This is a genomic window from Comamonas odontotermitis, assembly GCF_040396735.1.
GTDB lineage: Bacteria > Pseudomonadota > Gammaproteobacteria > Burkholderiales > Burkholderiaceae_C > Comamonas > Comamonas odontotermitis_C.
The window spans coordinates 112662-163696 of record NZ_JBEBNZ010000007.1 but is presented as its reverse complement, the minus strand read 5'-3'; the positions used below and the strand labels follow the sequence as shown (position 1 = coordinate 163696).

The window sequence follows — 51035 nt, the reverse complement described above, 5'->3', positions numbered from 1 at the left end:
GTTCCTGGGCCTGCAGCGCCATGTAGCGCGCCAGGTGGTGGTCCATGTCGCCCAGTTGGTGGTCGATCATGATGAGGCGCTTGGCATAGTGCGCCAGCGGCAGCTCCCAGGTCACGCCGATGCCGCCGTGCATTTGGATGGCTTCTTCCGCCATCAGGGTGCCGATCTGGCCCACGCTGTACTTGGCAGCCGAGAGCGCTTTCTCGCGCTCGATGGCGTCGGGGCTGTCAATGACCGCAGCCGCGTTGATGACGGCCGAGCGCGCCTGTTCGGCTTCCAGCAGCAGGTCGGCCATGCGGTGCTGCAGTGCCTGAAAGCTGCCGATGGGCACGCCAAACTGCTTGCGGGTGCGCAGGTATTCGAGCGTATGGTTCTTGGCTACGTCCATCGCGCCCAGCGATTCGGCAGCGAGCGCCAGCAGGCCGAAGCCGCTGATGCGCTCCAACAGGGCATGGCCTTCGCCCGCCTTGCCCAGCAGCGCATCGGCGCCCACCTTCACGTTGGCCAGCGCCACCTCGGCGGCATGACCTCCGTCAATACGGCCATAGCCACGGCGGGTGAGGCCTGCGGCATCGCCCGGCACCAGAAAGAGCGAGATACCGGCCTGGTCGTCCACAGCGCCCGCCGTGCGTGCCGACACCAGCAGCAATTGCGCCTCGTCGCCAAACAGCACCACGGCCTTGCTGCCGTTCAGCACCCAGCCGTCGCCGTCCTGCCTGGCCGTGGTGGCCACGCGGTTCAGCTCGTAATGGTTGGCAGGCTCGTCATGCGCCAGCGCGGCAATCGTCTCGCCGCCGATGATGGCTTCGAGCTGCGCCTTCTGCGCGCCGGTGCCCGCTTCGGTCAGCGCGCGGCCCACCAGCAGCGCGCCCAGCAAGGGCTCGGCCACCAGGTGGTTGCCCAGCGCCTCGAACACCACACTGATATCCACGCCTTCGCCGCCAAAGCCGCCGTCGGATTCCTTGAACAGCGCACCGATGGCGCCCAGTTCGGCCAGCTTGGCATAGGTTTCGGCGCTGAAGCCCTTGGCCCCGTACGCAGCCTTGTTGCGGTATTCGGTGCCGTACTGCTCGCTCAGGTAGCGGCCCAGCGCATCCGCCAGCATGCGGCGGTCTTCGTCCAATTGAAAGTTCATCAAAATCTCCTTACAGGCCGAGGATCATCTTGGAGATGATGTTGCGCTGGATTTCGTTCGAGCCGCCAAAGATCGACAGCTTGCGGTAGTTGAAGTAGGCCGCCGCCGCAGTGGCCGCCTCCTTGGGGCCCACCGGTTCATCGGCATATTCGGCAAACTGCGCCTCTTCGATGTAGGGCAGCGCGTATGGACCCATGGCGCGGCGAACCAGCGACAGCAGTTCCTGGCGGATGACGGTGCCCTTGATCTTGAGCATGGAGCTTTCCGCGCCCGGCACACCGCCGCCTGCCACCGAGGCAATCACGCGCAGGTTGGTGGTAGCCATGTTCAGCAATTCGATCTCGACCTTGGCCATGCGGGTGGCAAACTGCGGGTCTTCGATCAGCGGCTTGCCATTGCGCTGCACGCGCTGGGCGATCACCTTGAGCTTTTCCAGCCCAGCCATCGAAAAACCCACGCCAGCGATGCCGGTGCGCTCATAGGTCAGCAAGTACTTGGCATAGGTCCAGCCCTTGTTCTCCTCGCCCACCAGGTTTTCCAGCGGTACCTTGACGTCGGTCAGGAAGACTTCGTTCACTTCCTTGTCGCCGTCCAGCGTGCGGATGGGGCGCACTTCCACGCCGGGCTGTTTCATGTCGATCAGCACGAAGCTGATGCCCTGCTGCGACTTGACCTCTTTGTTGGTGCGCACCAGGCAGAACATCATGTTCGCGTGCTGGCCCTGCGTCGTCCAGGTCTTCTGGCCGTTGACGATGTAGTGGTCTCCATTGCGCACGGCCGTGGTCTTGAGCGACGCGAGGTCGGAGCCCGCGCCGGGCTCGGAGTACCCCTGGCACCACCAGTCGTCGCCGTTCAGGATGCGCGGCAGCCAATGGTTTTTCTGCGCGTCGTTGCCGTACTTGATCAGCACGGGGCCGAGCATGGACAGGCCAAACGGCACCAGGCGCGGGCCGCCTGCAATGGCGCATTCGTCGTCAAAGATGAACTTCTGCACGGGCGACCAGCCGGTGCCGCCATGTTCCTTGGGCCAGTGGTAGGCGAGCCAGCCTTTCTTGTTCAGGATGGCGTGCCAGTTCTCCTGGTCAAAGCGCGTCAGGCGCTGACCCGCCTTCACCTTGGCGGCCAGTTCCTTTGGCAGGCTGTCTTTCAGAAACGCACGCACTTCGGCGCGGAACGCTTCTTCTTCGGGGGTAAATTGCAAATCCATTGCTATCTCCTCAGTAACCGTGGGCAAGCAAGGCCCGCACATCTCAAACTCTCCGCTGCACGATCTACGTGACGCCCAGCAAGGGCCGCCCCGCAGCGGTGGCATCGTCCCCTGGGGGAAGGCGCACAGCGCCTCAGGGGGGTCAGTAAATCTCGAACAAGCCAGCGGCGCCCATGCCGCCGCCCACGCACATGGTCACCACGCCCCACTTCACTTTCTCGCCACGGGCCTTGCGGCGCTGGCCTTCCAGCAGGATGTGGCCCGTCAGGCGCGCGCCGGTCATGCCAAAGGGGTGGCCAATGGAGATGGCACCGCCGTTGACGTTGAGGCGATCCATCGGGATGCCCAGCTTGCGCTGGCAGTACAGAGCCTGCGAGGCAAATGCCTCGTTCAGCTCCCACAGGTCGATGTCCTGCACCGTCAGGCCGTGGCGCGCCAGCAGCTTGGGCACGGCAAAAACCGGGCCAATGCCCATTTCGTCAGGCTCGCAGCCAGCAATGGCCATGCCGCGGAAGGCGCCCAGTGGCGACAGCCCAAGCCGGGCAGCTTCCTTGGCTTCCATCAGCACGCAGGCGGCCGAGCCGTCCGACAGCTGCGAGGCATTGCCGGCTGTCACGAACTTGCCCGGCCCCTTGACCGGCTCCAGCTTGGCCAGGCCTTCCAAGGTGGTTGAGGGGCGGTTGCAGTTGTCCATGGTGGCAACCACATCCTTGTAGGTGACTTCGCCGGTTTCCTTGTTCTTCTCGGCCATGCGCGCGGCGCAGGGCACGATTTCGTTGTCGAAAGTGCCATTGGCCTGGGCGGCTGCCGTGCGCTGCTGGCTCTGCAGCGAGAACGCGTCCTGGTCTTCGCGGCTGATGCCATAGCGCTGGGCCACCACATCGGCGGTGTCGATCATCGCCATGAAGAGTTCGGGCTTGTGCTCCACCAGCCAGGGGTCAGCGTCTGCCGGGTTGGTGTTGCTGGAGCGGATGAGCGAAATGCTCTCCACGCCGCCTGCCACCATGGCGGGCGCGCCATCCACAATGATGCGGCCAGCCGCAAATGCAATCGCCTGCAGGCCTGAGGCGCAGAAACGGTTGACCACGGTGCCGCCCACGCTGATGGGCAAGCCCGCGCGCACAGCCGCCTGGCGGCCGATGTTGCGGCCAGTGGTGCCCTCGGGGTAGCCGCAGCCCAGCACCACGTCTTCGATCAGGGCCGGGTCGATGCCCGAGCGCTCGACCGCAGCGCTGATGGAATACGCAGCCAGCTGCGCGCCCGGGGTGGCATTGAATTCGCCACGGTGCGATTTGGCCAGCGGCGTGCGGGCGGTTGAAACAATAACGGCTTCACGCATTGCGTTGTCTCCTTGGGTCTGTGCGACCGTTGATTTTGATGTTTGATGCCGCCAGTGCTTGTTACATGCGCGCCAGCAGCTATTCTTTATATAGCAACCCAGGGTTTGGCGATTTGGAACGCCTCCGGGTTGCACCTCGGCGTCTGTCCTGGCCCAGTCATTCCTTCCATGGACCCATCCAGCGAGCACGCGACGGCAAGGCCGACAAGGTGATCGCTCGATTTAGAAATGGAATCAGACCGCCTTGTTCAGGCTCTCGAAGTTCTCGCCCTTTTCCACCAGCTCCACCAGCAGGGGCGAAGGCTTCCAGAACAGCGCGTCTTCCTTGGCAAACTCGCGGATGTCGGCCAGGATCTTGTCGAGGCCCACCATGTCGGCCCATTTCATCGGGCCGCCACGGAAGCGCGGAAAGCCGTAGCCATACAGGAAGGTGACGTCCACATCGAGCGGGCGCAGCGCAATGCCCTCACGCACCACGTTGGCGCCCTCGTTCACCATGGCGGCCATGTAGCGGCGCATGATTTCCTCGTTGCTGAAGCTGCGGGGCGTGACACCGGCGCGCTGGCGTTCGGCATCGACGATGGCGAGCACTTCCGGGTCTTGCTGGCCGATGCGCGCGCCTTGCGGATACAGGTAGTAGCCGCGCTGGGTCTTCTGGCCGAACCAGCCTTTTTCGGCAATCCGGTCGGCAATCTGCACGTAGCGGGCCTTGGGGTCGCGGGTGGCGGCCTTGCGCTTGCGCGTGGCCCAGCCAATGTCGCCGCCCGCCAGATCGGCCACCTGGAACGGCCCCATGGGGTAGCCGAACTCGCGCACGGCTTCGTCAATCTGGTAGGGCGATGCGCCGTCTTCCATCAGGTAATTGGCCGCCTCGCGGTACACGGCCAGAATGCGGTTGCCGATGAAGCCATCGCACACACCGGCGCGCACGGGAATCTTCTTCATGCGCTTGGCCAGCTCGAAAGCGGTGGCCACCACATCAGCGCTCACCTTGGCGGGCACCACAATCTCCAGCAGCTTCATGATGTTGGCAGGGCTGAAGAAATGCAGGCCGATCACATCCTGCGGACGCGAGATGCTGGCGGCAATGGCGTCGATATCGAGGTACGAGGTGTTGGTGGCGATCACCGCGCCGCTCTTGCAGACCTTGTCCAGCTCGGCAAACACAGCCTTCTTGACGCCCATCTCTTCAAACACGGCCTCGATCACCAGATCGACCTGGGCGAGCGCCGCGTAATCGGTGCTGCCGCTGTAGCGCGCCATGATGGCGGCCTTCTTCTCGGCCGTCATGCGGCCCTTGGCGATCAGGCCGTCGTAGACTTTTTCCACATTGGCCCGGCCACGGGCGATGGATTCGTCATCGCGCTCAACCATCACCACAGGAAAGCCTGCATCCAACGCGGCCACGGTGATGCCCGCACCCATGGTGCCGCCGCCCACCACGCCAATGGTGTTCAGCGCGCGGGGCGCTGCGGCCTTGGCCTCGGGAATCTTGGCGGTTTCGCGCTCGGCAAAGAAAGCGTGGATCAGCCCTGCACGCTGGGGGCTCTCCAGGCACTGAACGAACAGCTTGCGCTCGTTCTTCATGCCTTCGTCAAATGGCAGATCGAGCGCGCCCTGCACGCAGTCGATGATCTTGCCGGGCGAGAACAGGCCACGGTTCTTCTTGGCCGATTCGGCCTTGGCAGCATCCAGCTCGGCCTGCGCAACTGCCTTGTCTGCCAGCGCTGCGGCTTCGCGGGTGCGGCGCACGGGGGCTTTGTCATCCAGCAGCTGGTTGGCGTAGGCAAGGCCCGCGCTGCGCGCGTCGGTACCCGCAGGCGCCACCTGGTCCACCAGACCCATGGCCAGCGCCTCTTCGGCCCCGGCATGGCGGCCCGACAGCATCAGGTCCAAGGCAGCCTTGACGCCAATCAAGCGTGGCGTGCGCTGTGTGCCGCCAGCGCCGGGCAGCAGACCCAGCTGCACTTCGGGCAGGCCCAGCTTGGCGCCCGACACGGCCAGGCGGTAGTGGCAGGAGAGCGCCACTTCCAGCCCCCCGCCCAGCGCCGGGCCATGGATGGCGGCGATCACCAACTTGTCGCTGCTCTCCAGTTGCATCAGCACATCCGGCAGGCTGGGCGGCATGGCAGGCTTGCCAAACTCACGGATGTCGGCGCCCGCGATGAAGGCCTTGCCGCTGCCCACCAGCAGCACCGCCTTGACCTCGTCGTCGCCCTGTGCCTGGGCCACGGCATCGGCCAGCCCCTGGCGAACGGCCTGGCTCAGTGCATTGACGGGTGGGTTGTTGATGGTGACGACCAGCACGCGCCCTTCGCGGGCAGTGGTCACAACGGCGTTCTCTGCGCTCATGCATGTCTCCTGGGTATGAATGGAACCGAAGCTTCAACCCATTGTCAGCCACGGCAGGCTTATTTGACAATCACATAGATCATTGACAGACTGTCAAAGAAATTTGAACAATCACTTGTTTTTGTTGTATGGATCATTCCGCCCTGACACTGCTCGTGGAAATCATCGACGCGGGCAACCTGAGCCGCGCCGCCTCCAAGCTGAAGATGAGCCGCGCCAATGTCAGCTACCACCTGACGCAGCTGGAAAAGACCGTGGGCGTGCAGCTGGTGCGCCGCACCACGCGCCGTGTGGAGCCCACCGAAGTCGGCCTGCGCCTGTACGAACACGGCCGCGCGATCCGCAACGAGCTGGCTGCGGCGGGGGAAACCATTCGCAGCCTGGGCAAGGGGCTGCAGGGCCGCGTGGGGCTGGCCGTGCCCAGCGGCTACGGCCAGTTGGTGATGACGGACTGGCTGATCGCCTTCAAGCGCCAGTACCCCGACATCGTGCTGGACCTGATTTTCGAGAACCGCGTGGACAACCTCGTGCGCGATGAAGTGGACATTGCCGTGCGCGTGCTGCCCACGCCGCCCGACAGTCTGGTGGCGCGCCACATGGGCGAGATGAACTATGTCGCCTGCGCCAGCATCGACTACGCCCGCCAGAACATGCTGCCCCAGCAGCCCGAGGACTTGCGCCATGTGCCGCTGATCACCAGCGGCGTCGTCGGCAAGCAGCTGCTGGTGCGCGCCTACCAGGGCGAGCTGCGCAAGGAGATCCGGCTGGAGCCCACCTTGATCTCCGAGCACTTTCCGTTTCTGCGCCAGGGCATCATGGCGGGGCTGGGCGTGGGCATCGTGCCCGATTACGTGATCCGCGCCGAGGTGGAGCGCGGCGAAGTCGTCACCACCCTGCGCGACTGGCGGCTGAGCATCTTTGGCAACAACATGTACCTGCTGTGGATGCCCAACCGCCACCAGACCAAGGCCGTGCGAACGATGATCGACTTTCTGCTGGAGCGGGCCGAGGCAGAGCGCCCTGCCTGAGCCCGCGAAAAAACCATCAAAACAATAGCATCAAGCACCCACTGGGTAAGCGCCAAGATTGCTTTTTGCATCAATACCAGCTGCAATCACAGCAGAATACAGTCCCTGACCTCGGGCTTGGCCGTGCGCGGCGGCTCGCCCACCATCTCCAGCACCGAAGACTCGATGGTGTAGCACAGGCTGCCCAGCGCTAGGTCATTGGCAGCCAGGCCAAAAGGGTGCTCCAGCTCGGCGCCCAGGGCCTCCAGCGCAAAGAAGGTGTAGCCCAGAAAACAGACGATGACCGGTGTCATCGGCCCAATCGTATCCAGAAGGCCGAAGGGCAGCAAAAAGCAGTAGATGTACACGCAGCGGTGCAGGATGACCGAATAGGTGAACGGAATCGGCGTACCCGAAATGCGCTCGCACCCGCCCACCGCATTGCCCAGGCGCGCGAGCGATTGCTCCAGCGCAGGCACCACAGCCGCCGCCACCTTGCCGCTGCGCAACTGCTCGCCCACCCACTCCTGCACCAGCAGCAGCGCCATCGCGGCGGGAAAACGCGCACCGGCAATGCGCTCCACATCGCCCGGCGGCAAGAAGGCCGACAGCTCGGCGCGTGCATCGCTCTCGCGCAACTGGTGCTTGAGCGCATAGGCGAATGCACACAGGCGCTGCGCCAGCAGCTTTGCATGCGCCCTGTCAACTGCCTCGTCACCCACCACGGCCAGCGCCTGCGCCGTCAGGTGGCGGCTTTCCACCAGCAGCACGCCCCACAGGGTGCGGGCTTCCCAGAACCGGGCATACGAGGTGCTGTTGCGAAAGCCGAGAAAAATCGCCAGCGTCAGGCCGATCAGCGAGAAAGGCACAAAGTTCAGCGACACCTTCCAGTCCAGGATCGAGCCGTGGATCACGGTAACGACGATGGCCAGCACCGTGATGGTGATCAATTGCGGCAGGATCACCGGCAGGATGGAGCCGCGCCACACAAAGAGCATGCGCAGCCAGTGCACGGAAGGACGAACAATCATGGCCGGTATTGTCCGCCTTGCCGCCCGCCTGCTGCGCAGAAATTGCTAAAAATCTGATGCTTTTAGCGGGCGCAGCCAGCGCCCTGGCCCCACGTCAGTCCTGCGCATCATCTTCAGCGGGCTTGGCCGCCGCGTTGCGCGCGCGCAGTTCGTCCAGCTTGGCGCCGATCTTGATCTCCAGACCGCGCGGCACCGGCTGGTAGAAACTGGGCGGCTGCATGTCCTCTGGAAAATAGCTTTCACCTGCCGCAAAGCCGCCCTCCTCGTCGTGCGCGTAGCGGTAGGCCTTGCCGTAATCGAGGTCCTTCATCAGCTGGGTGGGCGCATTGCGCAGGTGCAGCGGCACGGGCCGGGTGCCGTCCTGCTTGACGAAGGCCTTGGCCTGGTTGTAGGCCATGTAGCCCGCATTGCTCTTGGGGGCCACTGCCAGGTAGAGCACCGCCTGGGCCAGCGCCAACTCTCCTTCGGGGCTGCCCAGGCGCTCGTAGGTGGCAGCGGCGTCGTTGCACATCTGCATGGCGCGGGGGTCGGCCAGGCCAATGTCTTCCCAGGCCATGCGCACGATGCGGCGTGCCAGGTAGCGCGGGTCGGCGCCGCCATCGAGCATGCGGCAGAACCAGTACAGCGCGGCGTCCGGGTCCGAGCCGCGCACCGACTTGTGCAGCGCGCTGATGGTGTCGTAGAACTGCTCGCCGCCCTTGTCGTAGCGGCGCATGCGCTCGCCCAGTACCTTGAGCAGCCACGCATCGGTGATGGTTGCAACTTTCGCCTGCTCGGCGGTGATGGCCAGCGTCTCCAGCGTGTTCAAGAGGCGCCGGGCATCGCCATCCGCGTAAGCAATCAAGCGCTCCATGGCTTCGCTTTCGATGGCTGGAATCGCTTGCAGTGCCTGCGCCTTTTCGACAATCTGCCGCAGATCGTCAGCGGTCAGGCTTTGCAGCACATAGACGGCAGCGCGCGAGAGCAAGGCCGAGTTCACCTCGAACGAGGGGTTTTCGGTGGTGGCGCCGATGAAGGTGAAGAGCCCGCTTTCCACATGCGGCAAGAAGGCATCCTGCTGGCTTTTGTTGAAGCGGTGCACCTCGTCCACAAACACAATGGTGCGCTGCTGCATCAGGCCGTCGCGCGCGGATTGCGCCTGCTCCACGGCTTCGCGGATGTCCTTGACGCCGCCGAGCACGGCGCTGATCGAGATGAACTGCGCATCGAAGGCATCGGCCATCAGGCGCGCAATCGTGGTCTTGCCCACGCCCGGCGGCCCCCACAGAATGCAGCTGTGCGGGCGGCCCGATTCAAATGCCAGTCGCAGCGGCATGCCTTCGCCCAGCACCTGCTGCTGGCCCACCACGTCCGCCAGCGTGCGCGGGCGCAGGCGCTCGGCCAAGGGTTGGTGCGTTGGATGGAAAGAAGGGCTACTCATAAAAATTGTCCGGCAGCTGCAGTGCGCAGCGCCCGTCTTGGTTCAGAACAGGCGTCTGAGTTGATCGTACGGTGTATCGTAGCGTGCCTGCGCCCGTGCGCGGCAAAGCAAGGTTCCCTTTCCATCGCCGGGGCCCGTGCAACAGGCAGCAGCTTTCGCCATCTGTTACGCAAACTCCGGTTCAGCGCCCATCGATTGACCAGTCTCACAGGCTTCTTTAGCATTGAACACACCCTTTTTTGCGGCATTCCAAGGAGACAGCCATGAGCGCAGATACCCCGGTGAAAGGCCCGGCTTCGTACTTTCCATCCATCGAGAAGACGTACGGCCACCCGGTCGCACACTGGTTCGGGATTCTGGACACGGTCAAGGAGAAAAAGCACATGGAGCAGGTCGCCTTTCTGAAAGAGCACCACCAGCTCGGCCATGGGCATGCCAATGCGCTGGTGGCTTTCCATCTGGCCCGGCAAAAGAGCTAAGAACGCGTTTACGGCCTCCTCCAGAACTGATTGCCTCGTGTCTGCAGAGAACCCCTAGCCGCCGTCCGGCATCCCTTGCCTGCGCGGGCCGGTTTCCCTATCATGCGGTCTGCCCTCACGCACCCATGCGCAAACAGGGCCGTAAGCGTTCAACGTCAAACAACGCGCCACCAACTCCGGCAGGGCCGGGGTGCTTGCCCTTTCTGGGCGAAGGCGCCTTTGCTTGACCCGGTCTTTTGACTTTCTTATGAACGCTTTCAACAAACCCACCATTTTCTTCGGCATTCCCAAGCTACCCGCGCGCTATGCCTCGCTGGTCATGCCGCTCCTGCTGTCCATTCTGATGACGTGCATCGTCTCGCTGATCAGCACCTTCAATGGCATCGGCCTCGCCCCCGAATTTGCGTCCAAGTGGCTCAGGGCGTGGGGTGTTTCGTGGCTGGTTGCATTTCCGGTACTGCTGCTTGCGCTGCCGGTGGTTCGCAAGGCAACAGCGGCACTCGTGCATACCCATTGAGCATTGCGCGTTTCTGGGCACCAGTGCATTCTCAGCAAGCGCTGGTAGCTATATTTAGAATAGCACCACCTTTGCCGATCCAGATATGACGCTGCACATCCAGGAAATTCCCGCCCCCGAAGCGCCCATGGCGCTCCTGCTGCTTGCCGACCCGTCGGAAGACAAGATCCGCGCCTACCTGCCCGGGTCACGGTGCTTTGTGGCATCCAACGGTGCAGAAATGGTTGCTGCGTGCGTGGTCCAGCCCCTGGGCGGCGGCATTCATGAACTCATGAGCATTGCCGTGTCGCCTGCCCACCAGAAACAGGGCCACGGGGCGGCACTGTTGCAGTGGGTGATTGATTTTTTCCGCAATGCAGGCGCACACCAGTTGGAAGTGGGCACGGGCTCGTTCGGCTATCAGCTCGCCTTCTACCAGCGACATGGGTTTCGGGTTTCCGGCATCGAGCGGGATTTTTTCGTCAACAACTACCCTGCACCCATCTTTGAAGACGGCATCCAGCTTCTGGACATGCTGCGCCTCACCTTGTCATATACCGGCCAGGCCCGCTGAAAGGCTCCCGCCTTGGAGCAGTTGGTGATTTCCTGCTGAAAATCAGACTTTTCGGCAAGGATGAATGCACTTTGCGCCGAAAGGACACATTTTTCGCGGAAAATAAGGGTTTATACGGACCCATGAGCGCTCTGCAAAAAAGGGCTGCCATCCACCGACAGGAACCTGTTTGCCGGTGATGCAGCCGTTGCACAGCCACCCACTTCGGCGGGATTGCCGCCGGCACCCGCAAAACGATGTGCCCTGCCATGCCGGCAGCGCGCACGGCCTCCGTGAATGAATCTTTCAGGCGCTGCCGCTCCCCGCGCGCTGCCTGGTCTGCATTGGGATCACCATGAAAACACTGAAAACCAGGGACATCATCGCCCTCGGGTTCATGACCTTTGCCCTGTTTCTGGGCGCTGGCAATATCATCTTTCCGCCGATTGTCGGCATGGCGGCAGGCGGCAATCTGCTGGGCGCGACCATCGGCTTCCTGCTCACCGGCGTCGGTCTGCCGCTTCTAGGCGTCGTGGCACTGGCGCGCGTGGGCGGTGGCCTCGATACCCTCACCCACCCCATTGGCCGCATTGCAGGCACGGTACTCGCCTGCGCCATCTATCTGACGATTGGCCCGCTGTTTGCCACGCCGCGCACGGCCACGGTTTCGTTCGAGATGGGTCTGGCGCCCTTTGTCGGCAACACGCCCGTCATGCTGCTGGTGTTCACCATTGTCTATTTCTCGCTGGTGATGCTGCTGTCGCTGTTCCCAGGCAAGCTGATGGACAACATCGGCAAGATCATCACGCCGGTGCTGATCCTGGCGCTTGCCATTCTGGGCGGTGCCGCCATTTTTGCGCCTGTGGGTGGCTACAGCACGGAAACTGCTGACTACAGCACCCAAATGGCAGCATTCGCCCAGGGTTTTCTGCAGGGTTACCAGACCATGGATGCGCTTGCCTCACTGGTCTTTGGCATCGTGATCGTCAATGCCATCAAGGCTGCAGGCGTGGCAGACCGGCGCCTGCACACCCGCTATGCCATCTATGCGGGGCTGATTGCCGCCACGGGCCTGGGCCTGGTGTATGTGTCGCTGCTCTACCTGGGCGCGACGAGCGGAACACTGGCCGGCAATGCGGCCACCGGCGTGCAGATTCTGACGGCCTATGTGCAGCACACCTTTGGCAGCGCGGGCCTGTATCTGCTGGCCGCCGTCATTCTGCTGGCTTGTTTGACGACGGGCGTGGGCCTGGTGAGCGCCTGCAGCGCCTTCTTCAGCGACCTGACCGGCTTTTCGTACCGGGGCGTTGTGGTGGCCCTGAGCATTTTCAGCGCCACCGTCGCCAACCAGGGCCTGGCGCAGTTGATCGCGGTCGCTGTGCCCGTGCTGGTGGGCATCTACCCCGTGGCCATCGCGCTGATTGCGCTGAGCCTGATGCACCGCTGGGGCCAGCCCAGCCGCGTCTACATTCCCGTGATGCTGGTGGCCCTGCTCTTTGGCCTGTTCGATGCCGCCAAGGCGCTGCAATGGACAGCCCTGGTGCCCGACTGGCTGGACCGCCTGCCCGGCGCAGCCCTGGGCATGGGCTGGGTGACACCGGTGGTTGCTACTCTTATTGCAGCAGCTTGCGCAGACTGGGTGAGCGCCAGGCAACAAAAACCTGCCAAGGCTTAAGGCCTGCCGTCTCTGGCGGGGCAAACGCCTCAGCCCCTCTAACAACAAAGCCCTGGCAGCGCATGCGGCCAGGGCTTTTCTACGATTGGAGTTCCGGTTTGCTGCCGGTTTACTGCCGGTTTACTGCCGGATCACTTCCGCCCCCGAAGGAATACTGAATTCAAAGGCAGACGAGGGGAGCGATGGCAGGGTCTTGAGCCCCACAAAACGCACCACAGAGCGCTGGCCAAAGCCGTCTTCAATCTCCAGTGCCGTCAGCTCGTCGCCCTTGAAGCCGACCTTCACATTCTTGAGCTGGCCATCCTGGCCCTTGGGCGTGGCCAGCACCCATTGCTGGCCATCGGCATCGGGGGCATTGGACAGATTGAATTCGCTCTTCAAGGCCTGCAGGCTGGCTGCGGACGCGAGCAGTGCAGCGGGCGTCTGGCCCAGGGCCTTGCTCTGCTGGCGTTGGGTGACCTGGTTCAGATCGGCGTCAAACAGGGTCAAGGTGGTGCCGTCGGCCACGATGGTCTGCTCAAACGGCTTCTTGTACAGAAACTTGAACTTGCCGGGGCGCTGGAATGCAAAGCTGCCGCTGGAAGTCTTGACGCGCGGCGCCTGGCCTTCCTTGGCGGGCGAGGTGACCGTCTGGGTGAAGCTGGCTTCGCCAGCCTGCGAATTTTTCAGAAACTGTTCAAGGCTTTGCAGGCCATCGGCCTGGGCCCAGTTGCTGAAGCCAGCCAGTGCGGCGGCGGCAATCCAATATTTCATCCGAATTCCTTTCTGGACACAGGCCAGCGCCTGCGCAATGGGGCAGATTATGGGGTTGGAATGCAAAAGGCACCGAAAGTGCCGGCAACTGCCAGGCTTTCGGTGCCTTTTGCGCTAATTTACGCGGCAGAGATGCTGGTAACCGCTTGCATCACTCGTCGCCGCCGGGCCTGTGGGCCACCAGCACCTCGCGCTGGCCACTGCCGGTGAGCGCACTCACCAGCCCTGCACGCTCCATCTCTTCGAGCAGGTTGGCCGAGCGGTTGTAGCCGATGCGCAGCTTGCGCTGCACGTACGAGATGCTGGCCTTGCGGTCCTTGAGCACGATCTCGACCGCCTGGTCGTACATCGGGTCTTTTTCGCCGCTGCCGCCGCCGTCTTCATCGCCAAAGCCAGAATCGCCGTCTCCCGTGCCGCCTTCGAGCACGCCTTCGATGTAGTCGGGCTCGCCCTGCTCCTTGAGGTAGCTGACCACGCGGTGCACTTCGTCATCCGAGACAAAAGCACCATGCACACGCACCGGCAGACCCGTGCCGCTGGCCATGTACAGCATGTCGCCCATGCCCAGCAGCGCTTCGGCGCCCATCTGGTCGAGGATGGTGCGGCTGTCGATCTTGGAGCCGACCGAGAAGGCAATGCGCGAGGGGATGTTGGCCTTGATGAGGCCGGTGATCACATCGACGCTGGGGCGCTGGGTGGCCAGCACCAGATGGATACCGGCTGCACGCGCCTTCTGCGCCAGGCGGGCGATGAGTTCTTCGATCTTCTTGCCCACCACCATCATCAGGTCGGCCAGCTCGTCGATCACCACCACGATGTGCGGCAGGCGCTGCAGCGGCTCGGGGGTCTCGGGCGTCAGGCTGAAGGGGTTGGGAATGAACTCCTCGCGCGCCTTGGCCTCGTCGATCTTGGTGTTGTAGCCAGCCAGATTGCGCACGCCCAGCTTGCTCATCAGCTTGTAGCGGCGCTCCATCTCGGCCACGCACCAGTTCAGGCCATTGGCGGCCTGCTTCATATCGGTCACCACCGGGCACAGCAGGTGCGGAATACCTTCATAGACCGACATTTCCAGCATCTTGGGGTCGATCATCATCAGGCGCACGTCCTTGGCCTCGGCCTTGTAGAGCACCGAGAGGATCATGGCGTTGATACCCACCGACTTGCCCGAACCGGTGGTGCCGGCCACCAGCACGTGCGGCATCTTGGCCAGATCGGCGACCACAGGCTTGCCGATGATGTCCTTGCCCAGGCCCATGGTGAGCAGGCTCTTGGCCTCGTGGTACTCGTGGGAGCCCAGGATTTCCGTCAGGCGGATGGTCTGGCGCTTGGCGTTGGGCAACTCCAGCGCCATGTAGTTCTTGCCGGGAATGGTCTCCACCACGCGGATCGACACGAGCGAGAGCGAGCGCGCCAGGTCCTTGGCCAGGTTGACGATCTGCGAGCCCTTGACGCCGGTGGCAGGCTCAATTTCGTAGCGGGTGATCACCGGGCCCGGCGCGGCCTCGACCACACGGACTTCCACGCCAAAATCCTTGAGCTTTTTCTCGATCAGGCGGCTGGTCATCTCCAGCGTCTCGTACGACACCGTCTCCTGCACCTTGGGCGCAGCATCCAGCAGATCGACCTGCGGAAGGCGCGTATCGCTCAGTTCATTGAACAGCGGCTTCTGGCGTTCCTTCACCACCCGGGCGCTGGGCTGGGCCTGCGGCTTGACAGGCTCGGCAATATGCAGCCCCGGCTCCGCCTGTGCCGGGCGCACAGCCTTGCCCTGCGGTGGCAGATCGAACATGCTGTCAAAGCCATCACCGGACGGATCGACACGGGATGCAGCAGGCGCGGCACTGCTCACCTCGGCCTCGCGGGCCTGGGCGGCCTTCTTGCCGACTGCCTTGTCGGCGGCCGCTTCGCGGCGCAGCATCAGCTTCTGGAAGAAGCCTTCAATGCCCGCGCCCACCTTTTCGGTGATCTGGCCCCAGGAAAAACCCAGAATCCACGACATGCCCAACAGCAACAGCATGACGCCCACGATGCCGGAGGCGGTAAAACCCATCCATTTTTCCGCCAGCGGTCCCAGCAGATAGCCAAGCACGCCGCCAGCCGCGCCGGGCAACTTGGGCTCGAAGCGGTACAGGCGCGACCATTCCAGTGCCGAGCTGGCCAAGAGCAGCAGCACCAACCCGCCCCAGAAGACAATACGGCGCCACCACAGCGGGCGCGGGTCGCCCGGAGGGTTTTCACCGGCGCGCAGCCAGCGCGCCAGCGACGAGAACCAGGCCAGCACGGCGGCCACCACCAGCCACCAGACGGAAAAACCGACCATGAAGTAGCCGCCATCGGAGATCATGGCGCCCAGGCGCCCCATCCAATTGCTGACGTGCCCCGCCGCCTGCGTGCCCGAGGTGGACCAGGCCGGATCCTTGGGCGAGTAGCTCACCATGGCCGCCACGCAGAACGCCATCATCAAAAAAGTGATGATGAGCACCAGCTCATGCCCAAAGCGGCGCACCCCCATGACCAGCGACGTGCCGGCGCTGTGGTGCGCGTTCGATTTTTTCGTTGAATTAGTAGCCATAACCTAAGGGCAAGAGCTTACCTGAAGAGCAATACAAATTCGATAGCAAAACAGACATGTCGGCCACAGTGATGCGGCACTGCGACGCGGGCCGCTACGCGCGCCAACAGAGCAAGCGCTCGCCTGCGGACGCCTTTTTCCTGCATCCCCAAGGCCATTTTTAATAAAAACACCGCATTGTGCCCAGCATATAAGCGCCACAAGCTATGAAAACAGAAGCACGCATTCCCTTCAAGAAACACTTTGTAATTGCGCCAGCAACTTGACACGCTGCGCAACAGCCATGGCGGCCTTGCCTGCACTGGACGATTGTTGTCATTTGCTGCAGTGCACCAACCTGTGAATGCTGGCCCAAGATGGCTTGTGGCGATCAAGGACATTGATACAAACCATCCACGGACAGGCCGTTGTGTTCGATACTCTTGGGTGTTACCGCCGACTGTGCTTGCCCGGTCGGCGCTGCCTTTTTGACTGGCGGGTGCGCAGCGCCCGCCCCACGAATGCGATAGGAGTTCCATGTCTTCCGTCAACCAACACGCCAAGGTGCTGATTCTGGGCTCGGGCCCTGCCGGCTACACTGCTGCCATCTACGCCGCCCGCGCCAACCTCGACCCGGTGCTGATCACCGGCATGGCCCAGGGCGGCCAGCTGACCACCACGACCGAAGTGGACAACTGGCCAGCCGATGTGATGGGCGTGCAGGGCCCGGAGCTGATGCAGCGCTTTCTGGAGCACGCAGAGCGCTTCAAGACACAGATCATTTTCGACCACATCAACAAGGTCGATTTCAGCAAACGCCCCTTCACGCTGAGCGGTGACAGCGGCACCTATACCTGCGACAGCCTGATCATCGCCACCGGTGCTTCGGCCAAATACCTGGGCCTGCCCTCGGAAGAGGCCTTCATGGGCCGCGGCGTTTCGGCCTGCGCCACCTGCGACGGTTTCTTCTACCGTGAGCAGCCCGTCTGCGTGATCGGCGGCGGCAACACTGCCGTGGAAGAGGCGCTGTACCTGTCCAACATTGCCAGCAAGGTGACCCTGGTGCACCGCCGCGACAAATTCAAGGCCGAGCCCATTCTGGTGGACAAGCTGATGGAAAAGGTCAAGGAAGGCAAGATCGAGCTCAAGACCCATTTCATACTGGATGAAGTGCTGGGCGACGCATCGGGCGTGAACGGCATTCGCATCAAGAGCACACAGGACGGCCATACCGAAGACATCCAGCTGCAGGGCTGCTTCATTGCCATCGGCCACCACCCCAATACGGACATCTTCCAGGGCCAGCTGGAAATGGAAAATGGCTACCTCGTCACGCAGATGAGCCGTGGCGGCTTTGCCACGCAAACCAGCGTACCCGGCATCTTTGCCGCAGGCGACGTGCAGGACCATGTCTACCGTCAGGCCATCACCAGCGCAGGCACGGGCTGCATGGCCGCGCTGGACGCGCAGCGTTATCTGGAACAGGAATAAGCGGGAAGAAGCGCGCTGCGGAGAAGCTGCAAAGCAACGGAGCGGCGGCAACAAAACCCTACACAACGCAAGCTGGCCTGTTTTTGGCAATCGCGTTATAATGCTTGGCTTTGCTGCTTGCCGCCTTTTGCATCTCTTTCGCAATCCACGGCGCGTGAACAGGAAACTACTGCCGGCTGGCCTGCCAGCTTGCAGTGAACATGGGCTACCGCCACCCTTTGATTGGCGAGGTGAGGCTGCAAGCCGAGCTGCTCTTTGTGACGCAGCCAGGGCGCGCAGCTGTTAAAACTTTCGGAGTGTCCTGATGGCACGCGTTTGCGAAGTAACGGGCAAGAAGCCCATGGTGGGAAACAACGTTTCCCACGCCAACAACAAAACCAAGCGCCGGTTCCTGCCGAACCTGCAATATCGCCGTTTCTGGGTGGAATCGGAAAACCGCTGGGTGCGCCTGCGTGTTTCCAGCGCCGCCCTGCGTCTGATCGACAAGAACGGTATTGATTCTGTGCTCGCAGACCTGCGCGCACGTGGCCAAGCTTAAGGAGATACACCATGGCTTCCAAAGGCGGACGCGAAAAAATCAAGCTGCAATCGACTGCAGGCACCGGTCACTTCTACACGACCACCAAGAACAAGAAGACGATGCCTGAAAAGATGGCAATCACCAAGTTCGACCCCAAGGCTCGCAAGCACGTCGAGTACAAGGAAGTGAAGCTGAAGTAATTCGGCCTTGCTGATCAAAGAACCGCCCGGCGCAAGTCAGGCGGTTTTTTTATGCCCATGCACCATCAGGCCCTGGGCGGCATGCCCAATTGGGCGTGCATCATGCGGCCCAGGGTGCAGTAGCCCTCTTCCACCTGCGGCGTGAATGGCATGCCGCAGCTCAGCCGTACAAAGTGGTCGTAATGGCCGGTATTGCTGAACATATCACCCGGCGCAATGCGGATGCCTACCGCCAAAGCCTCGTCATACAGGCGGCTGGCCGAGACCTGCTCGGGCAGCTCCAGCCAGATAGAAAGCCCCCCGGCTGGCAGGCTCAGGCGCGTGCCGATGGGGAAATACCGCGCCACCGCCTGCGCGGCCGCCTGCCGCTGCACGCGCAATTGCTGCCGTAGCCGCACCAGATGGCGCATATAGGCGGGCGAGCCCACTGTGCGCGCACCCAGCAACTGTGGCCACACCGGCAGATTGCGCGAACGGGCAAACTTGATCATCTGCACCCGCTCCTGCCAGCGGCCCGCGTTCATCCAGCCCAGGCGCAGGCCCGGCGCATAGCTTTTGGAGAGCGATGAGCAATAGATCACCGTGCCATCGGTATCCCAGGCCTTGCAGGGGCGCAGCACTTCGTCGGTCTCGACAAATTCGCGGTAGATATCGTCCTCAATCAACGCCACGCCATAGGTACGGCACAGCGCCACCAGGCGCTGCTTGTGGCTGTCGGGCATGGTGGCACCCTGCGGCATCTGCAGGTGCGGCACTACGACCACAGCCTTGAGCTGCGGATGCGTGCGCAGCGCCAGCTCCAGCGCTTCGAGCGACATACCGGTGTGCGGGCTCGATGGGATTTCAAGTGTTTGCAGCTTTTTAGCCTCCACAGCCTGCAAGATACCGTAAAAAGCCGGAGATTCGATCGCCACCATGTCACCGGGCTGGGTCAGTGCATCCAGCGCCAGGTTCACCGCTTCCGAATTGCCAAAGGTGGCGGCCACATCCATCGGGGCCACACGCACACCAAAACTGAGCGCATAACGCGCCATGGAGGCCTGGAACTCCGGATGCGTGAACGGTGCCGACGGGCCATGCACCAATATCTGCGGCTGCTCGCGCAACAGGGCGACAGCATGGTGGTTCAGCAGCTTGGCATCGAACAGCTCGGGCGCCGGCATGGCGCTGCCCAGATCAACCAGCAACGGGCCCCGAAGCCGCGCCTTGTTCAGGTATTCGGCAGCACGGGCGCCAATGCCCTCGAAGCGATTGTCCTGCATGGGCATGGGCGCCAGGCGCAATGGTTCACGCGCGGCGGGCATCTGCAAGGCGGTATCGCAGACAAAGTAGCCCACCCGGGGCCTGGCCTCGATCAGGCCACGCGACTCCAGCACGCGCAGCACCTGTAGCGCCGTGCTGTGGCTGACATGGTGCAGGCGCCGGATCTCACGCACCGAAGGCATGCGCGCGCCCACACCCAGCGTCTGCTGTGCAATAGCCTGCTCGAAGTGTGCGGCAATGCGTTCATACAAAAAGGCATCGTCATCCGATGCATCCAGCACTGGTAGCGCGGGTACTTGGTGATGGGTCGCAGGAGGCGCCAGCAGGCTTTCGTCTATCAGGGACATGGGGGTGATTCCAGGCTCGCAAGCTCTGTATCGTCCGTCTTTTCAGCCAACCAGAACAGATACAGATGCTGCGATTTTGAACCAGAACAGCAGCAACTCCAATGCACTGTTCCGCATCACAGCATGGTCACCTGTGCCTGTTGCGCTGCAGCACGATTTTTTACGCTAGAGGCCTCTACTGTGAAAGCTTCACCATGCGCCTCAGCCACCCATACACGCTCTCCAAAACGCTTGTCCAGACTGCCCCGCAGGCCTGTGGCGAGCAGTTCACGCCCCTGCAGATTGCCCCTGGCCAAGGCCTGTGGTGCCACATGGAAGCGGGCAGCACCCTCCTTTGTACCGGAGGCCACCTGCAGATCAGCTCCCCCTGGTCCCCGGCCTTGAAGCTCGGCGCAGGCGATGCGCCGTATTGCAACGGTGCCCATGCAGGCTGGCACTGGCTCGAAGCACAGGGCTCCGAACCCGTGCAACTGCACCTGGCCGAGCGCGCTTACGCCGGCTGGCATGGCGCATGGCTGGCCTTGGCACGCTGGTTGGGGTGGAGTCGCTGAGATCGTAAACACGTTCTCAGCGGTTCCACCCAAGAAACGGGCCACAACGCGTGGCCCGAAATACTTCTCTTTTGATAGCTACCAGTGTTTATCCATCAAGCACTGACAGGCATTCTCCGCACTATTTTCTTTGCCACACTGCGGCAAAGAATCCATCCGTCTGGTGCAGATGCGGCCACAGACGCAGGTATTGGCTGCCGGTGTCACCACCGCTGCACAGGCTGGCGGCAGCCTCCACCTTCAGGCCAGCGAGTAGTTCACCGGCATCCAGTGGCACAAAATCGGGGTGCGCAGCAGCAAACGCCTCGGCGATGGCCTCGTTTTCGGCAGGCAGAATGCTGCAGGTGGCATACACCAGACGCCCGCCGCTTTTGACCATGCGCGCAGCGCTGTCCAGGATGGCTGCCTGCTTGACGGTCAATTCGTCGATCGCCTTCTGGCTTTGGCGCCACTTGAGGTCAGGGTTGCGGCGCAGGGTGCCAAGGCCCGAGCATGGTGCATCCACCAGAACACGGTCCATCTTGCCTGCGAGTCGCTTGATGCGTTCGTCACGCTCGTGCGCAATGGCGGCAGGGTGTACGTTTGACAGGCCCGAGCGGGCCAGGCGCGGTTTGAGCGCCTCCAGCCGGTGGGCCGACACATCAAACGCATACAGGCGCCCGGTGCTGCGCATGGAGGCGCCAATGGCCAGCGTCTTGCCGCCAGCGCCCGCACAGAAATCGGTCACCATCTCGCCACGCTTGGCATCGAGCAGCAGCGCCAGCAGTTGTGAGCCTTCGTCCTGCACTTCCACCCTGCCCTTTTGAAAGGCTTCCAGGCGCGAGAGCGCTGGCTTGTCGGCCACGCGCAGGCCCCAGGGCGAGTACGGCGTGGGCTCGGCGACAATGCCGGCAGCCTTCAGCTCCTTTTGCAGATCGGCGCGCTTGGTGCTGAGCGCATTGGCGCGCAGGTCGAGCGGCGCCATCTCCAGCATGCTGGCGGCCAGTTGCTCGAACTGGTCGCCCACCTGTGCCTGCAGTGGCTCCACGAGCCATTCAGGCAGGTTGTGACGGTGCTGCGGCATCAGGCTGTCAGGCGTAATGGCGTCACATTCGTCCAGCCATTTCACTTCGAGCGGATTGAGCGCGCTTTTGACAAAGCTGCGCGGGCCGGCAAACCCCAGGATTGCCAGGCGCCTCTCACGCGCGCCGCTGCCCGAGCGGGCCAGCGTCTCAAACAGGGTTTTCTTGCGCAACACCGTATAGGCCGTCTCGGCCAGGGTGGCCCGCTCGCGCGGGCCCAGATTGCGGTGGTCTCGGAAATATCGCGACACCACGGCATCTGCCGGGTGTTCAAAAGTCAGGACCTGCGCCACCAACTCGGCGCAGGCATCTAGTAAGGCTTTGGGATGCATGGGCGCTATTGTCCCATTGCGCCAGTATCCGGGCACCGCCACCGGCTACCCGGCGCTGCGCTAGGCCACGGTGCGGTCATAGAACAAGGCAGCGGGGATTTCCGCAAGCACCCGCCCCGCCTTGTCGCCCAGCTCCTCCAGGCTGGCCAGCCACAGAGGCGACAGACGCGTAGCCAGCAGCTCGCGCTCCAGATACCCGCGCAGCTGGGCATGCCAGAGACGGGCTTCCTGGTAGCCGACGCCCGGTCGGTCCAGCACCAGCAGCAAGGCCTGCGATCCGCGCATTGATTGCAGTGGCCGCGCCAGCAACCATGCACGACGCAGCCGTTTGGCGGCCGCCAGGTGCAACTGGATCACCGCCAGCTCCGATTCCCACAACGGCTCGCCCAGTTCCGCATACGACCTGGCCTTGTAGAGCAGACCCAGGTCTTTCACTTCCTCGGACATATCCGTGCGCAACTGCTGGGCAAGCTCCTCGCGCCTCGCCCACTCCATCCTGGCGCGGCGGATCGGCGCCTCGTAGTGCTCGTCGGCCTCCAGCACATCCAGCACGCCCCGCGCAAGGCTGCACCATTGGCCGCGCATGGCCGGCAGCACTTCGAAAGCCTGCGCCAGATAGGGCAGTTGCGACTCTGGGTCCATATCGATGTACAGGCTTGCGAACGCGCCGATGGCACGCTTGCAATCCGCCTGCTGCTCCAGGGCCCGCTGGTAGAAAGGCTGTGGATCATCCCGGAATGCACCTGCCTGCATGTACCAGCCCAGCTCCACCAGACTGTCTGCCTGCAGATAGGGCTCGCGTGGCATCAGCGATTGCACCCGTGCATGGGTTTGCTGCAGCACTTGCCGATGCACCTGCCAATCGGTACCAAACCGCAGGCACCAACGGTCGTCCAACAGCTCGATCCAACGGTCCGAGCGCTTGCCCAGCCATGCCAGGCAGTTGCTGCTGGACATGGGGGTCAGGCCCGGCGGCACATCCAGCGCGTCCAGCCTCTCCCGCAAACTGGGGGCCGTGTCTTCATAGCTCGCAAGCGCCTGGTACTCCTGCTTCCAGGCCTGGTACACCCAGTTCACATCCATGCTGTGGTTCATTACCCCAGCCATCAGACTGAAAGGGCCGATGGCCTGCTGCAGCTCGTGGGCGCGCGACCAATGCATGGTCCAGAACCGCTCGCGCAGCCAGCGTCCGCGCACAGCCACCTCGGACAGCGCGTCACCCATCAGCTGCTTGCTCACCAGCCTGGCTGCCAGACGGTCCGCCACCAGTTCGTCATGCCGGGCCACCACAAAACTGGCGGCCCACCAGCGCGGCAGGTACCAGCGCATGAAGCGCTCGTTCAGCCAGCCCAGATGCGTCATCTGGCGCGCATCGGCCAGGCGGTCGCGCAAGCGCTGCATGCGGCGGCGGCCGCGGTACACCCAGGCACCGAGCCAGCCCTGGTTGCGCCGCAGGTGTGCGTATTCCTGCGTCAGCACCGCAATGAGACGCGGGCGGTCGATCGCCATGGCCAGCGGCAAGCCCAGCAGTAGGTAGTTGCGCTCCGGCAGCAAACCGCCAAGCCGCACCTGCTGCACAATGCGCGCGCTGTAGTCTTCGGTGATCACCAGATGGTGGACGCGCGGGCCGCCATTCTTCTGGCGGATACGTTCCAGCGCTTCATATACGCGCGGGCATTCGGGCTGCGGCACATGGATTCCGTCCGGCTCTACCCAGTCCGACCGGGTCAGGCGCAGCACGCTCAGTATCAACGCCAGGCCGCCAAAGAAACCAAAGATCTGCAGCCCCTGGAAACCATCACTGACAAACGACAACACGGCCCAGGCCAGCAATACCAACCCCAGAATCAAGCCACCCCAGATCCATGCGGCAGCCATCAATGTCAGCCCAAGAATCCGCCTGCGGAAAGCCCCTGGCTGCTCCGCACAGGCCTGCTCATAGGCATCCACCCGCTGCACAAATACGATGCGCTCCAACCCACCCTCCAAAAATTGTTATCGAGGCCCGAGGCCGCAGACAATACCGTCTGCGGCGCACGATGAGCCACTTCTTTTTCAATGCGAGGCTCGATAGCCTCAGACAATTTTCAGATTATGGAACAAAGCCCCTCTTGCACACCAGGCATTTCGCCCGGTTTGTATCGCCACTACAAAGGACAGCTCTACCAGGTCATGCAAGTGGCACGCCACAGTGAGACCAGGGAATGGCTGGTCGTCTATCAGGCCCTGTATGGCGACTATGGGTGGTGGGTACGGCCGGCTGCCATGTTCAACGAAACCGTGGAGGTGAACGGCTTGCGCGAGCCCCGCTTTGCGGCATACGTCCCTCTGCCGCAGGAGCGCTGAACTACATGCGCTCCAGCAGGGAGCGCACGGCCCTCGGGTAGATCTGGTGTTCCTGCACAATCACGCGGGCAGCCAGCGTGGCAGCCGTGTCTCCCGGCAGCACGGGCACCAGGCCCTGCTCGATGATCGGGCCTGCATCCAGATCAGCCGTGACCATGTGCACCGAAGCGCCAGCAAACCTGCAGCCCGCATCAATCGCGCGCTGGTGGGTATGCAGGCCGGCAAATGCAGGCAGCAAAGACGGATGGATATTGACCAGACGCCCGGCAAAATGGTTGACAAAGCCTGGCGTGAGAATGCGCATGAAACCCGCAAGCACCACCAGGGCGGGCGTGTACCGATCAATCTGCGCCATCAATGCAGCATCGAACGCTTCACGGCTGGCATAGGCCTTGTGATCGACGACTGCGGTCGCAATACCGTGGTCACGGGCAAATTCAAGCCCGCCAGCGTCTTCCCTGTTGCTCATCACTGCCACAACCCGGGCGCCCAGGCGGGCTTCCCAGCGCTCCTGCTGCGCAGTGCGCACAATGGCTGCCATGTTGGAGCCGCCGCCAGAGATGAGAATCACGATGTTTTTCATGGAGGCGGCATTATCGCAGGCGGCAACATCCACAAACGCAGGCGCGGGCCAAATGTCGGATAATCAAAAGCTTTACTGATTTCCATACAGCCATGTACATGCATGTACATGGGTCCATCCCGGATTCACTTCATGAGCGCCAAAGCACCTGTCGATCCCATCCGCAAATACCTTGAAACCGCCCGTCACCAGATTTCGGTGGGCAACCTCACCGGTGCTGCGCAAACCCTGAACGATGCCCGCCAGCGCTCGCCGCGCGATGCACGTCTTTTCATGCTGGCAGCACTGATGGCCGAGAAGTCCGGCAACCTGAATGGCGCATTTGATGCCATGCAGCGCTGCGTCACCATGGCGCCCGACTGGGGCCCCGGTTTGCTGGAGCAAGCCCTGCTCTTTGCCCGCCACGACCATGACAACGAAGCCATGGCAGCAGCAGAGAAGGTCATTGCACTGGAGCCCAACAATGCGCTGGTGATTGCAGGCGTCATCGACATTGCCCACCGCGTCGGCAATATCGAGATGGCGATCCGCCACCTGCAGCGCGCGCTGGAACTCTCGCCAGGCGACCGCACCTTGCGCCGCCATCTGGCCGTCGATCTGGGACAAATCCACAAATGGGACGAGGCCCTGGCCGTTTTCGAGCCGCTGATCAACGAGCAGCCTGGCGACCACCTGGCCCGCATCGCCCGCGTGCAGATGCTGCAGGCGCGCGGCACGATGCAGGATGCCCTGCCTGATACCGAAGCCCTGCTTGCACTCAAGGCCGATGACAAGGTCTACCAGTACTACCACCAACTGGCCAAGGGCGAAGTGCCCGCCCATGTGCCCGTGGAACTGACCACCCGCATGTTTGACGACATGGCGGACACCTACGACAAGCATATGGTGCGCGATCTGGGCTACCGCCTGCCCAAGCTGGCAGCCGACCAGCTGCTGGAACTCTTTCCCGATCGCCGATTCAACCTGCTGGACCTGGGCTGCGGCACCGGCCTGCTGGGCGCCGTGCTGGGCCCCATCGATGGCTATATCCTGGGCGTGGACATGTCGTCCAAGATGCTGGCCGAAGCTGCCAAGCACAAGGTGTACTACAAGTTCCACCAGGTCAACCTGCTCGAAGCGCTGGCGGCCACGCCGGCCAATACCTTTGAAGCCATTACCGCTTTGGACGTGCTGATCTATGTGGGAGACCTGCAGCAGACGCTGGCAGATGCCTATCGCGTGCTGGCGCCTGGCGGCGTGCTGATCTTCTCGTGCGAGCACGGTGACGTGACCGGCCCCGACAGCCAGTTGCAACCGTTTGGCCGCTATACCCACACGCTGGCCAGCACCGTGCGTCTGGCCAAGACAGCCGGTTTCGAGCGCGTGGACACCAAGGACCTGGAGCTGCGCATGGAAGCAGGCCAGCCAGTCGATGGTTTCATGGTGACGGCTTTCAAGCCCAAGCAAGCCTGATTCTCCGGCACTCCACGCAAAAGGCCTTGCATGTCTGCAAGGCCTTTTTTCATCCGATCGACAGATAGACAGTGCGGCTAAGCCGCCAGACGCGAGCTTTTGGGCACATGTGCCATCAGAAATTCCATCTGGTCCGCCAGAATGCGGCGGTTGCGCAGGATGAAGTCTTCCCACAGGCTTGGCGTGTAGGGCGCATACAACAACGGCATGTGCGCCTGCTCGGGCGTGCGTCCTGCCTTGCGGTGGTTGCACGACGCACATGCGGTCACCACATTCATCCAGGTGTCGGGCCCTCTTTGCGAGACGGGAATCACATGCTCACGCGTCAGGTGGTCTTCGGCAAACCACTGGCCGCAGTAGGCGCAAATCTGGCGATCCCGGCAGAACAGCTTGCTGTTGGTGAGCGCCATGCGCATGGCAAACGGATCGATGCTGGGCTTGCCCCGCGTGCCGATGATGCTGGCCACCTCGATGCGCGACTGCAGACCGGTGACCGCATTGTGTCCGCCGCGAAAACACGCCACATGCGAGCCCGCCTCCCAGCGAACATCGTCTGCTGCGTAATGCGTCACCGCCTCCTGCAAAGTGATCCAGGATTGGGGTACGCCGCTTGCCGATAGCTTCAACACCTTCACAATGGGCCTCCTGCACATTGGGAATCGATCCAGATACCGCAGAGCCCGCATGCCATCAAAGACACTGGCACCACCATGTCGCCATGCAGGCGCCTGGGCTCCAAGCCATAATGGTCAATATACACTTTTATTGTGAAATTTGACACCAGCGCGCGGCCAAAGCGCGCAAGCAGCTATAAAAACTAAAGCAACGATGAAAATCTTCCGAGGATTCGACCACCCCCAGGTCACCCGCCACTGCGCCGTCACCATCGGTAACTTCGACGGTGTGCACCGTGGTCACCAGGCCATGCTGGCCTTGCTGCGCAGCGAAGCCCAGCGTCGGGGCCTGGCCAGTTGCGCGCTCACCTTCGAGCCCCACCCGCGCGACTACTTTGCCCAGGCGCTGAACAAGCCGGACATGGCGCCAGCCCGCATCTCCACCCTGCGCGACAAGCTCGATCAGCTCGCCCAATGCGGCATCGACCAGACCATCGTGCTGCCTTTCAACGCGCGGCTGGCCGCGCAGGCGCCGCAGGCCTTCATTGATGATGTGCTGCTGGCGGGCCTGGGCACCGGTTACCTGCTGGTTGGCGACGATTTCCGCTTTGGCCACAAGCGTGCAGGCGACTATGGCATGCTGGTCAATGCAGGTCGCCTGCAGGGCTTTGATGTGGCGCGCATGAACAGCTACGAGTCCGATGGCCTGCGCGTCTCCAGCACGGCGGTGCGCCAGGCGCTGTCGCTGGGCGACATGGCAGGGGCTGCCAAGCTGCTGGGCTACCCGTATGCCATCTCCGGCCATGTGGTGCATGGGCGCAAGCTGGGCCGCCAATTGGCCGAGAGCCAGGCGGGCGCCGGGGACGGTTTTCGTACGCTGAACCTGCGTTTTGACCACTGGAAGCCAGCCGCCAGCGGCATTTTTGTGGTGCTGGTGCACGGCCTGTCCGAACAACCGCTGCCCGGCGTGGCCAATCTTGGCATCCGCCCTTCGCTCGACCCCAACGATGTGAACGGCGGACGCGTGCTGCTGGAAACCCATTGCCTGCAATGGCCCGCCGAACTGGGTGGGGACGGCGCTTACGGTAAAATCATCCGAGTGGAACTCCTACACAAATTGCACGACGAGCTCAAGTACGACAGTCTCGATGCCCTCACAGCCGGCATTGCCAAGGACTGCGCAGACGCCCGTGCCTACTTCAGCACCCCCACGCACGCCGAGACGCGTCGCCAGACCACGCGCGACCGAATTTGACGCCGACCTTGCTGCGCCCCGCCGCGCAGAAGTCATCGTAAAAGTGCGTGCCCGCACGCGTCCTGCCTCACTTCTGCGCTCACCTATTCCAACCTGACCGGCCCCACCCCTTGCTCTGCGCCGGATCAGGACCGTGTTTTGCTTTGAAGGTTTCTATGTCCGACAAAACGCCCCATGCAGAAAAAGCCTCTGCGTACCGTGCAACCCTGAACATGCCTGATACCCCCTTCCCGATGCGCGGCGATCTGCCCAAGCGCGAGCCGGGCTGGGTCAAGGAATGGGAAGACAAGGGTCTGTACAAGAAACTGCGCGATGCCCGCCATGGTGCACCCATGTTCATCCTGCACGACGGCCCCCCCTACGCCAACGGCAAGCTCCACATCGGCCATGCGGTCAACAAGATCCTCAAGGACATGATCGTCAAGAGCCGCCAGCTCGAAGGCTATGACGCGCTGTACGTCCCGGGCTGGGACTGCCACGGCCTGCCGATCGAGAACGCCATCGAAAAACTCCATGGCCGCAACCTGCCGCGCGATGAAATGCAGGCCAGAAGCCGTGCCTTCGCCACCGAGCAGATCGAGCAGCAAATGGTGGACTTCAAGCGCCTGGGCGTGCTGGGCGACTGGGACCATCCCTACAAGACCATGAACTACGCCAATGAAGCGCAGGAGCTGCGCGCACTCAAAAAGGTGATGGAACGCGGCTTTGTCTATCGCGGCCTCAAGCCTGTGTACTGGTGCTTCGACTGCGCATCGTCACTCGCCGAATTCGAGATCGAGTACGCCGACAAGCAGAGTCAGACCCTGGATGTGATGTTCCCCGCTGCCGAGCCTGCCAAGCTGGCTGCAGCATTCGGCCTCTCCAAGCTCGACAAGGAAGCCTTCATCGTCATCTGGACGACGACGGCCTGGACGATTCCTGCCAACCAGGCACTCAACGTCAACCCGGATCTGGAATACAGCCTGGTCGATACCGAGCGCGGCCTGCTGGTCGTGGCGTCTGCCCTGGTCGAGAAATGCCTCGCTCGCTGGAAGCTCGAAGGCAAGGTGCTGGCCACCGCCAAGGGCGAAAAGCTGGACCACATGCCCTTCAAGCACCCACTGGCACATGTGGACAGGGGTTTTGACCGTATCTCGCCCGTGTATCTGGCCGAGTACGCCACCGCCGACGACGGTACCGGTATCGTCCACTCGGCCCCTGCCTATGGCGTTGACGACTTCAACTCCTGCATGGGCAACGGCATGGACTACAAGGACATCCTGAACCCCGTGCAGGGCAATGGCGTGTACGCAGCCGATCTGCCGCTGTTCGGCGGCCAGCACATCTGGAAGGCGGTGCCCGTCATCATCGATGCGCTCAAGGTGGCAAACCGCCTGCTGGACTCCACAACCATCACGCACAGCTACCCGCACTGCTGGCGCCACAAGACGCCGGTGATCTACCGCGCGGCCGCCCAGTGGTTCATTCGCATGGATGAAGGCGAAGGCGTGTTCACCGACCCGGCCCAGAAGCCCGAGAAGACCCTGCGCCAGATCGCGCTCGAAGCCATCGACCACACCAGCTTCTACCCCGAGAACGGGCAGGAGCGCCTGCGCGCCATGATTGCGGGCCGCCCGGACTGGTGCATCTCGCGCCAGCGCTCCTGGGGCGTGCCGATCCCCTTCTTCCTGCATGTGGACACGGGTGCCCTGCACCCGCGCACCATGGAGATCGTCGATCAGGCGGCCGACATGGTCGAAAAAGGCGGCATCGAGGCCTGGAGCCGTGTCACGGCCGAAGAAATTCTGGGCGCCGAGGACGCAAAGAACTACACCAAGAGCACCGACATCCTGGAGGTGTGGTTCGACTCGGGCAGTACCTTCTGGCACGTGATGCGCGGCACCCATGCCGACATGCACCATGACCAGGGCCCCGAGGCGGATCTGTACCTCGAAGGCCACGACCAGCACCGTGGCTGGTTCCACAGCTCGCTGCTGCTGGCATCTGCCATCTTTGGCCGCGCGCCCTACCGTGGCCTGCTCACACACGGCTTCACCGTGGACGGCCAGGGCAAGAAAATGTCCAAGTCGCTGGGCAACACCGTCGCGCCGCAGGATGTGAGCAGCAAGATGGGCGCCGAGATCATCCGCCTGTGGGTGGCCTCTACCGACTACTCGGGCGATCTGGGCATCGACGACAAGATCCTCGCACGCGTGGTGGACGCCTACCGCCGCATCCGCAATACGCTGCGTTTCCTGCTGGCCAACACCAGCGATTTCGATCCGGCGACCGAAAGCGTTGACTACAAGGACATGCTGGAAATCGACCAATACGCCCTGGCGCGCGCGGCCCAGTTGCAAAAGGAGATCATCGGCCACTACCAGGTCTATGAATTCCACCCGGTGGTCACCAAGCTGCAGCTGTTCTGCTCCGAAGACCTGGGCGGCTTCTACCTCGACGTGCTCAAGGACCGCCTCTACACCACGGCACCCAAGAGCCTGGTCCGCCGCTCGGCACAGACCGCGCTGCACCAGATCACCCAGGCGCTGCTGCGTTGGATGGCGCCTTTCCTGTCGTTCACGGCCGAGGAAGCCTGGAAGATCGTGGGTAACAGCGACACCATCTTCCTGGACAAATTCACCGATCTGCCCGAAGGCGATGACGCCCTGCTCACCAAGTGGACCCGCATCCGCGAGATCCGCGACGTGGTCAACAAGGACATCGAAACCGTGCGTGGCGAAGGCAAGGTGGGGGCATCGCTGCAGGCCGAGATCACCGTAACCGCCCAACATGAAGACCTGGCACTGCTGCAAACGCTGGCCGATGACCTGAAGTTTGTCTTCATCACATCGAGCGCCCAGGCTGTGGCAGGCGATGAACTGGCGGTCACCGTCACGCCTTCGGCGCATGCCAAGTGCGAGCGCTGCTGGCACTACCGCGCCGATGTGGGAGCGAACCCCGAGCACCCAAGCCTGTGCGGTCGTTGCGACAGCAACCTGCACGGCAGTGGAGAAGTACGCACCAAGGCATAAGCGCCTTGCTGTAAAAAAGTGAGCTGTTTGCACCCACTGGGCAATATTCTCAATATCAAATTGATACTGAAACTATTGCACAGTATGCACAGACAGCTATCAAAACCATTGCATCCAAAGTGACATGAGCAACAAGCAGATGACGGGAAAACGCGCTTTCGCGCTGTGGCTGGCCCTGGCCGCCGTGCTGTTCTGGCTGGACCAGTGGACCAAGGAATGGATTCTGTCCCACTACCAGTTGGGCGAGTACACCACCATCACCGGCTTCTTCAATATCGTGCGCGCGCACAACCCCGGCGCAGCCTTCTCGTTTCTGGCCACCGCCGGTGGCTGGCAGCGCTGGCTGTTCACCGGCATCGGCGTCGTGGTGGGCGTGGTCATTGCATGGCAACTGTACAAATACAGCCACAAAACGCTGTTCTGTCTGTCGCTCAGCTGCATTCTGGGCGGCGCCGTGGGCAACGTGGTAGACCGCATGCGCCACGGCTATGTGGTGGACATGCTCGATTTCCACTGGGCGGGCAGCCATTTCCCCGCCTTCAACCTGGCCGATACCGCCATCACCATTGGCGCCATTCTGCTGATTCTGGATGAGTTGCTGCGCATGAAGCGTGGCGAGCAGGCCTAGCCCGAACCAGCCAGCCTCGTCATACCTTGCCCAAAACCGCCCTCGTACAACGAAGGCGGTTTTTTTTACCTCTGCAGCACAGCAAGTCAAGCAGCGGCTATCCGTAGCGCCCTTCTTCCAAAGCCAGTAAAAACAGGGAAAAACAGGGAGAAATGGATGATCTGGTGCCCAGGCCACCAGCCCATTGTCAAAAACAAAGAAAAATGGGCGCTATGGCATGCGCCCTACAACAATTTGCTGCTATCAGGGGTATAGTGTTCGGTTCGCCTTATGAAACACCTGCTCAATCTTCTTGCCGCCATTGCGCTGCTGGTTTGGGGGTCTCATATGGTGCGCACAGGGGTGCTGCGCGTCTTTGGCGCCAACCTCCGCAACCTGCTTGCGCGCAGTATGAGCAACCGTTTCACCGCCATGCTTTCCGGCATCGGGGTGACCGCACTTGTGCAATCGAGCACCGCCACCTCGCTGATGACTGCCTCCTTCGTGGGGCAGGGCATGATTCCGCTCACCGCCGCTCTGGCCGTGATGCGGGGAGCCGATGTGGGCACGGCCCTGATGGCCGTCCTGTTCTCCACCGACCTGTCGTGGTTGTCACCGCTGCTCATCTTCCTGGGCGTGGTGCTTTTCATCTCCAAGCAGGATTCCACCGCTGGCCGCGTGGGGCGCGTCTTCATTGGCCTGGGCCTCATGCTGCTCGCGCTGCGCCTGATTGTGGAAGCCACGGAGCCGCTGCTGGCATCCGAGGCCGTGCGCACCTTGCTCGTCAGCGTCAAGAGCGACTTCTTCATGGAGTTGCTGCTGGGCGCCATTCTGGCCATCGTTGCCTACTCCAGCCTGGCCATCGTGCTCCTGATTGCCGCCATGGCCGCCTCGGGCGCCATCACGGCCGATATGTCTCTGGGCCTGGTGCTGGGCGCCAACCTGGGCAGCGGCGTGCTGGCCGTGCTGCAGACTGCCAAATCGTCCATTGAAGTGCGCCAGGTCACCGTGGGCAACCTCATCTTCAAGATTCTGGGCATTGCCATCGTCGCGCCATTCACCGGCCTGTGGACAATCTATGCCGCACCCTATATCAATGACGCCGGGCGCTCGGCAGTCCTGTTCCACCTGGCATTCAACATCCTCAACAGCCTGGGCTTCATCTGGTTCACCGGCATCATCGGCGACTGGATGCGCAAGCTTCTGCCCAAGGAAGACGCCTCCAAGAACGGCCCGCAGCGCCCGCGCCATCTGGACCCATCTGCGCTGTCCACACCATCCCTTGCCATATCGTGCGCAGCCCGCGAGGCCCTGCACCAGGCGGACGTCGTCGAATCCATGCTGATCGGCCTGCACAACGTGGTGCAAACCGACAACCAGCAACTCTCGCAAGACCTGCGCAAGCTCGACGACACCGTCGATGAGCTGTACTCCGCCATCAAGTACTACATGACCAAGATCTCGCGCGCCGAACTGGACGAACGCGAGAGCCAGCGCTGGACGGAAATCATCAACTTCACCATCAACATGGAGCAGATCGGCGACATCATCGAACGCGTGCTCACCGATGTAGAAAACAAGAAAATCAAGAAGCGCCGCCAGTTCAGCAAGGCGGGCATGGAAGAGATCAACGAACTGCACGCCCACCTGCTGGACAATCTGCGCCTGGCGATGAGCGTTTTCCTGACCGGCAATGTGCGGGATGCGCAAAAACTGCTGGAAGAAAAAGCGCGCTTTCGCGATCTGGAGCTGGCCTATTCTGCGTCACACCTGGAGCGTCTGTCGCACAACACCGTGCAAAGCATCGAAACCAGCTCGCTGCACATCGACCTCATCAGCGATTTGAAACGTATCAACTCCCTGCTGTGCTCGGTGGCCTACCCCATTCTGGAATCCGCAGGCGCCCTGGCCCACAGCCGCCTCAAGGACGACCCCGAGCCCACCCGCCATTGACGGGAAACCCGGGAGGCAGTTGCCAGCGCCAATCCTGGAAGCAAGGCTGATTTGGCATACAATGCCAGCTGTTTTCTGCGCCCCACTCGCGCAGCAATGACAGGGAAGCGTGGCAGAGTGGTTGAATGCACCGGTCTTGAAAACCGGCGATGGTGAAAGCCATCCGTGAGTTCGAATCTCACCGCTTCCGCCGGAAATCAAGAAAAGCACTCAGCCTGCAACTGCGGCGAGTGCTTTTTGCATTTCTTCAGCCTTCGAGAAGACCTATTGCCTCTCAAGCACCAAACTGCAGACAACGCATGCTGAGCGTGCCGCTCTGAAATCCCTCGTACGTCTGCATGGGTGCAGCACTGCCCTGCGCCGCACCCAGCGCGTACAGCAAGGGCCAGTAATGGTCTGGCGTAGGCACAGCCATTTTGGCGGAAGCGTGCAGCTGCTGGTAGTTCAGCAGAGCCTGGTCATCGCGCGTCAGCAAAGCCTTCTTGACGACATCATCGAACTGCTGCGCCCAGTCACGCGCCGCCATCAGGCCTTCGGGCGCACCGCGCACCGTTGCCCGCAGGTTGTGCACGATATTGCCACTGCCAATGATCAGCACCCCTTTGTCGCGCAAGGCTGCAAGCTCACGCCCCACGGCGTAGTGGTACGCAGCGGGCTGGTCGTAGTCGATCGACACCTGGAACACCGGCACGTCCGCCTGGGGAAACAGATGGTGCAGCACCGTCCAGGTGCCGTGGTCCAATCCCCACTGGTCCGTCAGTTGCGCCTTGCCTGCGCGTACCAATGCAGCGGCTTCGGCGGCCATGGCGGGGTGGCCCGGGGCCGGGTACTGCATCTCCTGCAAAGCAGCAGGAAAGCCCGAAAAATCATGAATGGTGCGGGGCCTGTCGTTGGCAGTGACCTCCGTGGTGCCGCGCGTCAGCCAGTGGGCAGACACCACCAGAATGGCAACCGGCTTGGCCAGCTTGCTGCCCCAGCTGGAGAGCGTATGGGTAAAAGTATTGCTGCTGACCGCATTCATCGGACTGCCATGGCCAATGAAAAGCACCGGCATTTTGCCCGCCGGCTTTGGCGCACTGCGCGCCAAAGCCTCGCTCAAAGGCGTCAGCCCGGCCATGACAGCACCAAGGCTGCCAGACAACAGAAGAGAACGGCGGGAGTACATAGAAAAGGAAAGTAGCGAAGGCCCCGGTCAGAGCCAGGGCTGCGATGCAAGTTCCCGCCCTAAAAAACAAAAGGCCTGCCACCGGCAAGCCTTGTTCTTCTCCCAGATAGCGGTCACTGGTAGGGCGTGACAGACTTGAACTGTCGACCAAAGGATTATGAGTCCTCTGCTCTAACCAACTGAGCTAACGCCCCCAGCACCACCACCTTTGCAGGTGAAGCTAGGCATTCTAGCGTCTATTTGGAATGGCTCAGCGCGTTGGAAACCAGCTTTGAGGTGATTCCAACAATCTGGATCATCTTTTCATAAGACATGCGCTTGGGCCCGATCACCCCCAGGGTACCCACGATCTTGCCATTGATCTGGTAAGGCGTGCTCACCACCGACAGCTCCTGCACCGGCAATATCTGGCTTTCACCGCCGATATAGATCTGCACGCCTTCGGCCCGGTTGGAGCTTTCGAGCAGATGCAGAATCTGGGTTTTCTGCTCAAACAGGTCAAACGCGCGACGCAGATTGGTCATGTCGTTGCTGAAATCGCTGACCGCCAGCAGGTTGCGCTCGCCCGCGATGACCAGCTCGTCCTGCGCCTGGTCCTCGTCCTCCCCGACATGAACGGCCGCCAGCATCAGGGCGCCAATCTCGTCGCGCAGCTTTTCCACCTCTTTGCGCAACAGCTGGCGCACCTGGTCAATGGCCAGGCCCGCATAGTGTGTATTCAGGTAGTTGGCCGTCTCGATCAACTGGCTTTGCGAATAATCGGATTCGGTGAAGATCACGCGGTTCTGCACATCGCCATCGGGCGACACCAGAATCACCAGAATGCGCTTTTCCGACAGTCGCAGGAATTCGATATGCCGAAAGGATGAGCTTTTGCGCGGTGCCTGCACCACCCCTACAAACTGCGACAGGTCGGAAAGCACACCCGCAGCGCTTGCAATCACCTTTTGCGGCTGCTCAGGCGCAATCTCCGCAGACATCATTTGGTCCTGCTCGACTGTCAACATCGTGTCGACAAACAAGCGGTATCCTTTGGCCGTAGGCACCCGGCCTGCGGAAGTGTGCGGACTGGCGATCAGGCCCAATCCCTCCAGATCAGCCATCACATTGCGGATGGTGGCGGGAGACAGATCGAGGCCGGACGCCTGCGTGAGCGCACGCGACCCCACCGGGTGACCATCCGCTATGTAGCGTTCCACCAGGGTTTTCAGCAGCAATCGGGCGCGATCATCGAGCATGGCGGCATTTTAATGATGTAATTTGGGTATGCAGTCTCGCTTTCAACACATTGCCCTGATTGGCAAATACCATGCGCCGCCTTCTGCGGAGGTGCGCCAGCAGTCCATTGTCGCCTTCAGCCAGATTGCCAGCTATGTCGAGGCACGGGGCGGCACTGCTTACCTGGAGCAGGAAACGGCCAACTTCACCGGCATGGACCACTACCCCACGCTCAGTCTCGACGAGGTGGGCCGGCGCTGCGATCTTGCCATTGTGTTGGGCGGCGACGGCACCATGCTGGGTGTGGGGCGGGAGCTGGCCAAATACAACACGCCGCTGGTGGGTATCAATCAGGGGCGGCTGGGCTTTGTGACGGATATTCCGCTGCAGACTTTCCTCGCTCCCTTGTCAGCCATTCTGGCGGGCGAATACGAAGAAGAGATTCGCTCGATGATCCACGCGCTGGTGATCCGCGATGGCGAATGCGTATTCCAGGCCCTGGCTTTCAATGATGTGGTCGTCAACCGTGGCGGCACATCGGGCATGGTGGAGCTGCGGGTGGAGGTGGACGGCCAACTGGTGGCCAACCAGCGCGCCGACGGCTTGATCATCGCCACTCCCACCGGCTCCACAGCCTATGCGCTGTCGGTAGGCGGCCCGATCGTGCACCCCGCGCTGGCATGCTGGGTCATGGCGCCGATTGCCCCGCACATGCTCTCCAACCGCCCGATCGTGGTGCCCGATACACAGGAGATTTCGATCGAGGTGATTGGCGGACGCGATGTAGCGGCCAATTTCGATATGCAGTCGCTGGCCTCCATTCTGCGCGGCGACAAGATTCTGGTGCGCAGCGCTCCCCATAAGACACGATTCCTCCACCCTCGCGGCTGGAACTATTACGCCACCTTGCGCAAGAAACTGGGCTGGAACGAAGGGGGCATCACACCATGAGCCTCAAGCGCATTGCGCTGCGCGATTTTGTGATCGTCGAGCAGTTGGAGGTTGATTTTTCGCCCGGCTTCACTGCCTTGACCGGAGAGACCGGCGCCGGCAAATCGATTCTGATCGACGCCCTGCAACTGGTGCTGGGCAGCCGTGCCGATACCGGCTTTGTGCGTCAAGGCGCTGCCAAGTCGGAATTGATAGCAGAGTTTGATACGCCGTCTGCGCTGATGCCGTATCTAACCGAGAATGAGCTGCAGCCCGATGCATCATTGCTGCTGCGCCGCGTGATCGACGCCCAGGGCAAGAGCAAATTCTGGATCAATGGTGTGGCGGCGACCGCAACCCAGCTGCGCAGCATAGCCCCGGCCCTGGTCGACATCCACGGTCAGCACGCCTGGCAAAGCTTGATGCAGGCAGAGCCCGTGCGGCGCTTGCTCGATGCCTACGCCAACGCCGATTGCAGCAGCGTTCAAGAGGCTTACCTCGCCTGGCGCGCCGCAGACAAGGCGCTGCAGCAGGCCCGGAGCATGGAAGCCACCCACCAGCGTGAGCGCGAGCGGCTGCTGTGGCAGATATCCGAAGTGGACAAGCTCGCTCCTGCCGAGCAGGAATGGGAAGAACTCAACACCCAGCATACGCGGCTGTCCCACGCCCAGGCCCTGATGGATGCCGCCACCCATGCAATGGCCGCCCTGGAAGATGAAGACAGCGGCGCCAGCGTGCAAGCCAATCGCGCGTTGCACACCTTGCAGGCGCAGGCCCATGTCGAGCCACAATTTGCCGCCATGGCTGAAACGCTGGAAGGTTGCGTTGCGCAGTTGGAAGACCTGGCGCGCTCGCTGGGCGGCTATTTGCGGCATGCAGAGTTGGATCCGGACAAGCTCGAACAACTGGACGAGCGCCTGGGCAGCTGGATCAGTCTGGCTAGGCGTTACAAGCGCCCGCCCGAGGAACTGCCCGCGCTGCTGCAGGGCTGGAAGAACGAATTGAAAGCCCTGGATGCGTCTGCAGACATCGATGCGCTGGACAGTGCTTCCGCACAGGGCTGGAAAGTCTACGAAAAGGCTGCCCAGGCACTCAGCAAGATTCGCGCGCGCGCTGCAGAGCGCCTGTCGCAAACCATTACCAACGCGATGCAGGAGCTGGGCATGGCTGGCGGTCGCTTTGTCGCCACCATTCATCCGGCCAAGGAGCCCCGCGCCGATGGCATGGACGATGTGGAGTTGCTGGTGGCCGGACACCCTGGCACCGAACCCAAACCCATTGCCAAGGTCGCCTCGGGCGGCGAGCTGTCTCGCATCTCGCTGGCCATTGCCATTTCCACCAGCCAGCTCGGCCAGGCTCCTACCTTGATTTTTGACGAAATTGACTCGGGCATTGGGGGTGCCGTTGCCGATGCCGTGGGCCGCGTCATGCACGCACTGGGCCAGGATCGCCAGGTGCTGGCAGTCACCCATCTGGCGCAGGTAGCTGCACGCGGCGATACCCATCTGGTGGTGACCAAACAGCGCAGCAAAACCGGCACCAGCAGCCATATCAGCGCAGTGACGGAGAATGGCCGGGTCGATGAGATCGCGCGGATGCTGGGCGGGGAGCATATTTCTTCCACCAGCAGGGCCCACGCACGGGAAATGATTGCAGGAGGTGTACATGACCAATAGCGCAGACCGGCGACCGCCGCTGCAGGTAGTGGTGCTGACAGGCATGGCTGGCTCGGGAAAGTCGGTCGCGCTGCATGCGCTGGAAGACATTGGCTACTACTGTGTGGATAACCTGCCGCCAGAGCTGCTGCCCTCGCTGGTATCGCTGGAGCATTGGCAGCATGGCAACCGCGTTGCCATTGCCATTGACGCGCGCAGTGCCAAGGCCTTGTACCTGGTGCCCGAGCAGCTCGAAAAGCTGCGCGCTACCGGCGCCCAGGTACAACTCATCTACATGGACGCGCTGCGCGACATCCTGATCCGGCGCTTTTCCGAAACGCGCAGGCGCCACCCGCTGACCAATGAAACGCTGCAGGCAGGCCCGCGCGCCCTGGTGCAGATGATTGACGAAGAACGCGCCCTGCTGGCCGATCTGCGCGAGCAGGCGCATGTGATTGACACCAGCAACCTGCGCGTGTCGCAGTTGCAGGCCTACATCAAGCAGTTCATGCAGGCGCCGACCTCCAGCCTGACCCTGGTTTTCCAGTCGTTCGGCTTCAAGAACGGCATCCCCATGGACAGCGACTACATGTTCGATGTACGCATGCTGCCCAATCCCTATTACGAGCCGGATCTGCGCAGCCACAGCGGGCTGGAGGCGCCGGTTGCACAGTTTCTGGCGCAGCAGCCTGCCGTGCTCAAAATGCAGGAAGACATCATCCGCTTCCTGGACAACTGGCTGCCCGAGATGGTGCTCAACCACCGCAGCTATGCCACCGTATCCATCGGCTGCACCGGTGGCCAACACCGCTCGGTCTACCTTGTCAACGCACTGGCGCAGCACTTCCAGAGCCGGTGGACAACTCTGCAGCGCCACCGCGAACTGGACCAGAGAACGCATTGATGGCAGCAGCAGAGCGCCCGCTGCACTGCTATGTATGCCTGTGCTTGTCTAAAACCATAGCATCTTGCGCGCTCCCCTTCTGGATTTCATGGAGAAAATCATTCAAATCTCAGCCATGGAGCGTGCGTACAGCTCTATTTTTGATAGCCACCTGGGTAACCAAGCTACCAATAAGGCTGGAGTCGCCGTTCAGCCCTGCAGCAAATTGCGCACGGGCGCAGGCAAACCCAGCGCGGACAGTTGATCGCGCCGGTACCAGCCCCCGGCCGTCGCTGGTAGCGGTGGGTTTTCGGCGTGAATCCGCTCCGGGTGCAGATGCAGGTCCTTGTGGGTGAGCACATGCAGAAACGGTGCGAGCGCCTCTGGCGCAGCACCGCCCCAATCCTGGGCGGCCTGCTGCAATTGCGCTTCGGTTTCGTACACTGGCAGGCAGTACAAGCTGGCCCATATGCCTTTGACCGGGCGCTTTTCCAGCCAGATGGCGCCGTCGGCGCGCTCCACCCACAGCAGCCACCAGCTGGCAGAGGTGCGCTTGAGCTTCTTGGTCTTGACCGGATAGCGTTCGGGCGCTCCTTCGCGCCGCGCTGCGCAGCTGCCATGCACGGGGCATAGCAGGCAACTGGGCTTTTTGGGCGTACAAATGGCAGCGCCCAAGTCCATCATGCCTTGGGTGTAACGCGGCATGGAGGTGGAGAGGTCAGTGGTCGGCAGCAGGTCTTCGGCCAGCGCCCAGAGTTTTTTCTCGGCTGCGCTGCTGGCCAGATCGTCCGAGAAACCCAGCGCCCGTGTCAACACCCGTTTGACGTTCGCGTCCAGAATCGCCGCGCGTGCGGAAAAGCAGAACGATGCAATCGCGCTTGCAGTCGATCGCCCAATACCGGGCAGTGAAGCGAGTTCTTCAACCGTGCGGGGAAAGGCGCCGCCAAAACGCGACATGACTTCCTGCGCACAGCGGTGCAGGTTGCGCGCCCGGCTGTAGTAGCCCAGGCCGCTCCACAGCGCCATCACCTCTTCATCACTCCCTGCCGCCAGGTCTGCAACGGTCGGAAAGCGCTGCAGGAACCGCTCGTAGTAGCCCAATACCGTGGTGACCTGCGTTTGCTGCAGCATGATTTCTGACAGCCACACACGGTACGGGTCGCGGGTGTTCTGCCAAGGCAGGTGGTGGCGCCCGTGGCTTTGCTGCCAGGCGACGATCTGTTGTGAAAATTGACTCAAATCTAGACTCGAAAAAAGAAAGAGCTGCGAGCAGTGCGCATCGGAATCTGCCATGGCATACCTTCGATGCAAGAGTCCGGTCAAAGACGATCAATGACGGGACTGGCCGGGCCACAGGTCGCCTGCACCACTCCCTATCTCTGGCACTTGCGGCAATAGTACGTGCTGCGCTGGCCTTGCTTGATCGCAACCACCGGCGCCCCGCACTGCTTGCAAGGCTCCCCTGCCCTTCCGTACACATTGGCCTGCGCCTGAAAAGCGCCTGCATAGCCGTTGACCTGCACAAAATCCTTCAAGGTGCTGCCCCCCAACTCGATGGCTTTTCCCAATACCCGGGGAATGGCCGTGTGCAGGCGCTGCGCCTGGACCTTGGTCACCTTGTTTGCAGGTTTGGAAGGCAGAATGCCCGCGAGGAACAACACTTCGCTCGCATAGATATTGCCAACCCCAACCACCAGTTGCCCGCCCAGCAGCAACTGCTTGATTGGCGTGCTGGAGCGTTTGAGCCCGTCTGCGAAATAGTTCAGGCTGAACCCTTCGTCAAACGGCTCCATGCCCAGATGGTTGAGCAGCTTGGCTGCCATGTCCGAGGCGATATCCGGCGCCCATACCACGGCACCAAAGCGTCTGGGGTCATGCAAGCGCAGGACACCCCGGTCCGTCACCAGATCGAAATGGTCGTGCGGCCCGGCTGGCGGCAAGGTCGGCGCGATCTGCAGACTCCCCGACATTCCCAGGTGCAACAGCAGGACGCCCTGGTCCAACTGCAAAACAATGTATTTGCCCCGTCGCAGAACCTGTTGCACCATGCGGCCGGCAAGCGTTGCGGGCTCAACCCCCAGCGGCCAGCGCAAGGGCTTTCCAAGCGAGATGCGTTCAATGGTGGCGCCCTGCAAGGGCTGAACCAGTCCGCGTCTTGTCACTTCCACTTCTGGTAACTCAGGCACTGTTTTCCTTCTGCATGGCTCGTGGGCTATCGTTTATTATGGGCTGATGAAGCACGCTCTCCGATATTTGGCATATTTTCTGGCAACCGGTTTGACCGTGCCTGCGCTGGCAAATGCAAGCCCCACCGCGCAATCCCATCCTTCCGCAAAAAGGCAGAGCATCGCCTCTGCAGAACGCGCGGAAGACGCCCAGTCCCAGCTGGACGCCGAGCTTTTCTACGAGCTATTGCTGGGCGAAATGTACGCCAGCCAGGGTGACGCCACCACCAGTGTGGAACTGCTTCTGGATGCTGCGCGCCGCACCGGCGACGAGAAGGTATACCAACGGGCCGCGCAAATTGCACTGCTCTCCCGCTCTGCCCAGAAGGCCGGCATGGTTGCCCAGGCCTGGAGGCAGGCACATCCGCAATCGCGCCAGGCCAGCCGCTATTTGCTGCAGGTCATGCTCTCGACCAACCACGGCGAAGAAACAGGCGCACTGCTCAAGCAGGAAATTGCCCTGGCCAAGCCCGACGAAAAACTCGAATGGATTCGCGCCATACCCAGCATCTACCGGCGTGTCAGCGACCAGGCGCAGGCCGCTCGCATTGTGCGCGAGGCGCTGACGCCTGAACTGGAAAATCCAGCCACCGGGCCTGACGCCTGGGCAGCCATTGGCACCATGGAACTTGCCGCAGAGCAGCCCGCGGCCGCGCTGGAAGCTGCGCGCAAAGCGCTATCGCTCGATGCCAGCAACCAGGCTGCCGGCCGACTGGCTGCGGCCCTTGTTGCTGCCAATGTGCCCGAGGCCGAATCACTGGTCACCGACTTTCTCAGCAACTCCAAAAGCGCCGATGCGCATCTGGCCTATGCCCGCAGCCTGATGAATGCCGACCGCCTGGAGGAAGCCCAGAAGCAGCTGAACGAGGCTACGCGGATCGATCCCAGCTCTGCCGATGCCTGGATTCTCAAGGCGGCGCTGCAGGCCCAGCTCAAGCAGTATTCGGATGCCGATGTATCCCTGCTCAAACTCGACACCTTGATCGACAAGTTTCCGTCCCAGGTCCTGCAGCGGGAAGTGCGCATCCAAAGCCTGATGCTGCGCGAACAGATGGCAGAAGCCCAGAAGAAATGGGAAGAAGCCGAGCACTGGGCCGATGAAATCGCCAAAACCGGCAACCAGCCCCTGGCAACACTGCGCAAGGCATCCATCCGCATGCAGCAAGGCCAGTTTGAGGCGGCAGCCGCCTTGCTGAACGACTTGCCAGAAACCAGCCCCGGGGAAATTCGCACCAAGCTGTCTGCGCAGGTTCAGTTGTACAAAACCGCAAAGAACTACACCCAGGCGCTTGAGGTGCAATCCAGACTGGTGGCTATGCAGCCCAACGACCCGGATCTGCTTTACGAGCAGGCCATGCTTGCCGAGCGCGCCGACAAGATCGAAGAGACGGAAGCACTGCTGCGCAAGCTCATCGCGCTCAAGCCCGATCACCACCATGCCTACAACGCGCTGGGTTACCTGCTGGCAGACCGTGGCCTCAAGCTCGACGAGGCCAAGTCCCTGATCGAAAAGGCGCTCAGCATGGTGCCTGGCGACCCCTTCATTACCGACAGCCTGGGCTGGGTGGAATACAAACAAGGCAATCTGGAGCAGGCCGCACAGTTGCTGGAAAAAGCCTACACCAAGCAGCCCGACCCGGAAATCGGTGCGCACCTGGCTGAAGTCTGGTGGAAGCAAGGCAAGTCCAAGCCCGCAGAAGAGTTGCTGCGGGCTGCCAGAAAGGATGCACCGGACAATGAAACCGTGCTCAAGACCTTCAAGCTCCTGGGCATTGCGCCATGACGTCTGTGACAGGTTTGAGCAAGGCACTCGCCAGAAGGCGCTTTTGCGCCACACTGGCGGCCGGGACGGCATTGGCCCTGCTTGCAGGTTGCGCAACGCCCCAGCGGCAATTGACCCCAACGGCTGATGCAGGCTACTGGAGCGGGCGCATGTCCGTGCAAGTGCTGAGTGCGCCGCCGCAGACGACCAGTGGCAGTTTTGAGCTGTCCGGTAGTCCACGCCAGGGCGAACTGGTATTGCTCAACCCACTGGGCAGCATTGTCGCCCGCGTCCATTGGACGGAAAAGCAAGCCAGCGTCACCCAAGGCAATACCGTCCGCGAAAAGGCTTCGCTCGATGAATTGACCGAGGAACTCCTGGGCGCCAACCTGCCCATCGCAGCACTTTTTGACTGGCTGCAGGGCCGCAATACGCCCGCAGCGGGCTGGCAAGCCGATCTGGATGCCTTCAGCGACGGAAAAATCACCGCCCAACGCACCTCGCCCCTCCCGGAAGCCAGCCTGCGTATCGTGCTTGAGCGCCCTTAGCCCCTTGTTGAATTGATCCGCACCATGCGTACGCTGTACGACGTCCCCGCTCCGGCCAAACTCAATCTCTTTCTGCACATCACCGGCCGCCGTGCAGACGGCTATCACCTGCTGCAGTCGGTCTTCATGCTGATCGACTGGGCCGATGAACTGCATTTTGAAACCAGCCCCTCCGGTACCATCACCCGAGAAGACCTGGGCACGCCCTTGCCCGCAGACGACCTGATCACCCGCGCAGCGCGCGCGCTGCAGCAAGCCACAGGCTGCACGCAAGGTGTCCATATCGGTGTTCGCAAGCACCTGCCTGCGCAGGCTGGGATGGGAGGCGGTTCGTCCGATGCCGCCAGCACCCTGCTGGCGCTCAATCAACTGTGGAATCTGCAACTGAGCCGCAAGGAACTGCAACGCATCGGGCTGCAACTTGGAGCCGATGTTCCGTTTTTTATTTTCGGAAAGTCGGCTTGGGTGGAAGGAATCGGTGACATAATACGCCCACTCGAAAACGAGCAGCAGCTAGCAGACACCGCGCTGATAGTTGTGAAGCCGCAAGAAGGCCTGGATACGAAATTAATTTTTTCGAACCCCAACCTGAAACGTGATTCAAAAGCTGCTACAATTTCGGACTTCGCTGCAAAGCACTTTGACTTCGGTCAAAACGACTTGCAGCCGGTCGCAGAAAGCCTGTGTCCATCGATAAAAAAAGTCAGTGACTTTCTTGAATCGCAAGGATTACATGCTAGAATGACGGGCTCAGGCAGTGCAGTGTTTGCAGTGAAAAAGCAAGCTATTAGCTGCCAAAGCAGTTTTTCACAAGACTGGACAGTGAAAGATTGCAAAAGTCTTTTTGCACATCCATTGATTGGATGGACGAAAGACTAAAGGTTTTTAGGAATCAGTGTTGCTTAGCATTGATTCTTGTAGGGGAGTCGCCAAGCTGGTTAAGGCACCGGATTTTGATTCCGGCATGCGAAGGTTCGAATCCTTCTTCCCCTGCCAATTTCTTACCGCGCAAAAGCAGCGCTCACAGCTAACCCATACCCACTGGGACGCTATGCAAAACCATCATCCAGACTTCATGGTTTTCACTGGTAACGCCAACACAGGCCTTGCCACTGAAATTGCACAACACCTTCACACCTCTTTGGGCGCAGCCGATGTAGGCCGTTTCTCCGATGGAGAGGTCACGGTGGAGATCAAGCAAAACGTTCGCGCACGCGACGTTTTCATCATTCAGCCCACCTGTGCTCCAACCAATGACCACCTGATGGAATTGCTGGTGATGGTGGATGCATTGAAGCGTGCGTCGGCCGAACGCATCTGCGCCGTGATTCCCTACTTTGGCTATGCCCGCCAGGATCGCCGCGTGCGCTCCACCCGCGTGCCCATCACCGCCAAGGTGGTCGCCAACATGCTGCAGGCCGCCGGCGTGAGCCGCGTGCTGACCATGGACCTGCACGCAGACCAGATTCAGGGCTTCTTCGACATTCCGGTGGACAACATCTACGCTTCGCCAGTTCTACTGGGCGATCTGCGCCAGAAGAACTACGAAGACCTGATCGTCGTATCGCCGGACGTTGGTGGTGTGGTGCGCGCACGCGCCCTTGCCAAGCAACTGCAGTGCGATCTGGCCATCATCGACAAGCGCCGCCCCAAGGCCAATGTGTCTGAAGTGATGCATGTCATTGGCGATATCGATGGCCGCAACTGCGTCATCATGGACGACATGATCGACACCGCAGGAACCTTGGTGAAGGCCGCCGAAGTGCTGAAGGAGCGTGGCGCCAAGAAGGTCTACGCCTACTGCACCCACCCCATCTTCTCGGGCCCGGCCATCGAACGTATCGGCAATGGTGCAGCGCTGGACGAAGTCGTGGTTACCAACACCATTCCCCTGTCAGCGAGCGCCCGCGCTTGCGGCAAGATTCGCCAGCTGACTGTGGCTCCGCTGTTTGCAGAAACCATTCACCGCATCGCCACGGGTGAATCGGTGATGAGCCTGTTCCAGGACGCCTGATTATTTTTCGGGCATTGCCCAAAAAATAATCATCTGCTAAAATCGACTGTTTTCGCTGGCCGCTGCACATGCAGCGGCCTTTTTAACCGGGTAGGCTGGTCGCGGCCTGTCCCCATTGGAGTATAAAAATGAACGTTGTCGCTTTTGCGCGCGCTAAGCAAGGTACGGGTGCGAGCCGCCGCCTGCGTAATTCTGGCCGTACGCCTGGCATCATCTACGGTGGTGCAGCCGAGCCTCAATTGGTTGAAGTGGATCACAACACGCTGTGGTACGCCCTCAAGAAGGAAGCTTTCCACGCATCCGTGCTGGAAATGGATCTGGACGGCGCCAAGAGCCAAGTGCTGCTGCGCAATGTGCAGTACCACCCCTTCAAGCAACTGGTCCTGCACGTTGACTTCCAACGCGTGGACGCCAACACCGTGCTGACCATGAAGGTGCCTGTGCACTACTCTGGCGCCGAAGAATCGCCTGCAGTGAAGATCGACAAGTGCATGGTCACGCCAGTCGTGACCGAAATCGAAGTCCGTTGCATGCCCAAGGATCTGCCTGAATTCATCAGCGTGGACCTGAGCAAGCTGGAAAAGGGCGCTACCCTGCACCTGAACGATGTGGCTCTGCCTAAGGGCGTGACCCTGGTTTCCCACAGCAATGCTGCCGTGATCTCCGTGGCTGCTCCTGCTGGTGGCGCTGCTGACGAAGCCGCTCCTGCTGCCGAGTAAGCACACAGGCATGACAGCGCATTGGCGCTGAAATACCCAAAAAGGCTGCATTGTGACCAATGCAGCCTTTTTTCATCTCCATGCCCCATCAAGACAATAGCTCTTCTTCAGAAGGGCATCGCCCGCACCCTGCAGAGGGCTCGGAATGCCACCTTCGCTGCACCGATAATTCTCGCCCATGATCAAGTTGTTTGTTGGCCTCGGCAACCCCGGACCGGAATACGAAGGCACCCGCCACAATGCGGGCTTCTGGTGGATCGATGCGCTCGCCAGCCATCTGCGCGTACAGCTCACCCCCGATCGAAACTACTACGGCCTCGTCGCCCGCACAACGGTGCAAGGCGAATCCATCTGGTTGCTGGAGCCGCAGACCTTCATGAACCTCTCCGGCAAGTCGGTAGGCGCTCTGGCGCGCTTTTTCAAGATCAAGCCAGAAGAGATTCTGGTTGCGCACGATGAACTCGACCTGCCCCCCGGCCAGGTCAAGCTCAAGAAAGGTGGCGGCCATGGTGGCCACAATGGCTTGCGCGACATCCATGCGCAACTGGGCTCACCCGACTACTGGCGCCTGCGCATCGGAATAGGCCACCCCGGCAACAAGGAAGAAGTGCCCCACTGGGTGCTGCGCAAGCCAGCCCCCGACCAACGCACTTTGATTGAAGACAGCATCATCCATGCCATGCAGGCCGCATCGGAGCTCCTGTCCGGCGACATGGAAAAGGCCACCCTCAAGATCCACACCACCAAACCGGCCCGTCCCAAGCCTCCACGGCCAGCGGGCACCTGATCTTGCCCCCAAATACCCAAAAAGCGCCCTGATGGCGCTTTTTTCGTTTTGGACGATGAACGAAGCAGCGGGCTACAAGCCCTTCTCTGCCTGAAGACGCAGGTACTTCTGCATCAGCGTCTCCTGATTCTCCACAAACTCGGGGTTGACTGGAATACACGCTACCGGACAGATCTGCACGCATTGGGGTTCGTCAAAGTGCCCTACGCACTCGGTGCATTTGTTCGGCTCGATCTCGTAGTACGCCTCTCCCATATAGATGGCATCGTTCGGGCATTCAGGCTCGCACACATCGCAGTTGATGCACTCATCGGTAATCATCAAAGCCATGGTTGCACCTCCATGTTGGAATGCAGCAAAAAGTGTGACATGAGCGACATTATCCCGCCTTCGCCTTCGCCATACTCGCGTCTTTGCGAGTAAGCATGCATGGTGTGCCGGAATTTTTCGCGTTATGCTGGCAGCGCTTACCAAGACAAGAGTCTTCGCTATTGTTTTTGAGAACACTTAACCACGACAGCCGACCATGGGTCTTTTTTTCCTCAAGCGCACCCTCACGCTGCTGCTCACACTGCTGGGTACGTCCATCGTCGTGTTTCTGGTGCTTGAAATACTGCCCGGCAACGCAGCCCAGATGCTGATGGGGCCTGATGCCGCGCCCGAAGCCGTGGCAGAACTGGCCGAACAGCTGGGGCTCAACCAGCCTGCCTGGGAACGCTACTGGCACTGGATCAGCGGCCTGGTGCAACTCGATCTGGGCAACAGCTACAGCTACGGCACTCCGGTGCTGGAGCTGATTTCCGAGCGCCTTGCCCTCACCGTTCCGCTGGCAGTGATGGCCATGGTCATCACCACCGCCGTGGCCCTGGTTGCCGGTATCTATGCTGCCAGCCACCACAACAAGATTGGCGACGTCAGCGTCATGGGCCTGGCGCAGCTGGGCATCGCCATTCCCAACTTCTGGTTTGCCATTTTGCTGATCCTGCTGTTTTCGGTGCAGCTCAAATGGTTTTCGGCAGGCGGCTTTCCGGGCTGGACGGAGGCATCGGGCGGCTCGTTCTGGGGCGCCATCAAGGCGCTGATGCTGCCCGCCGTGTCGCTGGCCGTGGTGCAGGCAGCCATTCTGGCGCGCATCACGCGGTCTGCCGTGCTGGAAGTGCTGCGCGAGGATTTTGTGCGCACCGCCCGTGCCAAAGGCCTGTCCCAGCGTGCTGCGCTCTACAAGCATGTACTGCGAAATGCACTGATTCCCGTAGTCACCGTCATGGGGCTGCAGTTTGCCAATCTGCTGGCAGGCACCATCGTGGTGGAGAACGTGTTCTACCTGCCAGGCATGGGACGGCTGATTTTTCAGTCCATCGCCAACCGCGATCTGATGGTGGTGCGCAATTGCGTCATGCTGCTGGCAGCCATGGTGGTGGTGGTCAATTTTCTGGTCGATCTGCTCTACGCCATGATCGACCCCCGTATCAAGGCCAGTGACATCTAAGCTATGAGCCAGCCCTCTTCCCCTCTGGCAGCGCCGCTGCCGACTACGGCGCTTCCGGTGCACGCGGCTCCCGCAGCCCCCAGCTTCTGGCGCCGTGCGCGGCGCAATCCCAGCTTCGTCATCGGCGCTGCCCTGACGTTCGCGCTCCTGTTGGCCGCAGCGATTTCCTACCTGTGGACGCCCTGGTCTCCCTACGATATCAACATGGAAGCCAAGCTCCAGGCGCCAACGCTGGCGCACTGGCTGGGCACCGATGCCTATGGCCGGGATGTGGCGTCGCAATTGCTGGTGGGCGCGCGCAATTCGATTCTCGTGGGCCTGGTGGCAGTCGGCATTGGCCTGACCATCGGCACCGCCCTGGGCCTGCTGGCGGCTGCCAAGCGCGGCTGGGTGGAAGAGGCCATCATGCGGCTGTCCGACTTCACCTTTGCCTTTCCCGCCATTCTCTCGGCCATCATGTTGACGGCAGTGTTTGGTGCAGGCATTGTCAACTCCATCATTGCCATCGGCATCTTCAATATTCCGACCTTTGCACGCATCACCCGCGCCTCGGCCAATGCCATCTGGTCGCGAGAGTACATCCTGGCGGCCCGCTCCTGCGGCAAGAACAGCTGGAGCATCACCTGGCAGCACGTGCTGCCCAATATCCTGTCGGTTTTGATCGTGCAGGCCACCATCCAGTTTGCACTGGCGATTCTGGCCGAGGCCGCGCTGTCCTACCTGGGCCTGGGCACACAGCCGCCACAACCGTCCTGGGGCCGCATGCTGAGCGAAGCGCAGACCCTGATGTTCCAGGCCCCCCTGCTCGCTGTGTTTCCGGGCGTGGCGATTGCGCTGTCGGTGCTGGGCCTCAATTTGCTCGGCGACGGCCTGCGCGATCTGCTCGATCCCCGTCTGGCCCGCAAACGCTAAGGATTGGCCATGGCTTTGATAGATGTATCCAACCTCAGCATCCAGCTCCAGACGCACCGAGGCCCGGCACGGGCCGTGCGCGACATCAGTTTCCAGATCGAGCGCGGGCAGGCACTGGGGTTGATTGGCGAATCGGGCTGCGGAAAATCCATCACCGCCATGGCGCTGATGGGTTTGCTGCCCGAATCTGCGCAGGTGAGCGGCAGCGCATTGTTTGACGGCCACAGCCTGGTTGGCCAGCCCGACCGCTGGTGGCGCACGGTGCGCGGCAACCGCATCGGCATGATCTTTCAGGAGCCAATGACGGCATTGAACCCTGTGCAGACCATTGGCCACCAGATCAGCGAGCCCCTGCGCCTTCACAAGGGCATGAGCGCACGCCAGGCCCGCAACGACGCCATTGCCTTGCTCGATCGGGTCGGGATTGCCCAGCCAGCGCAGCGTTACGATGCCTACCCCCACCAGTTCTCCGGCGGCCAGCGCCAGCGCATCACCATCGCGATGGCGCTGGCCTGCGGGCCCGATCTGCTGATTGCCGACGAACCCACCACGGCGTTGGATGTGACCATCCAGCAGCAGATCCTCGATCTCATCAACAGCCTGGTGGCCGAACGCAACATGGCACTGCTGCTGATATCGCACGACCTGGGCGTGATCTCGCAGAACGTCGACAAGATGGTGGTGATGTACGGCGGCACCGTGGTCGAGTCCGGCAGCACCGAGGCGGTGTTCGAGCACATGGCCCACCCCTATACCCGCGGCCTGCTGGCGGCGCGCCCCAGCATGCAGCCGCGTGTTGATGGCAAGCCCCAGCGCCTGCAGACCATTGCCGGCACCGTGCCGGAGCTGGTAGACCTGCCCGCCGGTTGCACCTTTGCCGGACGCTGCAGCTTCACCCAGCCTGCCTGCGCCGCGCAGGTGCCGCCTTGTATTGATCTGGGTGCTGGTTTGGCAGGAGAACCCGGCCATGCACACCAGGTGCATTGCCTGCGCCCCGAAGCCTACGCAACAGCCGCCACCGACGCAGGAGCCACCGCATGAGCCATACCCCTTTGCTGGAGATTCGCGATCTGGTGCGCACCTACACCCTGCCCCGCGAAAAACTCTTTGCCCCGCCGCCCACGGTCGAGGCGCTCAAGGGCGT

Annotated in this window: 46 protein-coding genes and 3 tRNA genes (1 of these 49 only partly in view); 30 read left to right on the top strand and 19 right to left on the bottom strand. The window is 61.7% G+C overall.

Annotation, left to right across the window (positions count from 1 at the left end; all coding sequences use genetic code 11):
- The 4 genes from ACH2DG_RS09170 to ACH2DG_RS09155 all read right to left on the bottom strand — a co-directional run.
- The coding region (locus ACH2DG_RS09170; protein ID WP_395025637.1) for an acyl-CoA dehydrogenase family protein at nucleotides 1-1135 on the bottom strand (1135 nt) is incomplete at its 3' end.
- A gap of 10 nt (nucleotides 1136-1145) precedes the next feature.
- Entirely contained in the window at nucleotides 1146-2342 is a 1197-nt protein-coding gene (locus ACH2DG_RS09165) for an acyl-CoA dehydrogenase family protein (protein ID WP_224150074.1), read from the bottom strand.
- A gap of 142 nt (nucleotides 2343-2484) precedes the next feature.
- A complete protein-coding gene (locus tag ACH2DG_RS09160; protein WP_395025636.1) occupies nucleotides 2485-3681 on the bottom strand; it encodes an acetyl-CoA C-acyltransferase in 1197 nt (398 codons plus the stop codon).
- Nucleotides 3682-3915: 234 nt separating this feature from the next.
- On the bottom strand, nucleotides 3916-6033 hold the full coding sequence (locus ACH2DG_RS09155) for a 3-hydroxyacyl-CoA dehydrogenase NAD-binding domain-containing protein (protein WP_395025635.1): 2118 nt from the start codon (nucleotides 6031-6033) through the stop codon (nucleotides 3916-3918).
- Between the two features lie 128 nt (nucleotides 6034-6161).
- Here ACH2DG_RS09155 and ACH2DG_RS09150 point away from each other — a divergent pair, with 128 nt between their 5' ends.
- The gene (locus tag ACH2DG_RS09150; protein ID WP_395025633.1) at nucleotides 6162-7061 is read left to right on the top strand and encodes a LysR family transcriptional regulator; all 900 of its coding nucleotides are present in this window, start codon (nucleotides 6162-6164) and stop codon (nucleotides 7059-7061) included.
- A gap of 86 nt (nucleotides 7062-7147) precedes the next feature.
- Here the strand turns inward: ACH2DG_RS09150 and ACH2DG_RS09145 are convergent, their stop codons facing one another.
- A complete protein-coding gene (locus ACH2DG_RS09145) occupies nucleotides 7148-8071 on the bottom strand; it encodes a bestrophin family protein (RefSeq protein ID WP_395025632.1) in 924 nt (307 codons plus the stop codon).
- 94 nt (nucleotides 8072-8165) lie between these two features.
- Complete coding sequence (locus tag ACH2DG_RS09140) at nucleotides 8166-9491, bottom strand: replication-associated recombination protein A (protein WP_395025631.1); 1326 nt, start codon at nucleotides 9489-9491, stop codon at nucleotides 8166-8168.
- 263 nt (nucleotides 9492-9754) lie between these two features.
- Here ACH2DG_RS09140 and ACH2DG_RS09135 point away from each other — a divergent pair, with 263 nt between their 5' ends.
- From ACH2DG_RS09135 to brnQ, 4 genes are all read left to right on the top strand, one after another.
- The gene (locus ACH2DG_RS09135; protein ID WP_395025629.1) at nucleotides 9755-9970 is read left to right on the top strand and encodes a DUF4287 domain-containing protein; all 216 of its coding nucleotides are present in this window, start codon (nucleotides 9755-9757) and stop codon (nucleotides 9968-9970) included.
- A 247-nt stretch (nucleotides 9971-10217) separates the two neighbouring features.
- On the top strand, nucleotides 10218-10487 hold the full coding sequence (locus ACH2DG_RS09130) for a DUF2798 domain-containing protein (RefSeq protein ID WP_395025628.1): 270 nt from the start codon (nucleotides 10218-10220) through the stop codon (nucleotides 10485-10487).
- 85 nt (nucleotides 10488-10572) lie between these two features.
- Nucleotides 10573-11040 (top strand): GNAT family N-acetyltransferase, encoded by a 468-nt coding sequence (locus tag ACH2DG_RS09125; protein ID WP_395025627.1) that lies wholly within the window; start codon nucleotides 10573-10575, stop codon nucleotides 11038-11040.
- A 334-nt stretch (nucleotides 11041-11374) separates the two neighbouring features.
- Nucleotides 11375-12694: a branched-chain amino acid transport system II carrier protein gene (gene brnQ, locus ACH2DG_RS09120; protein ID WP_395025626.1), complete on the top strand. Its 1320-nt coding sequence runs from the start codon at nucleotides 11375-11377 to the stop codon at nucleotides 12692-12694.
- 120 nt (nucleotides 12695-12814) lie between these two features.
- Here brnQ and lolA read toward each other — a convergent pair whose 3' ends face one another.
- Nucleotides 12815-13447, bottom strand: a complete 633-nt coding sequence (lolA, locus tag ACH2DG_RS09115; protein ID WP_395025625.1) for an outer membrane lipoprotein chaperone LolA — start codon at nucleotides 13445-13447, stop codon at nucleotides 12815-12817.
- A gap of 151 nt (nucleotides 13448-13598) precedes the next feature.
- Nucleotides 13599-16019, bottom strand: a complete 2421-nt coding sequence (locus ACH2DG_RS09110; RefSeq protein ID WP_395025624.1) for a DNA translocase FtsK — start codon at nucleotides 16017-16019, stop codon at nucleotides 13599-13601.
- Between the two features lie 516 nt (nucleotides 16020-16535).
- Here ACH2DG_RS09110 and trxB point away from each other — a divergent pair.
- The 3 genes from trxB (at nucleotide 16536) to rpmG (ending at nucleotide 18209) form a co-directional block, all read left to right on the top strand.
- The gene (trxB, locus tag ACH2DG_RS09105) at nucleotides 16536-17489 is read left to right on the top strand and encodes a thioredoxin-disulfide reductase (RefSeq protein WP_395025622.1); all 954 of its coding nucleotides are present in this window, start codon (nucleotides 16536-16538) and stop codon (nucleotides 17487-17489) included.
- A gap of 304 nt (nucleotides 17490-17793) precedes the next feature.
- The gene (rpmB, locus tag ACH2DG_RS09100) at nucleotides 17794-18027 is read left to right on the top strand and encodes a 50S ribosomal protein L28 (RefSeq protein WP_012207163.1); all 234 of its coding nucleotides are present in this window, start codon (nucleotides 17794-17796) and stop codon (nucleotides 18025-18027) included.
- Nucleotides 18028-18038: 11 nt separating this feature from the next.
- The gene (gene rpmG, locus ACH2DG_RS09095; RefSeq protein WP_184709551.1) at nucleotides 18039-18209 is read left to right on the top strand and encodes a 50S ribosomal protein L33; all 171 of its coding nucleotides are present in this window, start codon (nucleotides 18039-18041) and stop codon (nucleotides 18207-18209) included.
- Nucleotides 18210-18274: 65 nt separating this feature from the next.
- Here the strand turns inward: rpmG and ACH2DG_RS09090 are convergent, their stop codons facing one another.
- The gene (locus ACH2DG_RS09090; RefSeq protein ID WP_395025619.1) at nucleotides 18275-19819 is read right to left on the bottom strand and encodes a PLP-dependent aminotransferase family protein; all 1545 of its coding nucleotides are present in this window, start codon (nucleotides 19817-19819) and stop codon (nucleotides 18275-18277) included.
- A gap of 194 nt (nucleotides 19820-20013) precedes the next feature.
- Here ACH2DG_RS09090 and ACH2DG_RS09085 point away from each other — a divergent pair, with 194 nt between their 5' ends.
- Entirely contained in the window at nucleotides 20014-20370 is a 357-nt protein-coding gene (locus ACH2DG_RS09085) for a hypothetical protein (protein WP_395025617.1), read from the top strand.
- Nucleotides 20371-20491: 121 nt separating this feature from the next.
- Here the strand turns inward: ACH2DG_RS09085 and ACH2DG_RS09080 are convergent, their stop codons facing one another.
- Nucleotides 20492-21763 (bottom strand): RsmB/NOP family class I SAM-dependent RNA methyltransferase, encoded by a 1272-nt coding sequence (locus ACH2DG_RS09080; RefSeq protein ID WP_395025616.1) that lies wholly within the window; start codon nucleotides 21761-21763, stop codon nucleotides 20492-20494.
- A gap of 60 nt (nucleotides 21764-21823) precedes the next feature.
- Nucleotides 21824-23740, bottom strand: coding sequence for a M48 family metallopeptidase (locus ACH2DG_RS09075; RefSeq protein WP_395025615.1), 1917 nt, complete (start codon nucleotides 23738-23740; stop codon nucleotides 21824-21826).
- Between the two features lie 117 nt (nucleotides 23741-23857).
- On the opposite strand from ACH2DG_RS09075, the gene ACH2DG_RS09070 reads away from it, so the two are divergent.
- Entirely contained in the window at nucleotides 23858-24109 is a 252-nt protein-coding gene (locus ACH2DG_RS09070) for a DUF1653 domain-containing protein (RefSeq protein WP_395025614.1), read from the top strand.
- Nucleotide 24110: 1 nt separating this feature from the next.
- On the opposite strand, the gene purN is transcribed toward ACH2DG_RS09070, so the two are convergent.
- Complete coding sequence (gene purN, locus ACH2DG_RS09065) at nucleotides 24111-24692, bottom strand: phosphoribosylglycinamide formyltransferase (protein WP_395025613.1); 582 nt, start codon at nucleotides 24690-24692, stop codon at nucleotides 24111-24113.
- 132 nt (nucleotides 24693-24824) lie between these two features.
- Here purN and ACH2DG_RS09060 point away from each other — a divergent pair, with 132 nt between their 5' ends.
- Nucleotides 24825-26144 (top strand): methyltransferase, encoded by a 1320-nt coding sequence (locus tag ACH2DG_RS09060; RefSeq protein ID WP_395025612.1) that lies wholly within the window; start codon nucleotides 24825-24827, stop codon nucleotides 26142-26144.
- A 77-nt stretch (nucleotides 26145-26221) separates the two neighbouring features.
- On the opposite strand, the gene ACH2DG_RS09055 is transcribed toward ACH2DG_RS09060, so the two are convergent.
- Nucleotides 26222-26779, bottom strand: coding sequence for an HNH endonuclease (locus tag ACH2DG_RS09055; protein WP_184709535.1), 558 nt, complete (start codon nucleotides 26777-26779; stop codon nucleotides 26222-26224).
- Between the two features lie 193 nt (nucleotides 26780-26972).
- Between ACH2DG_RS09055 and ACH2DG_RS09050 the strand changes: the two genes are divergently transcribed.
- From ACH2DG_RS09050 to ACH2DG_RS09030, 5 genes are all read left to right on the top strand, one after another.
- On the top strand, nucleotides 26973-28013 hold the full coding sequence (locus ACH2DG_RS09050; RefSeq protein WP_395025610.1) for a bifunctional riboflavin kinase/FAD synthetase: 1041 nt from the start codon (nucleotides 26973-26975) through the stop codon (nucleotides 28011-28013).
- A gap of 155 nt (nucleotides 28014-28168) precedes the next feature.
- Nucleotides 28169-31024, top strand: a complete 2856-nt coding sequence (gene ileS / locus ACH2DG_RS09045; protein ID WP_395025608.1) for an isoleucine--tRNA ligase — start codon at nucleotides 28169-28171, stop codon at nucleotides 31022-31024.
- 124 nt (nucleotides 31025-31148) lie between these two features.
- Nucleotides 31149-31652, top strand: coding sequence for a signal peptidase II (gene lspA / locus ACH2DG_RS09040; protein WP_224150096.1), 504 nt, complete (start codon nucleotides 31149-31151; stop codon nucleotides 31650-31652).
- A 270-nt stretch (nucleotides 31653-31922) separates the two neighbouring features.
- Nucleotides 31923-33584: a Na/Pi cotransporter family protein gene (locus tag ACH2DG_RS09035; RefSeq protein WP_395025607.1), complete on the top strand. Its 1662-nt coding sequence runs from the start codon at nucleotides 31923-31925 to the stop codon at nucleotides 33582-33584.
- Nucleotides 33585-33687: 103 nt separating this feature from the next.
- Nucleotides 33688-33774 (top strand) — tRNA-Ser (locus ACH2DG_RS09030).
- Between the two features lie 84 nt (nucleotides 33775-33858).
- Here ACH2DG_RS09030 and ygiD read toward each other — a convergent pair.
- From ygiD to hrcA, 3 genes are all read right to left on the bottom strand, one after another.
- Nucleotides 33859-34638: a 4,5-DOPA dioxygenase extradiol gene (gene ygiD, locus ACH2DG_RS09025; RefSeq protein WP_395025606.1), complete on the bottom strand. Its 780-nt coding sequence runs from the start codon at nucleotides 34636-34638 to the stop codon at nucleotides 33859-33861.
- Between the two features lie 228 nt (nucleotides 34639-34866).
- Nucleotides 34867-34943, bottom strand: a tRNA-Ile gene (locus ACH2DG_RS09020).
- Nucleotides 34944-34985: 42 nt separating this feature from the next.
- Nucleotides 34986-35987: a heat-inducible transcriptional repressor HrcA gene (gene hrcA, locus ACH2DG_RS09015; protein WP_395025605.1), complete on the bottom strand. Its 1002-nt coding sequence runs from the start codon at nucleotides 35985-35987 to the stop codon at nucleotides 34986-34988.
- Between the two features lie 28 nt (nucleotides 35988-36015).
- On the opposite strand from hrcA, the gene ACH2DG_RS09010 reads away from it, so the two are divergent.
- Genes ACH2DG_RS09010 through rapZ form a run of 3 tightly spaced genes read left to right on the top strand, consistent with a single transcriptional unit; the run spans nucleotide 36016 to nucleotide 39456 of the window.
- Nucleotides 36016-36918 carry an NAD kinase gene (locus ACH2DG_RS09010; RefSeq protein WP_224150112.1) on the top strand — a complete coding sequence of 301 codons (903 nt, stop codon included), beginning with the start codon at nucleotides 36016-36018 and terminating at the stop codon, nucleotides 36916-36918.
- Nucleotides 36915-38573 carry a DNA repair protein RecN gene (recN, locus tag ACH2DG_RS09005; RefSeq protein WP_395025603.1) on the top strand — a complete coding sequence of 553 codons (1659 nt, stop codon included), beginning with the start codon at nucleotides 36915-36917 and terminating at the stop codon, nucleotides 38571-38573. The genes ACH2DG_RS09010 and recN overlap by 4 nt, the downstream gene beginning before the upstream one ends.
- Nucleotides 38563-39456, top strand: a complete 894-nt coding sequence (gene rapZ / locus ACH2DG_RS09000; protein WP_395025601.1) for an RNase adapter RapZ — start codon at nucleotides 38563-38565, stop codon at nucleotides 39454-39456. The genes recN and rapZ overlap by 11 nt, the downstream gene beginning before the upstream one ends.
- 189 nt (nucleotides 39457-39645) lie before the next feature.
- On the opposite strand, the gene mutY is transcribed toward rapZ, so the two are convergent.
- Complete coding sequence (gene mutY / locus ACH2DG_RS08995; RefSeq protein ID WP_395025599.1) at nucleotides 39646-40728, bottom strand: A/G-specific adenine glycosylase; 1083 nt, start codon at nucleotides 40726-40728, stop codon at nucleotides 39646-39648.
- Nucleotides 40729-40808: 80 nt separating this feature from the next.
- A complete protein-coding gene (gene mutM, locus ACH2DG_RS08990) occupies nucleotides 40809-41621 on the bottom strand; it encodes a bifunctional DNA-formamidopyrimidine glycosylase/DNA-(apurinic or apyrimidinic site) lyase (RefSeq protein WP_395025598.1) in 813 nt (270 codons plus the stop codon).
- Nucleotides 41622-41718: 97 nt separating this feature from the next.
- Between mutM and ACH2DG_RS08985 the strand changes: the two genes are divergently transcribed.
- The 7 genes from ACH2DG_RS08985 to pth all read left to right on the top strand — a co-directional run bounded on the left by ACH2DG_RS08985 (nucleotide 41719) and on the right by pth (nucleotide 47490).
- The gene (locus ACH2DG_RS08985; RefSeq protein WP_395025597.1) at nucleotides 41719-43443 is read left to right on the top strand and encodes a tetratricopeptide repeat protein; all 1725 of its coding nucleotides are present in this window, start codon (nucleotides 41719-41721) and stop codon (nucleotides 43441-43443) included.
- On the top strand, nucleotides 43440-43970 hold the full coding sequence (locus ACH2DG_RS08980) for an outer membrane lipoprotein LolB (protein WP_395025595.1): 531 nt from the start codon (nucleotides 43440-43442) through the stop codon (nucleotides 43968-43970). Before ACH2DG_RS08985 ends, ACH2DG_RS08980 begins: the two co-directional genes overlap by 4 nt.
- 24 nt (nucleotides 43971-43994) lie before the next feature.
- Complete coding sequence (gene ispE / locus ACH2DG_RS08975; RefSeq protein WP_395025593.1) at nucleotides 43995-44849, top strand: 4-(cytidine 5'-diphospho)-2-C-methyl-D-erythritol kinase; 855 nt, start codon at nucleotides 43995-43997, stop codon at nucleotides 44847-44849.
- 40 nt (nucleotides 44850-44889) lie between these two features.
- Nucleotides 44890-44966, top strand: a tRNA-Gln gene (locus ACH2DG_RS08970).
- A 55-nt stretch (nucleotides 44967-45021) separates the two neighbouring features.
- Entirely contained in the window at nucleotides 45022-45984 is a 963-nt protein-coding gene (locus ACH2DG_RS08965; protein WP_395025591.1) for a ribose-phosphate pyrophosphokinase, read from the top strand.
- 128 nt (nucleotides 45985-46112) lie between these two features.
- The gene (locus ACH2DG_RS08960; RefSeq protein ID WP_395025590.1) at nucleotides 46113-46703 is read left to right on the top strand and encodes a 50S ribosomal protein L25/general stress protein Ctc; all 591 of its coding nucleotides are present in this window, start codon (nucleotides 46113-46115) and stop codon (nucleotides 46701-46703) included.
- A gap of 178 nt (nucleotides 46704-46881) precedes the next feature.
- Nucleotides 46882-47490: an aminoacyl-tRNA hydrolase gene (gene pth, locus ACH2DG_RS08955; RefSeq protein ID WP_395025589.1), complete on the top strand. Its 609-nt coding sequence runs from the start codon at nucleotides 46882-46884 to the stop codon at nucleotides 47488-47490.
- Between the two features lie 72 nt (nucleotides 47491-47562).
- Here the strand turns inward: pth and ACH2DG_RS08950 are convergent, their stop codons facing one another.
- Complete coding sequence (locus ACH2DG_RS08950; RefSeq protein ID WP_395025588.1) at nucleotides 47563-47820, bottom strand: YfhL family 4Fe-4S dicluster ferredoxin; 258 nt, start codon at nucleotides 47818-47820, stop codon at nucleotides 47563-47565.
- A gap of 196 nt (nucleotides 47821-48016) precedes the next feature.
- On the opposite strand from ACH2DG_RS08950, the gene ACH2DG_RS08945 reads away from it, so the two are divergent.
- The 4 genes in view from ACH2DG_RS08945 to ACH2DG_RS08930 are tightly spaced (at most 9 nt apart) and all read left to right on the top strand, a layout consistent with a single transcriptional unit that may run on beyond the window.
- The gene (locus ACH2DG_RS08945) at nucleotides 48017-48979 is read left to right on the top strand and encodes an ABC transporter permease (protein ID WP_395025586.1); all 963 of its coding nucleotides are present in this window, start codon (nucleotides 48017-48019) and stop codon (nucleotides 48977-48979) included.
- A 3-nt stretch (nucleotides 48980-48982) separates the two neighbouring features.
- Complete coding sequence (locus ACH2DG_RS08940; protein WP_395025585.1) at nucleotides 48983-49891, top strand: ABC transporter permease; 909 nt, start codon at nucleotides 48983-48985, stop codon at nucleotides 49889-49891.
- 9 nt (nucleotides 49892-49900) lie between these two features.
- A complete protein-coding gene (locus tag ACH2DG_RS08935) occupies nucleotides 49901-50932 on the top strand; it encodes an ABC transporter ATP-binding protein (protein ID WP_395025583.1) in 1032 nt (343 codons plus the stop codon).
- A protein-coding gene (locus ACH2DG_RS08930) for an ATP-binding cassette domain-containing protein (RefSeq protein ID WP_395025582.1) crosses the window boundary here: on the top strand, nucleotides 50929-51035 show its start. The gene runs 751 nt beyond the window's last position; only the first 107 of its 858 coding nucleotides appear in the window; it begins with the start codon at nucleotides 50929-50931; its stop codon lies beyond the right edge, outside the window. The genes ACH2DG_RS08935 and ACH2DG_RS08930 overlap by 4 nt, the downstream gene beginning before the upstream one ends.

Bases quoted from the DNA above. Each gene is read 5' to 3' on its own strand.
- ileS (WP_395025608.1), top strand. From the start codon at position 28,169: ATGTCCGACAAAACGCCCCATGCAGAAAAAGCCTCTGCGTACCGTGCA.
- lspA (WP_224150096.1), top strand. From the start codon at position 31,149: ATGAGCAACAAGCAGATGACGGGAAAACGCGCTTTCGCGCTGTGGCTG.
- hrcA (WP_395025605.1), bottom strand. From the start codon at position 35,987: ATGCTCGATGATCGCGCCCGATTGCTGCTGAAAACCCTGGTGGAACGC.
- trxB (WP_395025622.1), top strand. From the start codon at position 16,536: ATGTCTTCCGTCAACCAACACGCCAAGGTGCTGATTCTGGGCTCGGGC.
- ACH2DG_RS09145 (WP_395025632.1), bottom strand. From the start codon at position 8,071: ATGATTGTTCGTCCTTCCGTGCACTGGCTGCGCATGCTCTTTGTGTGG.
- ACH2DG_RS09155 (WP_395025635.1), bottom strand. From the start codon at position 6,033: ATGAGCGCAGAGAACGCCGTTGTGACCACTGCCCGCGAAGGGCGCGTG.
- ACH2DG_RS09090 (WP_395025619.1), bottom strand. From the start codon at position 19,819: ATGTCCCTGATAGACGAAAGCCTGCTGGCGCCTCCTGCGACCCATCAC.
- ACH2DG_RS09110 (WP_395025624.1), bottom strand. From the start codon at position 16,019: ATGGCTACTAATTCAACGAAAAAATCGAACGCGCACCACAGCGCCGGC.
- recN (WP_395025603.1), top strand. From the start codon at position 36,915: ATGAGCCTCAAGCGCATTGCGCTGCGCGATTTTGTGATCGTCGAGCAG.
- rpmB (WP_012207163.1), top strand. From the start codon at position 17,794: ATGGCACGCGTTTGCGAAGTAACGGGCAAGAAGCCCATGGTGGGAAAC.
- brnQ (WP_395025626.1), top strand. From the start codon at position 11,375: ATGAAAACACTGAAAACCAGGGACATCATCGCCCTCGGGTTCATGACC.
- lolA (WP_395025625.1), bottom strand. From the start codon at position 13,447: ATGAAATATTGGATTGCCGCCGCCGCACTGGCTGGCTTCAGCAACTGG.
- ACH2DG_RS09135 (WP_395025629.1), top strand. From the start codon at position 9,755: ATGAGCGCAGATACCCCGGTGAAAGGCCCGGCTTCGTACTTTCCATCC.
- ACH2DG_RS08940 (WP_395025585.1), top strand. From the start codon at position 48,983: ATGAGCCAGCCCTCTTCCCCTCTGGCAGCGCCGCTGCCGACTACGGCG.
- mutY (WP_395025599.1), bottom strand. From the start codon at position 40,728: ATGGCAGATTCCGATGCGCACTGCTCGCAGCTCTTTCTTTTTTCGAGT.
- rapZ (WP_395025601.1), top strand. From the start codon at position 38,563: ATGACCAATAGCGCAGACCGGCGACCGCCGCTGCAGGTAGTGGTGCTG.
- ACH2DG_RS08965 (WP_395025591.1), top strand. From the start codon at position 45,022: ATGCAAAACCATCATCCAGACTTCATGGTTTTCACTGGTAACGCCAAC.
- ACH2DG_RS09165 (WP_224150074.1), bottom strand. From the start codon at position 2,342: ATGGATTTGCAATTTACCCCCGAAGAAGAAGCGTTCCGCGCCGAAGTG.
- pth (WP_395025589.1), top strand. From the start codon at position 46,882: ATGATCAAGTTGTTTGTTGGCCTCGGCAACCCCGGACCGGAATACGAA.
- ACH2DG_RS08945 (WP_395025586.1), top strand. From the start codon at position 48,017: ATGGGTCTTTTTTTCCTCAAGCGCACCCTCACGCTGCTGCTCACACTG.
- rpmG (WP_184709551.1), top strand. From the start codon at position 18,039: ATGGCTTCCAAAGGCGGACGCGAAAAAATCAAGCTGCAATCGACTGCA.
- ACH2DG_RS09125 (WP_395025627.1), top strand. From the start codon at position 10,573: ATGACGCTGCACATCCAGGAAATTCCCGCCCCCGAAGCGCCCATGGCG.
- ACH2DG_RS09050 (WP_395025610.1), top strand. From the start codon at position 26,973: ATGAAAATCTTCCGAGGATTCGACCACCCCCAGGTCACCCGCCACTGC.
- ACH2DG_RS09035 (WP_395025607.1), top strand. From the start codon at position 31,923: ATGAAACACCTGCTCAATCTTCTTGCCGCCATTGCGCTGCTGGTTTGG.
- ACH2DG_RS09140 (WP_395025631.1), bottom strand. From the start codon at position 9,491: ATGAGTAGCCCTTCTTTCCATCCAACGCACCAACCCTTGGCCGAGCGC.
- ACH2DG_RS09080 (WP_395025616.1), bottom strand. From the start codon at position 21,763: ATGCATCCCAAAGCCTTACTAGATGCCTGCGCCGAGTTGGTGGCGCAG.
- ygiD (WP_395025606.1), bottom strand. From the start codon at position 34,638: ATGCCGGTGCTTTTCATTGGCCATGGCAGTCCGATGAATGCGGTCAGC.
- ACH2DG_RS08935 (WP_395025583.1), top strand. From the start codon at position 49,901: ATGGCTTTGATAGATGTATCCAACCTCAGCATCCAGCTCCAGACGCAC.
- purN (WP_395025613.1), bottom strand. From the start codon at position 24,692: ATGAAAAACATCGTGATTCTCATCTCTGGCGGCGGCTCCAACATGGCA.
- ACH2DG_RS08950 (WP_395025588.1), bottom strand. From the start codon at position 47,820: ATGGCTTTGATGATTACCGATGAGTGCATCAACTGCGATGTGTGCGAG.
- ACH2DG_RS09150 (WP_395025633.1), top strand. From the start codon at position 6,162: ATGGATCATTCCGCCCTGACACTGCTCGTGGAAATCATCGACGCGGGC.
- ACH2DG_RS09070 (WP_395025614.1), top strand. From the start codon at position 23,858: ATGGAACAAAGCCCCTCTTGCACACCAGGCATTTCGCCCGGTTTGTAT.
- ACH2DG_RS09130 (WP_395025628.1), top strand. From the start codon at position 10,218: ATGAACGCTTTCAACAAACCCACCATTTTCTTCGGCATTCCCAAGCTA.
- ACH2DG_RS08960 (WP_395025590.1), top strand. From the start codon at position 46,113: ATGAACGTTGTCGCTTTTGCGCGCGCTAAGCAAGGTACGGGTGCGAGC.
- ACH2DG_RS08980 (WP_395025595.1), top strand. From the start codon at position 43,440: ATGACGTCTGTGACAGGTTTGAGCAAGGCACTCGCCAGAAGGCGCTTT.
- ACH2DG_RS09060 (WP_395025612.1), top strand. From the start codon at position 24,825: ATGAGCGCCAAAGCACCTGTCGATCCCATCCGCAAATACCTTGAAACC.
- ispE (WP_395025593.1), top strand. From the start codon at position 43,995: ATGCGTACGCTGTACGACGTCCCCGCTCCGGCCAAACTCAATCTCTTT.
- ACH2DG_RS09010 (WP_224150112.1), top strand. From the start codon at position 36,016: ATGCAGTCTCGCTTTCAACACATTGCCCTGATTGGCAAATACCATGCG.
- ACH2DG_RS09085 (WP_395025617.1), top strand. From the start codon at position 20,014: ATGCGCCTCAGCCACCCATACACGCTCTCCAAAACGCTTGTCCAGACT.
- ACH2DG_RS09160 (WP_395025636.1), bottom strand. From the start codon at position 3,681: ATGCGTGAAGCCGTTATTGTTTCAACCGCCCGCACGCCGCTGGCCAAA.